The organism is Micromonospora globosa, assembly GCF_000717585.1.
GTDB lineage: Bacteria > Actinomycetota > Actinomycetes > Mycobacteriales > Micromonosporaceae > Micromonospora > Micromonospora aurantiaca.
The window spans coordinates 342,071-399,741 of record NZ_JNZR01000002.1 but is presented as its reverse complement, the minus strand read 5'-3'; the positions used below and the strand labels follow the sequence as shown (position 1 = coordinate 399,741).

At 74.8% G+C, this 57,671-nt stretch carries 39 protein-coding genes and 1 pseudogene (2 of these 40 running past the window's edge); 13 read left to right on the top strand and 27 right to left on the bottom strand.

The window, feature by feature from the left end; genetic code table 11:
- Positions 1-1,188, top strand: the 3' portion of a protein-coding gene (locus tag IF06_RS0104235) for a M20/M25/M40 family metallo-hydrolase (RefSeq protein ID WP_030269128.1). It extends 258 nt beyond the left edge of the window; 1,188 of the gene's 1,446 nt are visible here — the last part of the coding sequence; the start codon falls outside the window, past its left edge; its stop codon occupies positions 1,186-1,188.
- A 32-nt stretch (positions 1,189-1,220) separates the two neighbouring features.
- Here the strand turns inward: IF06_RS0104235 and IF06_RS0104230 are convergent, their stop codons facing one another.
- Positions 1,221-1,748 carry a GNAT family N-acetyltransferase gene (locus tag IF06_RS0104230; RefSeq protein WP_230651805.1) on the bottom strand — a complete coding sequence of 176 codons (528 nt, stop codon included), beginning with the start codon at positions 1,746-1,748 and terminating at the stop codon, positions 1,221-1,223.
- A gap of 1,106 nt (positions 1,749-2,854) precedes the next feature.
- Between IF06_RS0104230 and IF06_RS0104225 the strand changes: the two genes are divergently transcribed.
- On the top strand, positions 2,855-3,490 hold the full coding sequence (locus IF06_RS0104225) for a C39 family peptidase (protein WP_052166125.1): 636 nt from the start codon (positions 2,855-2,857) through the stop codon (positions 3,488-3,490).
- A gap of 171 nt (positions 3,491-3,661) precedes the next feature.
- On the top strand, positions 3,662-5,434 hold the full coding sequence (locus IF06_RS0104220; protein WP_030269122.1) for a glycosyltransferase family 2 protein: 1,773 nt from the start codon (positions 3,662-3,664) through the stop codon (positions 5,432-5,434).
- Here the strand turns inward: IF06_RS0104220 and IF06_RS34200 are convergent.
- The 4 genes and pseudogenes from IF06_RS34200 to IF06_RS0104205 form a co-directional block, all read right to left on the bottom strand.
- Positions 5,360-5,530: pseudogene (locus tag IF06_RS34200) on the bottom strand (DUF6510 family protein); the annotation flags it as partial. The gene IF06_RS0104220 and the pseudogene IF06_RS34200 sit on opposite strands and share 75 nt — an antisense overlap.
- A 46-nt stretch (positions 5,531-5,576) precedes the next feature.
- On the bottom strand, positions 5,577-6,296 hold the full coding sequence (locus tag IF06_RS0104215) for a ferredoxin reductase (protein ID WP_176739820.1): 720 nt from the start codon (positions 6,294-6,296) through the stop codon (positions 5,577-5,579).
- Between the two features lie 40 nt (positions 6,297-6,336).
- A complete protein-coding gene (locus IF06_RS0104210) occupies positions 6,337-6,936 on the bottom strand; it encodes a sulfite oxidase-like oxidoreductase (protein WP_013285974.1) in 600 nt (199 codons plus the stop codon).
- A gap of 50 nt (positions 6,937-6,986) precedes the next feature.
- Entirely contained in the window at positions 6,987-8,021 is a 1,035-nt protein-coding gene (locus IF06_RS0104205; RefSeq protein WP_013285973.1) for a TerC/Alx family metal homeostasis membrane protein, read from the bottom strand.
- Between the two features lie 242 nt (positions 8,022-8,263).
- Here IF06_RS0104205 and IF06_RS0104200 point away from each other — a divergent pair, with 242 nt between their 5' ends.
- Positions 8,264-9,460, top strand: coding sequence for a CaiB/BaiF CoA transferase family protein (locus IF06_RS0104200; protein ID WP_030269118.1), 1,197 nt, complete (start codon positions 8,264-8,266; stop codon positions 9,458-9,460).
- Between the two features lie 12 nt (positions 9,461-9,472).
- Here the strand turns inward: IF06_RS0104200 and IF06_RS0104195 are convergent, their stop codons facing one another.
- The gene (locus IF06_RS0104195; RefSeq protein ID WP_013285971.1) at positions 9,473-9,877 is read right to left on the bottom strand and encodes a DUF2267 domain-containing protein; all 405 of its coding nucleotides are present in this window, start codon (positions 9,875-9,877) and stop codon (positions 9,473-9,475) included.
- Positions 9,878-10,054: 177 nt separating this feature from the next.
- On the opposite strand from IF06_RS0104195, the gene IF06_RS0104190 reads away from it, so the two are divergent.
- Positions 10,055-10,324: a DUF2795 domain-containing protein gene (locus IF06_RS0104190; protein ID WP_013285970.1), complete on the top strand. Its 270-nt coding sequence runs from the start codon at positions 10,055-10,057 to the stop codon at positions 10,322-10,324.
- Between the two features lie 321 nt (positions 10,325-10,645).
- On the opposite strand, the gene IF06_RS0104185 is transcribed toward IF06_RS0104190, so the two are convergent.
- The 4 genes from IF06_RS0104185 to IF06_RS0104170 are packed head-to-tail and all read right to left on the bottom strand — an operon-like array spanning position 10,646 to position 13,552.
- Positions 10,646-11,314: a hypothetical protein gene (locus IF06_RS0104185; protein ID WP_013285969.1), complete on the bottom strand. Its 669-nt coding sequence runs from the start codon at positions 11,312-11,314 to the stop codon at positions 10,646-10,648.
- 45 nt (positions 11,315-11,359) lie between these two features.
- Entirely contained in the window at positions 11,360-12,331 is a 972-nt protein-coding gene (locus tag IF06_RS0104180) for a pirin family protein (protein ID WP_030269116.1), read from the bottom strand.
- 15 nt (positions 12,332-12,346) lie between these two features.
- Positions 12,347-13,180: a hypothetical protein gene (locus IF06_RS0104175; protein ID WP_013477049.1), complete on the bottom strand. Its 834-nt coding sequence runs from the start codon at positions 13,178-13,180 to the stop codon at positions 12,347-12,349.
- 30 nt (positions 13,181-13,210) lie between these two features.
- Positions 13,211-13,552: a MazG-like family protein gene (locus IF06_RS0104170; protein WP_013285966.1), complete on the bottom strand. Its 342-nt coding sequence runs from the start codon at positions 13,550-13,552 to the stop codon at positions 13,211-13,213.
- A gap of 92 nt (positions 13,553-13,644) precedes the next feature.
- On the opposite strand from IF06_RS0104170, the gene gdhA reads away from it, so the two are divergent.
- Positions 13,645-14,976: an NADP-specific glutamate dehydrogenase gene (gene gdhA, locus IF06_RS0104165; protein ID WP_013285965.1), complete on the top strand. Its 1,332-nt coding sequence runs from the start codon at positions 13,645-13,647 to the stop codon at positions 14,974-14,976.
- 152 nt (positions 14,977-15,128) lie between these two features.
- Positions 15,129-16,487: an alpha/beta hydrolase family protein gene (locus IF06_RS0104160; protein ID WP_030269113.1), complete on the top strand. Its 1,359-nt coding sequence runs from the start codon at positions 15,129-15,131 to the stop codon at positions 16,485-16,487.
- Positions 16,488-16,494: 7 nt separating this feature from the next.
- On the opposite strand, the gene IF06_RS0104155 is transcribed toward IF06_RS0104160, so the two are convergent.
- Positions 16,495-17,268, bottom strand: a complete 774-nt coding sequence (locus IF06_RS0104155) for a DedA family protein (RefSeq protein WP_013285963.1) — start codon at positions 17,266-17,268, stop codon at positions 16,495-16,497.
- Positions 17,269-17,334: 66 nt separating this feature from the next.
- Between IF06_RS0104155 and IF06_RS0104150 the strand changes: the two genes are divergently transcribed.
- The gene (locus IF06_RS0104150; RefSeq protein WP_030269110.1) at positions 17,335-18,027 is read left to right on the top strand and encodes a carbon-nitrogen hydrolase family protein; all 693 of its coding nucleotides are present in this window, start codon (positions 17,335-17,337) and stop codon (positions 18,025-18,027) included.
- 3 nt (positions 18,028-18,030) lie between these two features.
- Here IF06_RS0104150 and IF06_RS0104145 read toward each other — a convergent pair whose 3' ends face one another.
- The 4 genes from IF06_RS0104145 to IF06_RS0104130 all read right to left on the bottom strand — a co-directional run bounded on the left by IF06_RS0104145 (position 18,031) and on the right by IF06_RS0104130 (position 21,700).
- Positions 18,031-19,476, bottom strand: a complete 1,446-nt coding sequence (locus IF06_RS0104145) for a serine/threonine-protein kinase (protein WP_030269108.1) — start codon at positions 19,474-19,476, stop codon at positions 18,031-18,033.
- Between the two features lie 62 nt (positions 19,477-19,538).
- Complete coding sequence (locus tag IF06_RS0104140) at positions 19,539-20,375, bottom strand: SAM-dependent methyltransferase (protein WP_030269106.1); 837 nt, start codon at positions 20,373-20,375, stop codon at positions 19,539-19,541.
- A gap of 75 nt (positions 20,376-20,450) precedes the next feature.
- Entirely contained in the window at positions 20,451-21,338 is an 888-nt protein-coding gene (locus IF06_RS0104135) for a helix-turn-helix domain-containing protein (RefSeq protein ID WP_030269104.1), read from the bottom strand.
- A 104-nt stretch (positions 21,339-21,442) separates the two neighbouring features.
- Positions 21,443-21,700 carry a DUF397 domain-containing protein gene (locus IF06_RS0104130; protein ID WP_013285958.1) on the bottom strand — a complete coding sequence of 86 codons (258 nt, stop codon included), beginning with the start codon at positions 21,698-21,700 and terminating at the stop codon, positions 21,443-21,445.
- Positions 21,701-21,923: 223 nt separating this feature from the next.
- Between IF06_RS0104130 and IF06_RS0104125 the strand changes: the two genes are divergently transcribed.
- A complete protein-coding gene (locus tag IF06_RS0104125) occupies positions 21,924-22,559 on the top strand; it encodes a GGDEF domain-containing protein (RefSeq protein ID WP_030269102.1) in 636 nt (211 codons plus the stop codon).
- Between the two features lie 168 nt (positions 22,560-22,727).
- Here IF06_RS0104125 and IF06_RS0104120 read toward each other — a convergent pair whose 3' ends face one another.
- A complete protein-coding gene (locus IF06_RS0104120) occupies positions 22,728-23,222 on the bottom strand; it encodes a type II toxin-antitoxin system PemK/MazF family toxin (protein WP_013285956.1) in 495 nt (164 codons plus the stop codon).
- A 219-nt stretch (positions 23,223-23,441) separates the two neighbouring features.
- On the opposite strand from IF06_RS0104120, the gene IF06_RS0104115 reads away from it, so the two are divergent.
- A complete protein-coding gene (locus IF06_RS0104115) occupies positions 23,442-23,954 on the top strand; it encodes an NUDIX hydrolase (RefSeq protein WP_013285954.1) in 513 nt (170 codons plus the stop codon).
- Positions 23,955-23,996: 42 nt separating this feature from the next.
- Complete coding sequence (locus IF06_RS0104110; RefSeq protein WP_013285953.1) at positions 23,997-25,211, top strand: hypothetical protein; 1,215 nt, start codon at positions 23,997-23,999, stop codon at positions 25,209-25,211.
- Here IF06_RS0104110 and IF06_RS0104105 read toward each other — a convergent pair.
- The 11 genes from IF06_RS0104105 to IF06_RS0104055 form a co-directional block, all read right to left on the bottom strand.
- Positions 25,157-26,806 (bottom strand): DUF885 domain-containing protein, encoded by a 1,650-nt coding sequence (locus IF06_RS0104105; protein WP_052166124.1) that lies wholly within the window; start codon positions 26,804-26,806, stop codon positions 25,157-25,159. The two genes, IF06_RS0104110 and IF06_RS0104105, sit on opposite strands and share 55 nt — an antisense overlap.
- 94 nt (positions 26,807-26,900) lie before the next feature.
- Positions 26,901-32,387: a non-ribosomal peptide synthetase/MFS transporter gene (locus tag IF06_RS0104100; RefSeq protein WP_030269097.1), complete on the bottom strand. Its 5,487-nt coding sequence runs from the start codon at positions 32,385-32,387 to the stop codon at positions 26,901-26,903.
- Positions 32,387-35,506 (bottom strand): non-ribosomal peptide synthetase, encoded by a 3,120-nt coding sequence (locus tag IF06_RS0104095; RefSeq protein WP_030269095.1) that lies wholly within the window; start codon positions 35,504-35,506, stop codon positions 32,387-32,389. The genes IF06_RS0104100 and IF06_RS0104095 overlap by 1 nt, the downstream gene beginning before the upstream one ends.
- A complete protein-coding gene (locus tag IF06_RS0104090) occupies positions 35,503-35,691 on the bottom strand; it encodes an MbtH family protein (protein ID WP_013477061.1) in 189 nt (62 codons plus the stop codon). The genes IF06_RS0104095 and IF06_RS0104090 overlap by 4 nt, the downstream gene beginning before the upstream one ends.
- A 1-nt stretch (position 35,692) precedes the next feature.
- Positions 35,693-36,646 carry a TauD/TfdA family dioxygenase gene (locus IF06_RS0104085; protein WP_013285949.1) on the bottom strand — a complete coding sequence of 318 codons (954 nt, stop codon included), beginning with the start codon at positions 36,644-36,646 and terminating at the stop codon, positions 35,693-35,695.
- A gap of 32 nt (positions 36,647-36,678) precedes the next feature.
- Positions 36,679-42,129 (bottom strand): type I polyketide synthase, encoded by a 5,451-nt coding sequence (locus IF06_RS0104080; protein WP_030269092.1) that lies wholly within the window; start codon positions 42,127-42,129, stop codon positions 36,679-36,681.
- A gap of 29 nt (positions 42,130-42,158) precedes the next feature.
- On the bottom strand, positions 42,159-45,662 hold the full coding sequence (locus IF06_RS0104075; protein ID WP_030269090.1) for a non-ribosomal peptide synthetase: 3,504 nt from the start codon (positions 45,660-45,662) through the stop codon (positions 42,159-42,161).
- A complete protein-coding gene (locus IF06_RS0104070) occupies positions 45,659-47,962 on the bottom strand; it encodes a lantibiotic dehydratase (protein WP_030269088.1) in 2,304 nt (767 codons plus the stop codon). The genes IF06_RS0104075 and IF06_RS0104070 overlap by 4 nt, the downstream gene beginning before the upstream one ends.
- Entirely contained in the window at positions 47,959-51,069 is a 3,111-nt protein-coding gene (locus IF06_RS0104065) for a thioesterase domain-containing protein (RefSeq protein WP_030269086.1), read from the bottom strand. The genes IF06_RS0104070 and IF06_RS0104065 overlap by 4 nt, the downstream gene beginning before the upstream one ends.
- Complete coding sequence (locus IF06_RS0104060; RefSeq protein ID WP_232236615.1) at positions 51,066-54,515, bottom strand: AMP-binding protein; 3,450 nt, start codon at positions 54,513-54,515, stop codon at positions 51,066-51,068. Before IF06_RS0104060 ends, IF06_RS0104065 begins: the two co-directional genes overlap by 4 nt.
- Before the next feature lie 341 nt (positions 54,516-54,856).
- On the bottom strand, positions 54,857-55,249 hold the full coding sequence (locus IF06_RS0104055; protein ID WP_030269082.1) for a DUF2267 domain-containing protein: 393 nt from the start codon (positions 55,247-55,249) through the stop codon (positions 54,857-54,859).
- 148 nt (positions 55,250-55,397) lie between these two features.
- On the opposite strand from IF06_RS0104055, the gene IF06_RS0104050 reads away from it, so the two are divergent.
- A complete protein-coding gene (locus IF06_RS0104050; protein WP_030269080.1) occupies positions 55,398-57,512 on the top strand; it encodes a molybdopterin-containing oxidoreductase family protein in 2,115 nt (704 codons plus the stop codon).
- Between the two features lie 94 nt (positions 57,513-57,606).
- Positions 57,607-57,671, top strand: partial view of a CBS domain-containing protein gene (locus IF06_RS0104045; protein ID WP_013285941.1) — the 5' end (the start) only. The gene runs 640 nt beyond the window's last position; only the first 65 of its 705 coding nucleotides appear in the window; its start codon is at positions 57,607-57,609; the stop codon falls past the right edge of the window.

Genomic DNA, 57,671 nt, shown 5'->3' with positions numbered 1-57,671 from the left:
ACCCGCCACACCCTGTCCAGCCAGACCGATCCGGTACGCGGCATCGGCGCCGCCCGCGACTGGATCCACGCCCAGCTCTCCGGGTACGCGGCCGCGTCCGGCGGCCGGATGACTGTCGAACTCCAGTCGTACGTCCAGCAGCCCGCCTCCCGCATCCCCGTCCCGACGACCATCACCAACGTGGTGGCGACCCTGCGCGGCGACGTCACGCCCGAGCGGGTGTACGTCATCACCGGCCACTACGACTCCCGGGCGACCGACGTGATGGACGCGGTCAGCGACGCACCAGGCGCGGACGACGACGCCTCCGGCGTGGCGGTGGTGATGGAGCTGGCCCGGGTGCTGTCCACCCGCCGCACCGAGGCCACCATCGTGCTCGCCGCCGTCGCAGCCGAGGAGCAGGGACTGTACGGCTCGGCGTACCTCGCCTCGCAGTTGAAGGCGGCCGGCGCCGATGTCCAGGCCATGTTCAGCAACGACATCGTCGGGTCCAGCACCGCCGACGACGGCACGCGCGACCCGCGTACCGTGCGGTTGTTCGCCGAGGGCGTGCCGACCGCCGAGACCCCGGCCGAGGCGAGCGTGCGGCAGTCCGTCGGCGGCGAGAACGACTCGCCGTCGCGGCAGCTCGCCCGGTTCGTCACCGACGTGGCCGGGAACTCCGCCACCGGCATGGACGTGCGCGTCATCTACCGGCGGGACCGCTACCTGCGCGGCAGCGACCACATCTCGTTCCTGCGCGAGGGCTGGCCGGCCGGCCGGTTCACCGAGCCCAACGAGGACTTCGCCCACCAGCACCAGGACGTGCGGGTCGTCGACGGGGTGCAGTACGGCGACCTGCCGGAGTTCTGCGACTTCGGCTACATCACCCGGGTGGCCCGGGTGAACGCCGCGACGCTGTGGTCACTGGCCCAGGCGCCCGGCACACCCAAGAGCGTCACCGTGGTGACCACGAACCTGACCAACGACACCACGTTGCGGTGGCAGCGCGGGCCCGAGCCGGACCTGGCCGGGTACGAGGTGGTGTGGCGGGAGACCACCGCCGACCAGTGGCAGAAGGTGCTGCCGGTCGGCGACGTCACCGAGGTGACCATCGACCTGTCCAAGGACAACGTGTTCTTCGGCGTACGGGCGGTCGACCGGGACGGGCACCGCAGCCCGGTCGCCTTCCCGAAGCCCGGCAGCTGAGGCCGGCCGGTCACCGTCCTCCGGCGCCGCACTCAGTCCGGCGCCGGGGCGGTGATCGCCCAGCGTTCGTGGTCGCGCCACGCGCCGTCGATGAACAGGTAGTCCGGGGAGAACCCCTCCAGCCGGAAGCCGAGCCGCCGCGCCAGCCGCTTCGACGGCTCGTTGCCGGGCTGGATGTTCGCCTCCAGCCGGTGCAGACCGAGCGGCCCGAACGCGTACTCGATCACCAGCCGCACCCCGGCCGAGGCGTGCCCGGTGCCCGCGTACGGGCGGAACGCCGCGTATCCGAGGTAGCCGCCGCGCAGCGCGCCCAGCACGATGCCGCTGATGTTCGCGTATCCGGCGATCTGCCCGGTGGCCCGGTCGCAGAACAGGAACCCGGCGCTGTCCCGCCCCCGGATCTTGCGCAGGTACGCCGCGTATCGCTGCGCGTCATCGGGCGCGGACAGCCACGGATGGTGCAGGTCGCGGCTGCGCCGGGCGGCGGCGACGAACTCCGCCTCGTCGGCCGGACGGGGACGGCGGATGGCGACGCGTCCGTCACTGCGCAGGTATCGCACAGCGCCACTCTCCGCCACCGCGTCCACCCCACCGCATCCGGGGGTGCACTCCCCTCCGCCACACGGCCCGCCGCGTCCGGAGTGCGCGTTTCCGCGCCGGCGCCCACTTCCGGCACGACCTCCCCGCCCCCTGTCCCGCCCCGACGTGAGGCGACCCGTCCCAGCCCGGACGTGAGGCCGCCCGCCCCGGCCCCGACGTGAGGCCGCCCGCCCCGGCCCCGACGTGCCGCCCGTCCCGGCCGGTCCACCGCCCCGGGAAGGCGGGCCGCGACGCCGCTTCCGCCTCGCCCCAGGCGGGGCCCGTAGATCCTGGTAGGAAACGGCCCTCATGGGGGCCCTTTCGTACCAAGATCTCCCCGGCTCCCATGATGTGGCCTGCCGATCTCATTGTGCGGGGAACGACGCCTTTTAGCCCCGCACGGCACCTTTTGGCTCCTGTGCGGCACAGGTGACGGACCGACGTGCCCACGCGATCTTGCACTTGGCGCCCCAGGCATGCCCGCTTTGCGAGGTTCGCCGGGCACCAAACTGCAAGATCGCGTGGGCGGGCGGGGTGGAGCTGTGACGACCGGCGTCGAGGCTGACCTCGGACGGATCCGTCCGCGCCTCGGACGGGACCATCGGCACCCGGTCGGGTGGTTCGGTCCGCGGTGTCCGGTTCGCTGCGCTGAGCCTGGCGGGGCTGTGGTCGGTGCCACCGTGGGGGTGGAATCGGTGGCGGGCGCGAGGCGTTGTACATGGCTGACGGCCCAGGCACCAGGTCGAGCGCCGGGCACCGGCCCGCCAGGGGCGCCCGGATAGGTCAGGGAATCGGCCCGGCCCGGTCGTCGTTACATCCCCGGATGGGGCACCCCGCCGTCCCCCGGAATGGCCGCCGGCCGGACGCCGTTACCTCTCCCAGGTCGTCGCCCCGGCCGAGAGCCACGGTATGACCCCGGCCCGCCGGTCGTTACATCCACCGGGCCGAACCGCGAGGCCACGCCGCCGGACAGGCCCCCTCGGGCCGTACCGCCCCGACCGGGTGAGCCACGGTCGGCGGGAATGACCCCGGTCCGCAGGTCGTTACATCCCCGAGCCGCGTAGAGCAGGCCCTCCGAGCCGCCCGCGTGCCAGCCCTCTCTCCACGGGCACCCCCAAGACTTTTCCCCCTCGCGGCATCCCCCCCCTTTGCCGCGTCATCCCCCACTTCAGGGAGGCAACCATCCAGCGTGGTGGCGGACCGCAAGGGCCACGGCGAGCGGGAACTCGACGTCCGCTACGAAGCCCAGCCCAACTTCTACTTCTGCGGCCCCGCCGCCGCCCGTAACGCGCTGAGCGTGCAGGGCAAGAACATCGACGTGCACGCCATGGCCGAGGAGATGGGCACCACCGAGGCCGGCACCAACTCCATCAACGACATCACCCCGGTGCTGAACAAGGAGACCGGTAAGGACGTCTACAAGTCCACCGAGATCCCCGTGGACAAGGCCCGCGACCGCGACAAGGTCGACAAGCTGCGCGCCGACGTGGTCAAGACCGTCGACGACGGCCGTGCCGTGGTGGCCAACATCGCCGGCACCGCCACCGACACCGACGGCAACGCCCACTCCTTCGAGGGTGGCCACTACATCAGCGTGGTCGGCTACCGCGACGGCGGCAAGGTCGTGACGATCGCCGACTCGGCCAACCCGAACCAGGCCTCCTACCGGATGGACGTCGACGAGCTCGCCCGCTGGATCGCCAGCCGCGGCTACAGCTCCTGACCGAACGACCATGACGAAGGGCCCGACCCCCGCCAAGGGGTCGGGCCCTTCGCGCGTATCCAACGGCTGCCTTCCGGTCACCTCACCGTCACGCCGGTGTCGTCACCCGGACGGCTCGCTCCACCACGCTGGGTCGCGCCGGATCGTCCGGGCGACCGTGAAGGAGCAGCTGTGGCAGCCGAGGAGGCGACGCACCGCCCACCGACCACGCCCCGCCCAGCCGCGCCGAGCCGCCCCGACGTGAGCGTGGTCGTGCCTGTCTACAACACGCTGCGCTACCTGCGGTCCTGCCTCGACTCGGTGCTGCGGCAGACGATCGGGCCGGGCCGGATGGAGATCGTGGCGGTGGACGACGGGTCCACCGACGGCAGCGGCCGCCTGCTGGACCGGTACGCCGCGAAGCACCCCGGCACGGTGCGGGTGGTCCACCAGCCCAACTCCGGTGGCCCGGCGTCGCCCTGCAACCGGGGACTGGACCTGGCCACCGGCCGGTACGTCTTCTTCCTCGGCTCGGACGACCGGCTCGGTCCGGAGGCCCTCGAGCGTCTGGTCGCCGCCGCCGACCGGTACGGCTCGGACGTGGTGCTCGGCAAGGTGGTCGGGGTCAACGGCCGGCACGTGTTCTCGGACGTGTTCGCCGACGGCAACGCGGTCGACGTGAGCCTGTTCGACTCGGCGCTGCCCTGGTCGCTGGCGAACACGAAGCTGTTCCGGCGCGACCTCGTGGACCGGCTCGGGCTGCGGTTCCCGGAGGACATGCCGGTGCTCAGCGACCAGCCGTTCACGCTCGCCGCCTGCTACCACGCCCGCCGGATCTCGGTGCTCGCCGACTACGACTACTACCACGCGGTGCGCCGGCTGGACGCCCGCAACATCACCTACCACAGCCGGGTCGAGCAGCGCCTGGTCAGCGTGGAGCGGCTGTTCGCGTACGTGGCCGACCTGATCCCCGCCGGGGAGCGCCGGGACGCGGTGTTGCGCCGTCACGCCGGGCTGGAACTGGCGAACCTCGTCGGCGACGACTTCCGGCACCTGGACCGGGTCGCGCAGGAGCGGGTGCACGCGACGGTCGCGCGGCTGGTGCGGCGGCACGTCACCGACGGTCTGCGGGACCGGCTCGACATCGAGGCCCGGCTGCGCCTGGGCGCGGTGACCGCGGGCGGAGTCGACGACCTGCTGGCGGTGATCGAGCAGGACAGCGGCCGGGGCGTGCCGGCGACGGTGTTCGCCGGTGACCGCTGGCACGCGGGCTATCCGGGTGCCCCGGCGCGGTGGACCGACGTCACCGACGTGCGCGCCGACTGGCTGGCGCGGCTGGACACCGTCGACGTGAGCTGGGTCGACGGGCACACGTTGACGGTGACGACGCGCAGTCCGTACCCCCGGTTCGCCACGGAGGCCGGGCCGGTGCGGATGCTGGCCGGTCCGGTCGTGGGCGCCACCCGGATGGACGCCGGCGATCCGACCGGGCGCACGCTCCGCACGGACTTCGCACTCGACCGGCTCCTGGCCGCAAGCTCCGCCAGCGGGCAGCGCCATCCGGTCCGCGCCGAGGTGGACGGCGGTCACGGGCGCGGCGGGGCCGCGGTGCGCGCGCCCCGGCTCGCCGCCGGGCGGCCCCGGCTGCTGCGGCACGGCGCCCGGCTGTACGGGGTGGCGGCGACAGTCGACCCGCGCAACGGTCAGCTCGTGCTCTCCGTGGTGCCGGTGACGGTGGGTCAGCTCGTCGGGCGGCTGCGCCGGCGCGGCGGGCGCGGTCCAGCCACGGCGCAGACGTCAGGGCACGGCGCGGAAGCCCTGCTCCGCCGGCATGGGCACCTGGAGGTACGTGGTGCCGCGCAGGTCCAGCCAGGCCCGCTGCGGCGCGCGGACCAGCCGCACCATCACCCCGGTGCAGGCGGGGCAGCGCCCGACCAGGCCCGGGGCGTGCGAGTAGACGTGTAGCCCGGCCATCGGGCCGGTCGTCCCGCAGGTGTCGCAGCGGCCGGTGGTGGCGCTCAGGTCGACGGCGAACAACTCACGCAACGGCCCGTCGAGCATGTTGCCGTCCACGTAGGACAGGTCGGTCATACGCCCTCCTCGGGTCTCAGCCGGTCGGGCCGAACCGTTCGGTCCGCACGCGCCGGGTCGGGTGACCCAGCCCCACCAGCAGGTCGGCCACGGTCTCCACGAATCCGGTGGGGCCGCACACGTAGCACAACGGCTCCAGGTCGGGCGGCCAGCCGTGGCTGTTCACATCGGCCAGGCCGATCCGGTGCGGCTCGCCGCGCCAGCCCTCGGGCGCGGACCTGGTGTAGACGTACGCGACGTCGAGGCCCTGGTCGTCGCGCGCGCGGCGGCGCAGCTCGTCGGCGTAGATGACGTCGTCGGGGGTGCGCACCGAGTAGACGAGCCGGAACGGCGTGCGGCTGCCCGCGGCGCGGCGCGCGCGGATCATCGCCATCAGCGGCACCACGCCGGATCCGCCGCCGACGAGCAGCACCGGCGCGGTGTCGTCGGTACGCCAGACGAACCAGCCGCCGACCGGGCCGCGTACCTCCAGCGGGTCGCCCTCGGCGTAGGTGTCGGTCAGGTACGGCGACACCTCGCCGTCGGGCACCCGCTGCACCGTCACCTCGATCCGCTCGCCGTCGGCGGGGCCGGCCAGCGAGTACGACCGGGCGGCCTGGTAGCCGTCCTCGGCGGTGAGGCGCAGGTCGACGTGCTGCCCGGGCAGGTGCCCGGGCCAGCCGGGCACGTCCAGCACCAGCGTCTGCGCGGTGGGCGTCTCGATCCGCCGCTCGACCAGCCGGGCGACCCGCCACATCAGCGGCGCGACGCGGCGGCCCTCGGCCTGGGCCGTCACCTCAGTCGCCCTGGTAGCGCTGCTCGCGCCACGGGTCGCCGTAGTCGTGGTAGCCGGCGGTCTCCCAGAAGCCGGGCCGGTCGTCGGCGAGCAGCCGGATGCCGTGCACCCACTTGGCCGACTTCCACAGGTACAGGTGCGGTACGAGCAGCCGCGCCGGTCCGCCGTGCTCGGCCGGCAACGGCCCCCCGTCGTACGTGTGCACCACCCAGGCCCGACCGCCGCGCAGGTCGTCCAGCGGCAGGTTGGTGGTGTAGCCGCCGTAAGAGTGCGCCAGCGCGTACCGGGCCTCGGTGTCGACGCCGTCGAGCAGCGTGTCCAGGGAGACGCCCTGCCAGGTGGTGCCGAGCTTGGACCAGCGGGTGACGCAGTGCAGGTCCACAGTCGGGGTGTCCTGCGGCAGGCCCATCATCTCGTCCCAGGACCAGCGGTACTCCGCGCCGGTCTCGCTGGTCAGCACGAACTCCCAGGTGTCCAGCGGCACGCGCGGCGTCGGGCCCGCGGAGAGCACCGGGAAGTCCTCGGTGAGGTACTGCCCCGGCGGCAGGTCGGGCGCGGACGTACGGGGCCGGCCCTGGAAGCCGGGCGAGACGATTCCCACCCGTCAGTCGTACCACCGCCGGTCCCGCCGGGGCAGGGGTTCCCACCGAGTCAGGCGGAACCTCCACCCTGCACCTCGTGCACGACGGTGCGCTTGCCGTCGCCGCTGTTGCGGGTGGCCCGCAGGCTGGTGATGGTGACGATCACCAGGACACCGATGATCACGCCGAGCGAGGCGAGCGTCGGGATCTCCGGCACGCCCTCCCAGATGCCGTGCGCCCAGTGCAGGCCGAGCTTGACGCCGATGAACGCCAGGATGGCGGCCAGGCCGTAGCTGAGGTGCACGAGGCGGCTCAGCGCGGCGTGCAGCACGAAGTAGAGCGCCCGCAGGCCCAGTAGCGCGAAGGCGTTGGTGGCGAAGACGAGGTACGGGTCCTCGGTGATGCCGTAGACGGCCGGCACCGAGTCGACGGCGAACACGATGTCCGTGGCCAGCACGGCGACCACGACGAGCGCGAACGGGGTGAGCGCCCGCCGGCCGCCCTGCCGGATCGTCATCCGGGTGCCGTGGTAGTCGTCGACCACCGGCATGATCTTGCGGAGCAGGCGTACCGACCGCATCTTGTTGATGTCGACCTCCTGCTCGTGCCCGGAAAGGGCGTCGCGCAGCAGCTTGACCGCGGTGGCGATCAGGATGAGCGCGAACAGCAGGAAGGCGAAGTCGAGCGTCTGGAGCGCGGCGGCGCCGAGCGCGATGAACACACCGCGCAGCACCAGGGCGCCCGCGATGCCGTAGAGCAGCACCCGCTGGGCGAGCACGGCGGGCACCGCGAACGCGGCCAGCAGCAGCATGAAGACGAACAGGTTGTCGACCGAGAGGGACTTCTCGACCAGGTAACCGGTGAGGTACTCGATGCCCTGCTGGCTGCCGTAGCGGGACCAGATCCAGGCGCCGAAGGCCAGCGGCAGGGCGATGTAGAAGGCCGACCAGCCCAGGGCCTCACGGATCGAGACCTCGTGCGGCTTTCTGGTGACCAGGAAGTCGAGCACCAGCAGGACGAGCACGCCGACGATCGTCACGACCCACAGCGTGGGCGTGCCGACAGACGACAACCCGGCCGCGGCCAGGGGCGACAATTCGGGCATGGAGCCTCCTCGAACACCGTGTCATGTTCGAGGTCTCCTTCACCCACGTTTTCGTGGGCAACCACCCGGGGCTCGCCTCGGCGGCTTGCCGTACTGACCGGAATGATTCGTGGGAAGTACTCCCCTCGCCTGCACAAGGCTAGGTCACCGCCGGACCGGACGCCAAGTCGGGACACGGTTGATTGCCCTGGTCAACCGCTGTGCGGTGGTGGAGGGCATGGCGCCAGGTCACCGGGCACCCTATGGTGACGCGGGTGACCAACCAGGGACCACTGACCGGCGTACGGGTGATCGAGCTGGCCGGGATCGGCCCCGGTCCGTTCGCGTCGATGATGCTGGCCGACCTCGGCGCCGACGTGGTGCGCGTCGACCGGCCCGGCGGCGGCGGGTTCGGCGCCTTCCCCGGCGACCTGCTGAACCGCAACCGCCGCTCGATCGCCGTCGACCTCAAGCAGCCCGAGGGGCGTGACCTGGTGCTCGACCTGGTCGCCGGCGCGGACGCGCTGGTGGAGGGCTTCCGGCCGGGGGTGACCGAACGACTCGGCCTCGGCCCGGACGACTGCCTCGCCGCCAACCCCAAGCTGGTGTACGGGCGGATGACCGGCTGGGGGCAGGACGGGCCGCTGGCGCAGCGCGCCGGGCACGACATCGACTACCTGGCGCTGACCGGCGCGCTGCACGGCGTGGGCCGGGCCGGGGAACGCCCGGTGCCGCCGATGAACCTGCTCGGCGACTACGGCGGCGGGGGCATGATGCTGGCGCTCGGCGTGGTCGCCGCGCTGTACGCGGTACGCGGCGGCGCACCCGGCCAGGTGGTCGACGCGGCCATCGTGGACGGCGTGTCGGTGCTGGCCACCCAGATCCACGCGCTGCGCGGCATCGGCCTGTGGCAGGACCCGCGCGGGGTGAACCTCCTCGACGGCGGCGCGCCCTTCTACGACACGTACGAGTGCGCCGACGGGCGGTACGTGGCGGTGGGCGCGCTGGAGCCGCAGTTCTACGCCGAACTGGTCCGGCTCACCGGCTTCCCGCCCGACGGCGGCGACGGCCCGCAGGACGCCGGCGCGGCGGCCGGCGGTGAGGCGCTGGACCGGGACGATCCGGCGAACTGGCCGGCGCTGCGGGCGGCCTGGGCGCGGCTGTTCCGCACCCGTACCCGGGACGAGTGGACGGAGCTGCTGGCCGGCACGGACGCCTGCGTGGCGCCGGTGCTCGACTGGGCCGAGGCGCCGGAGCATCCGCACCTGCGGGCACGGGAGGTCTTCGTGGCGCCGGACGGCGTCACCCAGCCCGCTCCCGCACCGCGCTTCTCGGCCACCCCGACCTCTGTCCGGCGCCCGCCACCGTCGCCGGGCGAGCACACCGACGAGGTGCTCGCCGGTGCCGGGATCGACGCCGGCCGGATCGCCGCTCTGCGCGCCGCCGGTGTGATCGGCTGACCGGCCGCCGGTTCAGCGGCGCGCGGCGGCCGGGGCGAGGGCCGGTTCCACCATGTCCCGGTAGTCGCGCGGAAACTGGACCACGACCTCCTGGAACTCCCCGCCGCGGATCGCCTCGCGCATCGTGACGAACACCGCGCGTACCGCGTCCCGGGCGGTGTTCTCGTCGCAGTCGGCCCGGCGGGCGACCCGGGCGACGAACTCCGCCGCGCCGAACCGTTCCGCGGCCTCGTCGCGCGGATACGGGCTGAGCAGCCCCTGGAGTGGCTTCGGCAGCTGCGCGGCCAGGTCCAGCACCTCGCCGCCGGTCAGCCGCTCGGCGAACGTCTCCAGTGTGGCCCCGGTGAGCGTGGCGGCCCGGTCCTCGCTGGTGCCGGTGAGCCGGGCGACCCGGCTCACGAAGGTCAGGTAGTGCATGCGTGGTACCCCCTTCGGTGCGCCCACCGCGGCTACCCGCGACGGCGCGCCGGAAACGGCGCCGGTCACCGGCGCGAGACGGGGGCGGGATTTCCGCGCTCGCGGGCGTGAGCGGCGGCGCGACGGGTAACCGCCGCCCGGTCATGACCCCGACTACTGCCACGAGGAGCCCGACCCATGGCGAGTTACACGGATGTCCTTGATTACCTGTCCGCGCTGGACTACCCGGCCGGCAAGGACGACGTCATCCGCGAGGCGGAACGGGAGGGCGCGCCGCCGGACGTGTTGCGGGCGCTTCGCGCTCTGCCCCCGGTGGACTACGCCAACGGCACCGAGGTGGCCCGGTCGGCCGGCATCGACGCGGCTCCCGAGGTGAGCCGGTCGCAGCGCGCGGCGCAGGCCCGGGACAACCACCCGCGCGTCTCGCAACACCTGCGCGGCATCTGAGTACGGCGTCGGGCCGGCGGGCGACACGGCCGCCGGCCTCTGCGCGTGCGGAAACAGGCCCGGCGTACGACTGTCGCGCGTGGGCGCTGCCCTGTGGCGGGTCGGCGTGCCCGGACAGGCGAGCGCCCCGGGTCACGAACCGCGACCTGGGGCGCCACGCAGCACCTGTCCTCCGCGGTTCACGCCCGAACCGGGTCGCGACCGCGCAGCGGTGAGATGTTCGCCCGAACCGGGCGGGCATCGCTGCCACGATCATCATACGACGCAACATCAGCCGAACGGGTGAGAATCGCGGAAGTGTGTCCGGGCGCACGTGTGCGCTCAGGCGGTCACCTCGGCGTACCGCCGCTCCAGGTCCACTCGCGCCAGCGCTCCGACCAGCCACGACAGTTGCTCCGACTCGCCGCTGCCGGTCAGTCCGGCGAGGTCGCGCGCGGTACGGCCCAGCCCGAGCCGGCGGGCCGCCGCGAGCGCCCGCCGGTCGGCCACCGGCGCCGCCTCACGCCACAGCGCCTGCGCCTCGCGCAGGAACAGGTCGCACACCTCGTCGTCCACTCCGGGCAGCGCGGTCAGCAGCCGCCGTTCCTCGCCCGCATCCTGGTGCGCGGCGGTCCGCAGCCGGCGCAGGTCACCCCGGTACGTCTCGACGATCGTGCGGGCCAGGTCGCCGAGGGTGTCGGCGATCGCGGGCAGGTCACCGCGCAGTCCGGCGGCGCGCAGCACGCGTACCCGGTCCTCGTGGCGGGAGCGGGCCATCCGGGCCGCGGTGTCCCACCCGGCGTCGCGCAGCGCGGTGGCCGCGTCGACGGACCGGTGGAAGTCGCCCCGGCGGGCCAGCAGAACGGCCAGGTACAGCACCTGGAACAACTGGGCCGGGTTGTTGGTCACCCGGAACCCGAAGCACTCGGCGAACCCGCGGCCGTCTCCGGCGAGCCGGCGGGCGAGCCGCTTCTTGTCCGCGACGTCGCGCGGGGCGGTGGTTGTCGGCATGCCGCCGACTACCCCGGCGACGGCGCGGCATTCGGGGTACGACGGTCAGCCGCGGACGTCACCGCCGCGATCACGGGCCTTGAGCCGGGTGGTGGGCAGCGCGGGCGCGGGCAGCGGCGGCGCCGCGTCGTCGGCGACCACGCCGAAGCGGCGGCCGGCCATCCAGTCCTCCCGGGCGGCCACCACCTCCTCGTGCGAGCGGCCGACGAAGTTCCACCACATCACCAGCGGCTCCTCGAACGGGGTGCCGCCGAGCAGCAGCAGCCGGGTGCCCGGCTCGGCGCGCAGCGTCAGCGCGTTCCGGCCGAGGCCCAGGTAGAGCAGCGCGCCGGGGGCCAGCGCCGTGCCGTCGCACTCGGCGGCGCCGGACATGGCCAGCAGCCCGTACTCGAAGTCCGGGCGCAGCGGCAGCGTGGCCGGCGCCGGCCCGCGGACCTCGATCTGCGCGCCGACCAGCGGGGTGTGCACGACGGCGGGCGAGCGTTCCCCGCCGAGGTCGCCGACGAGCAGCGTGACGTCCAGGTCGCCGTCGCGGAAGCGGGGCAGGTCGGCGTGGTGGGCGAAGTCCGGGTCACCGGCACGGGCCGGGTCGGGCAGCGCCACCCACAGCTGCACGCCGTGCATCAGCGGCGGGTGCACCAGCGGGGAACGCTCGGAGTGGGCGATGCCGCGCCCGGAGGTCATCACGTTGAGCTGGCCCGGTCGGATGGGCTGCACGTTGCCGAGGCTGTCGCGGTGCAGGATCTCCCCGTCGAGCAGCCAGGTGACGGTCTGCAGCCCGGTGTGCGGGTGCGGCGGCACCTCCATGCCGGGCCGGTCGGCCACGTCGTCGGGCCCGAAGTGGTCGACGAAGCACCAGGCGCCGACCATCCGGCGCTGCCGCTGCGGCAGCAGCCGGCGCACAGTGGTGTAGCGGCCGAGCGGGACGTCGTGGCCGGGCAGCAGCACGCTGCCCGGGTCGGTCGGGCCGACGCCCGGCGGGAGCGTCTGCGCGGGCAGGGATTCGGTGCGGTCCACCGCCCGACTGTACGCTCACTCCGCGGTGACGCTCACCGCGTTCGCGCCCCCGACCAGGTCGAGGTAGAGCCGGTCGGCAGCCCGGTCCCAGCCCGGTGAGCTGACCAGGTCACCGGCGGCGATCCCGCCGCGACGCTGGTCGTACAGGGTCAGGGAGCCGGCGCCGGAGGCCACCCGCACCCGGGCCGGCGGCCCGCCGGGCACGGTGACCGTGAGTTCGCTGACCCCGCCGGTCATCCGGACGGTGAGCGAGCCGTCGAGCCGTGGCAGCAGCAGCCGGGTACGCGACGCGCCGCCGACCAGGTCGATCCCGGCGAGCCGGGCCTCGCCCAGGTCGAGCCGCTGCTCGCTGACGCCGCCGAGCAGCCGCAGCCGCCAGGTGACCCGGGAGTTGAGCACCACCTCGACGGCGGCCGGGCCGGGGCGGCCGTTCTCCTCGATCCGCAGCCGGACCCGGTCGCCCACGAGCTGCGGGCGGGGCGTCACACCCGAGCCGTCCGGCGCGCCGATCCGGTAGAGGTCGTCGCCGAGGTCGGCGGCCCGCAGCGTGAACCGGGTCAGCCCGTCGACCAGCTCGAACTGGGCGCGCTGCCGGTTGCCGCGGGGCGCGGCGAGCGTCTCGGCGCCGGCCACCTCGGCGGCGCCCGCCCCGCCGGAGCCGCCGCCGGGAGCGGGCGACGGCGGGGCGCCGCCGGAGAAGACCACGCCGAGACGGGCCGGGTTGGACAGCGTCACCGCCACGGCCACCGCGCCGAGCACCACCACCAGCACCGCCGCCGCCGCGAGCAGCCGGGCTCCGCCGGACCAGCGGGGCCTGGCCAGGCCGGGGTCGTCCTCGGATGCGGTCATGGTCGTCCCCTCTCGCCGGTCCCCATCGGGTCATACGTCTGCGTCGGCGTCTCGGTTCATTCCCACTCCGGTACGCGAGCGCACCTTGCCGGCGCACGCGGCCAGCACGGCGTGCGCGTCCAGACCGAGACTCTCGATCGCGACCAGCGCGGTGAACGCCACGTCGGCCAGCTCGGCGGCGACCTCCTCGCGGGTGTGCGTCACCCCCTTGCGCGGGTTCTGCCCGAGCAGGCCGATCCACGCCGCGGCGACCTCACCGGCCTCCTCGCCGATCTTGAGGATGCGACAGGTCAGTTCGGTGTCGCCGCGGCCGTTCGCGGCGTCGAGCCAGGCGCGCGCGTCCCGCGCCGTCGTCCAGATGGTGGCGTCCACGCGGACCAGTGAACCGCACCCCGCACACCGTTCGTATCCTGGGGCGACGCAGGCCGGAGGGCCTGCGTCCCAGGCGAGAGGAGGTGCCCGTGATGCCGGAGATCGTCGAGTCGGTGTTCGCCGGCGTGGTCGCCCGGAACCCGGGAGAGCCCGAGTTCCATCAGGCGGTCCGCGAGGTGCTGGAGAGCATCGGTCCGGCCCTGGCCCGGCATCCGGAGTACGCCGAGGTGGTCGAGCGCGTCTGCGAACCGGAGCGGCAGGTCATCTTCCGCGTTCCGTGGGAGGACGACCGGGGCCGGGTGCGGGTCAACCGCGGGTTCCGGGTGGAGTTCAACAGCGCGCTCGGCCCGTTCAAGGGCGGCCTGCGCTTCCACCCGTCGGTCTACCTGGGCATCGTGAAGTTCCTCGGGTTCGAGCAGATCTTCAAGAACGCGCTGACCGGGCTGTCCATCGGCGGCGGCAAGGGCGGCGCGGACTTCGACCCGAAGGGCCGCTCCGACCGCGAGGTGATGCGGTTCTGCCAGAGCTTCATGACCGAGCTGTACCGGCACATCGGCCCGCAGACCGACGTGCCGGCGGGTGACATCGGGGTGGGCGGCCGGGAGATCGGCTACCTGTTCGGGCAGTACAAGCGCATCACCAACCGGTACGACGCGGGCGTGCTCACCGGCAAGGGCCTGGCGTACGGGGGCGCGCAGGTGCGCCGGGAGGCGACCGGGTACGGGGCGGTGTTCTTCGCCGACGACATGCTCCGCCAGGCCGGGGACAGCCTGGAGGGCAAGCGGGTCGTGGTGTCCGGCTCCGGCAACGTGGCCATCTACGCGATCGAGAAGGTGCACCAGCTCGGCGGCACCGTGGTGGCGTGCTCGGACTCCGGCGGCTACGTGGTCGACGAGAAGGGCATCGACCTGGCGTTGCTGCGCGAGCTGAAGGAGCAGCGCCGGGGACGGCTGGCCGAGTACGCGGAGCACGCGCGCAACGCGGTGGCGGTCGCGGACCGCAACGTGTGGGAGGTGCCCTGCGACCTGGCGCTGCCCTGCGCCACGCAGAACGAGATCGGCGGCGCGGAGGCGGCCGCGCTGGTAGCGGGCGGCTGCGTCGCGGTGGTGGAGGGGGCGAACATGCCCACCACGCCGGAGGCGGTGCGGATCCTCGGCCGGGCCGGGGTGCGGTTCGCCCCGGGCAAGGCCGCCAACGCCGGCGGGGTGGCGGTGAGCGGGCTGGAGATGCAGCAGAACGCCAGCCGCGACACGTGGACGTTCGGCGAGTCGGAGCAGCGGTTGCGCGAGATCATGCGGGACGTGCACGACAGGTGCTGGGCGACCGCCGAGGAGTTCGGCCTGCCCGGCGACTACGTGGCCGGGGCGAACATCCAGGGGTTCCGGCGGGTGGCCGAGGCGATGCTGGCGCACGGCCTGGTCTGAGCGGTCCGCGGGACGGACGCCGGCGGAGCGGTCGGTCAGCGATTGACAGCTCTCGACGCCCGGCCTAGGTTCAGGGCGCTACCGGCCGGTAGGCATCCGTCCCGCGTCGTCACCCCCGTCCCGGGGTGGCACCCGTCCCCCGGGGAGCAGCGATGCAGCCCTCACCCGTCCGTCGCCGGCTGCTCGCCGTCGGCGCGGCCCTCGCGCTGACGCTCGGCCTCACCGGCGCGGCCCCCGCCGCCGCCACCGGCCGCGACGACGGCAGCGGCCCGCTGCCCGGCTACACCATCGTCAACCCGCCGCTGCCGCCGCTCGTGGTCGGCGGGGCCGCCACCACCGTGCGGCAGGGCGTGCACGCCAACGCCGGGTACGTCATCGAGATCCCGGCGCGCTGGAACGGCGAGCTGGTGATGTGGGCGCACGGCTACCGCGGCCAGGGCACCGAGCTGTCGCCGGAGCCGCCCGGCTTCGACCTGCGGCAGCGCCTGGTGGCGCAGGGGTACGCGTGGGCGTCGTCGTCGTACGACCGCAACGGCTACGACGTGCGCTCCGGCGTTCGCGGCACCCGCGCCCTGGCCGACCTGTTCAGCCGTACCGTCCGGCGCCCGCACCGGGTACTGATCGCCGGCGTGTCGATGGGCGGTCACGTCATCGGCCGGTCGCTGGAGCAGTACCCGGGCTACTACGCCGGGGCGCTGCCGATGTGCGGGGTGCTCGGCGACCAGGAGCTGTTCGACTTCTTCCTGGACTACAACCTGGTCGCGCAGGCGCTGGCCGGGGTGCGCGCGTACCCGACGCCGCCCGACTACCTGACCTCGGCGGTGCCCCGGATCCAGGTCACGCTCGGCCTCGCCGGGCTGACCCCGGGCGGCGCGGACACCACCAATGCGCTGGGCAAGCAGCTGCGCGCGGTCACCGTGGACCGTTCCGGCGGGCCGCGGCCGGGCGCCGACGCCGCGTTCGCGGTGTGGAAGGACTTCCTCTTCGGCATCGCCGTCGGCGAGGCGGACGGCTCCCCCGCCCGGCGGCCCGGCCAGCTCGCCACGAACCTGTTCACCAGGTACACGCCGAACCAGCCGGTGAATCTCAACGCCACGGTGCAGCGGGTCGCGCCGGAGAACCTGCGCCAGCGGCTCGCGCCCGGCCTGACCGAGGTGCCCCGGATCGCCGGGCGGCCCACCGCGCCGGTGCTGAGCCTGCACGGGCTCGGCGACCTGTTCGTGCCGTTCAGTATGGAGCAGGCGTACGCCCGGGACGTGGCCCGGCACGGCCGGTCCCGGCTGCTCGTGCAGCGGGCGGTGCGCACCGCGCAGCACTGCGAGTTCAGCCCGGCCGAGGCCGGCACCGCCTGGGACGACCTGGTCCGCTGGGTCCGCACCGACAAGCGGCCGGCCGGTGACGCGGTCACCGACCGGCGTGCGGTGGCGGCACCGGACTTCGGCTGCCGGTTCAGCGACCACGCCGCCCGGGCCGCCGGCGCCGGCACCCGCCCGCTCTACCCGCCGTGCTGACCCTGCCTCAGTCCTCCGCCCGGGAGTACCAGCCGCCCCGGTAGACGGTGCCCTGCGGGGTCGGCTGCGGCTCCGGCGGCGCCTCCGCCTCCTGCGGCACGTCCCCGGCGGTGCGGCGGGAGCGGCGGACGCGGCTGACCACGAACCAGCAGACACCGGCCACCACGGCCACGATGACGACCTTCTGGAACGTGCCCGCGTACGCCTCGACCACGTGCCACTGCTCGCCGAGCAGGTAACCGGCGAGCACGAACGTGGTGTTCCAGATCAGGCTGCCCAGCGCGGTGTAGAGCAGGAAGACCGGAACCGGCATCCGTTCCACTCCGGCCGGGATGGAGATGAGACTGCGGAAGATCGGAATCATCCGGCCGAAGAACACCGCCTTGACGCCGTGGCGCAGGAACCACGCCTCGGTGCGGTCCACGTCCTCCAGCTTGATCAGCGGCAGCCGCGCGGCCAGGGCGCGCATCCGGTCCCGCCCGAGTGCCGCGCCGATGTAGTACAGCGCCAGCGCGCCCACGATCGACCCGAGCGTGGTCCAGAAGATGGCGCCGGCCAGGCTCATCCGGCCCTGGCTCGCGGTGAAGCCAGCCAGCGGCAGGATCACCTCGCTGGGGATGGGCGGGAACAGGTTCTCCAGGGCCACCGCGAGGCCGGCGCCCGGCCCACCGAGCCGTTCCATCAGGCCGGTGACCCAGCCGGCTACTCCGTCGCCGGACGGTTCCGCGGCCCGCGCGGTGCTCGCCCGGGGGACGGCGAGCAGCTGTGCGTTTCCGATCATCGGACCAACGTTACGGGGCGAAGCCGCGGACGACCACGCGTCATGGAAACCATTATCGTGTACGTCATGCGTACGCCGTTGCGGATCGCCGTCGCCCAGCCGCTGACCCGCTCCCACGACGTCGAGGGCAACGCCGCCCGGCACGCCGACGCGGTACGCGCCGCCGGGGCGCGCGTGGTGGTCTTCCCGGAGATGTCGCTGACCGGGTACGAGCTGACCGCCGCGCCGCTGGACCCGGCCGACCCGAGGCTCGCGCCTCTGCGGGCGGCCTGCGCCGAGACCGGCACGCTGGCGCTGGCCGGGGCGCCGGTGCCCGGCCCGCACATCGGGGTGCTCGTGATCGACGCGGAGGGCGTGCGGGTCGCGTACCGGAAGATGTTCCTGGGTGGCGCGGAGCCGCGGCACATGCGACCGGGCCGGGAGCCGGCGGTGCTCGATGTGGACGGCTGGCGGCTGGGGCTGGCGGTGTGCAAGGACACGGGGACGCCGGAGCACGCGGCGGCCACTGCAGCGCTCGGCGCGGACGCCTACCTGGCCGGGGTGCTCGAGTCGGCCGACGACGCGGCCGTGCCGGACGAACGTGCCCGCCGCGTCGCCGCCGAGCACGGCGTGTGGGTGGCGACGGCCAGTTTCGCCGGCTCGACCGGAGGCGGGTACGCGCGGGCCGCGGGTGGTTCCGGGATCTGGTCACCGGCGGGTGAGCCGGTGGTCCGCGCCGGCACGGGCATCGGCGAGGTGGTCACCGGGACGCTGCACTGACGGTCAGCCTTCGTCGGCGCCGCCGCCGCGCAGCCGTTCGTAGCCGTCGATCAGCTTGCGCAGCGCGGCGGCGGTGACCGGATCGATCTTGTCGTCCTCGGCCGCGTCCTCGATCTTCTCCCGCAGGTCCTCGACCCGCTTGTCGCGGTCCTTCGGCTTGCCCCGGTCCAGCTCGGCGGCCTTCTTCCGCAGGTCGTCGGCGGTCTTGCGGTCGATCAGCCCGATCGCCTCGGCCCGGTCGAGCAGCTCACCGAACCGGTCGCCGAGCTGACGCAGCGTCACCGGCTCGGCTGCCGCCGACGTCGGCGCGGCACTGCTGGGCTCCGGGGCGGGCGGTTCGGCGGCACGCGTCGACGGGCCGGCGGTGGGCGCGGCGGCCGGCGGCGTGCCGGAGCCGTCGCCCCACACCAGCGAGCCGACCACCGCGAGCAGCAGCACCACGGCACCGGCGACGAGCAGCCCGAGCAGCCGGTTCGACGAGACCGCCGGGCGCGGCGGCGCGACGGGACGTGCCGGCGGGACCGGGCGGGACGCGGCGGCCGGGGACCGCTCGACGAGGGTGGGCGGGTGCGCCACCGGCGCCACTGTGGGCAGGATCGCGGTCGGCGGGTCCACCGGGCGGCCCGCGCCGAGCCGGTCGGCGAGCCGAGCCGCGGTGGGCCGCCGCTCCGGGTCCGCCGCCAGGCAGGCCAGGACCAGGTCGGCGATCTCCGGCGGCAGGCCGGGCACCCGCAGCGGCGGGACCGGCGGCCGGTTGCGCCGCACGTCCAGCACGTCGTCCCAGCTGCGCACCGGCAGCGGCGCCTGACCGGTGAGGCTGCGGTACAGCAGCACGCCGAGCGCGTACACGTCGCCGGCCGGGTTCGCCGGGCCGGGGTCGAGCCGTTCCGGGGCGAAGTAGGCGGGAGTGCCCATCAGCAGCGCGCCGGTCTGCCCGGTGACCGGGTGCGGGCCGGCGGGCGCGGCGATGCCGAAGTCGAGCACCTTAGCGCCGGTCTCGGTGAGCATCACGTTCGCCGGCTTGACGTCGCGGTGCACCACGCCGATCCGGTGCGCCGCGGCCAGCGCCCCGGCGACCTGCCCGGCCGTGCGGACCGCGTCCGGCCAGGCCAGCGGCCCGCCGGCCAGCCGGTCGGCGAGCGTCTGGCCCTCCACCAGCTCCATCACCAGGTACGGGACCACGACGCCGCCGTCCAGCGTCGCCTCGCCGTAGTCGTACACCTGGGTCACGTGCGGGTGGGTGAGCCGCGCCGCCGCGCGGGCCTCGCGCTGGATGACCGCCCGCAGTTGCGGATCGGCGGCGAGCTGCCCGGCGAGGGCCTTGACCGCGACGGGCCGGTGCAGCACCTCGTCGTCGGCGCGCCACACCTCGGACATCCCGCCGAGGCCGATGCGTTCGCGCAGGACATATCGGTCGTGCAGGCGCAGGGCGGGCGTGAAAGGCGACATGATGCCTCCAGTCTGCCCGTCCGGTCCCCGTGCCCGTCAACCGCCCGTCGCGAGGGCCCGGGTCAGGGCTTGCGGGCGACCCCGCCGTACATGCTGACGTCGACCACCGACGGGCGCGGCTCGGGCTCGCCGTCGGCGCGCCATTCGGCGACCGAGCAGACGCCCGGCTCGACCAGCTCCAGGCCGTCGAAGAAGCGCACGACCTCCTCCCGGCTGCGCAGGTTGATCACGCCGTGCGGGCCGCCGCCGCGGGCCGCCGCCTTCGCCTCGGCGGCCACCTCCTCCGGCAGGTAGTCGTGGGTGGCGTGCGAGGCGGCCAGGTAACTGCCGGCGGGCAACGCGTCCAGCAGGCGGCCGACGATCGCGTACGGATCTTCACCGTCGGGCACGAAGTGCAGCACCGCCAGCAGCATCAACGCCACCGGCTGGGAGAGATCCAGCGTGCGGCGCAGGTCGGGGTGGGCGAGGATGCGCTCCGGGTCACGCAGGTCCGCGTCGAGGTAGGCGGTGGCGCCCTCGGGCGAGCTGGTGAGCAGCGCGCGGGCGTGGGCCAGCACGATCGGGTCGTTGTCGACGTAGACCACCCGGGCGCGCGGGTCGGTCGACTGCGCCACCTCGTGCGTGTTGTCGGCGGTGGGGATGCCGGTGCCGATGTCCAGGAACTGCCGGATGCCCGCCTCGCCGGCCAGGTGCCGCACCGCGCGACGCAGGAACCGCCGGTTCTCCAGCGCGCTGATCCGGATGGTCGGGAACCGGGCGGCCATCGCGTCGCCGGAGTCGCGGTCGGCCTGGAAGTTGTCCTTGCCGCCGAGCCAGTAGTTGTACCGGCGGGCGGGATGCGCCACCGTGGTGTCGATCCGGCCCGACTCGGGTGCCGTACCTGGTGCGTCGCTGGTCAAGGCCGCCTCCACGACTCGCGTGCCACCGTCCACTGTCTCCGGTCGCCGTCATGCTACTGCCCGGCGCCGCGCCGCTCAGGCCGGGTACAGCTCGTCGCGCATGCGGGCCAGCAACTCGGGGGTCCGCTCCGGCGGCGCGGCCTCCACGCACAACCTCTCCATCGCCTCGGCGTAGAAGTCGAGGTCGTCGCGCTTGTCCAGGTAGATCGCGCTGGTGAGCTGCTCGATGTAGACGATGTCGGGCAGGTCGGCGTCACCGAAGCGCAGGATGCTGAACGCGCCGCTGGCCGCGGCGTGCCCGCCGGCGGCGAACGGGACGATCTGCAACCGCACGTGCGGGCCCGAGGTCGCCTCGATCAGCGCGTCCATCTGCTCGCGCATCACCGCGGTGCCGCCGATCGGGCGGCGCAGCACCGCCTCGTCGAGCACCGCCCACAACTGCGGCGGGTTGGGGCGCCGCAGCAGTTCCTTGCGCTGCATCCGCAGCTCCACCCGCCGGTCCAGCTCCGCCGCCGACGCGCTGCGGTGGCCGAGCAGGATCACCTCCCGGGCGTACGCGGCGGTCTGCAACAGGCCGGGCACGAACTGCACCTCGTACGTGCGGATCAGCGCGGCGGCCGCCTCCAGGCCCAGGTACGACTGGAACCAGGCGGGGAGCACATCGCCGTAGCGGTGCCACCAGCCCGGGCTGTTCGCGTCCCGGGCCAGCTTGAGCAGCGCGTCACGGTCCTCCGGAGCGGTGACGCCGTAGAGCGTGAGCAGGTCGGCCACGTCGCGCTCCTTGAAGCCGACCCGGCCCAGCTCCATCCGGCTGATCTTCGACTCCGACGAGCGGATCTCCCAGCCGGCCGTCTCGCGGCTGACCCCGGCGCTCTCCCGCAGCCGGCGCAACTGCCCGCCGAGCAGCATGCGCAGCACTGTCGGACCGCTTGTCGGACCACCCTCGACGGGCACCGTCGCCACCTGACCGCCCTCGCATCCCGACGCCCCGGCCGGGCACCCTCCCGGACCGACGAGTAAGCATGCCATGAACCGACAGTGAGGTGAACTCCTCCGGACGGACGGAGTCAGTCCCGTGTACGGGACGGCGGGATCAGGTGGTCGAAGTCGCCGTCCCGGGCGCCGAGCACGAACGCGGCGATCTCGTCCACTGTGTAGATCAGTGCCGGACCCTCGGGGTGCCGGGAGTTGCGGACCGCGATGCCACCACCGCCGGGCAACTCGGCCAGTTCGACGCAGTTGCCGCTGGGGTTGCTGCGGCGGCTCTTCAACCAGCGCATCGGTGGCAACTCGGTCACGGGCACGCCGTTCGGGGGTTGCTGCATGGGCGTCCTTCGGGATGAGCCAGCCGAGGCCGCGGGAGGAGCGGTGGGTGGCGACGTCTGTCGACTGAGGAGTGAGATGCACGTGCATCTGCTATTGCATCTGCAATGGACAGAGAGCATGATAACCGAAATACGGTGTGCCGGTTCGTTCACGCACGGTGACCCGAGCCCGGCCCCGGGACGCCGCTCCGCGCGGCTTCGGGACTGCGGTGAGGAGGACGCGTTGGCGGATCCGATGACCATCGCCTCCGGCATCTCCGCGGCGGGCGCGCTCGTCTCCGCCTGGCAGTTACGCCGCCGCGCGCTGCGCGCCGAAGCCGAGATCGAGCTGCTCCAGGCCGAGCTGGCCGCCGAGCGGCACGCCGCCAGCCACGATCCGCTCACCGGGCTGCCGAACCGCCGCGCGTTCTTCCGGCTGGCCGCCGCCCTGCTCACCGACCCCGCCGGGCAGCCACTCGTCGCGGTGGTGCTCGACCTGGACAACTTCAAGCAGGTCAACGACCGCTACGGGCACGCCGCCGGAGACCAGGTGCTGGTCAGCGTGGCGCAGCGGCTCGCCGCGTTCGCCGGCCCCAACCTGGTGGCCCGGCTCGGCGGCGACGAGTTCGCCGGTCTGCTGGCCAGCCCGACCGCGGACCGCCGGTGGATCGAGCACGCCACCCGGCGGCTCTGCGAGGCGCTCGCCGCGCCGATCCCGCTGGGCGCGCGCAGCATCCAGGTCACCGCCTCGGTCGGGCTCGCGCCGGTGCACTGCCCCACCCAGCTCACCGACGCGCTCTGCCGCGCCGACGCGGCCATGTACGAGGCGAAGACGCTCGGCGCCGCCCGTCCGGCCCGCCAGCTCGTCGCGGAGTGCTGAGTCCGGCTCGTCCGTTAGCTCGTCGCGGGGTGCCGGGCACGGTCCGCCTTGCCTGCCCCAGCTCGTCGCGGGGTGCTGGGCGGCACGTCCGTCGCGGACCGCTGGGCCCGGTCCGCCTTGCCTGCCCCAGCTCGTCGCGGGGTGCCGGGGCGGGCTCCGTCCGGTGGGTCAGCGCCAGCCGTAGCCGGCGCGCAACGCCTGCCCGACCCGGTCGAACCGCGGCCGGTCCAGCACCGCACCCTCGCGGCGGATGCTGTCCTCGCGCATGGTGAGCACCCGGTCCAGGCGTACCCAGCTCGGCCGACTGTCCCGGTCCCACTCCCCCGGGCCGAGCGCCAGCCAGTGCCGCTGGCCGTCCCGGTCGCTCTGGCTGGACAGCATCAGCCCGAACAGCGTGCGGCTGTGCCGCCCCACCACCAGCACCGGACGGTCCTTGCCCTGGCGGGGATCGTCCTCGTAGGGCACCCAGGTCCACACGATCTCGCCCGGGTCGGCCTGCCCGTCCGGCTCCGGGGCGTACGACAACTCGCGGCGCTGCAACGCGCTGACCTGGCGGCGGCGCGCGACCTGCGCCGGGATCGGCCCGCCGGTGCGGGCCGGGGCGGGCACGACCCGGGTGATCCGGCCGAGCCGCGACGCCACGTTCTTCAACAGACCTGCCACGGCGGGCAGCCTAGCGGCCGGGGTGCGACCGCCCGGGAATCGGGTCGCCAGGCCGGGTACGCGATGCCATCATGCGCCGGTGACGGTGCCCCGCCACCAGATCCGCGCCGCGTTCACCGCCGGTGCCGCCGGGCGGGGCGCCTCGCGAGGCGCGCTGTTAATAAGGGGCCCTTCTACTACCGGAGGCGTTAAGAAGGGGCCCTTCCTTACGCTGGGGGCGTGGAGTTGCCCGACGATCTGCCGCTGTTCGAGCGCAGCGCGGTGCGGCTGGTGGTGCTCGACGCCGCCGACCGCCTGCTGCTGTTCCACACCCGCGACCCGGACCATCCGGACCTCGGCGTGTGGTGGGAGCTGCCCGGCGGCGGCCTGGACCCGGGCGAGACGTACCGGGAGGCGGCGGTACGCGAGCTGCGCGAGGAGACAGGTATCGCGATCGGCCCGGACGAGGTGGGCGCGCCGACGTGGCGGCGGCGGGCCAGCTTCCGGCACCGGCAGCGCCGCCACCTCCAGGACGAGGTGGTGGTGACGGTACGGCTGCCCGGCCCCGGGCCGGACGTGGACGAGGCGCTGCGGCTGGACTACGAGGTGGAGGACTACTTCGGGTTCCGCTGGTGGCCGCTGGCCGAGGTGCTCGCCGAGCGGCCGCGCTGCTATCCCGGGCGGCTGCCCGAGCTGCTGCCGGCGTTCCTGGCCGGGAAGGAGATCGACGAGCCGTTCGAACTGTGGTCGTGACCGGGGCGTGCCACCGGGCGCGGCGGCGGGCAGAGTGGAGCCGTGACTCCTCTGCGCGCACCCCTGGCCCGTTACGCCGATCGGCTGCATCGCGCCGCCGGTGACACCCACCACGTCGCCTCCCCGCTGGGCGCCTGGCTGCTGCTGGCGCTGGCCGGCCCGGCCGCCACCGGCGACGCCCGCGCGGCGCTGACCGAGGCGCTCGACGCCGACCCGGACGACGCCGCCGCCGAGGCCCGGGCGCTGCTCGCCGCGCCGCACCCGATGGTCGCCGCCGCCACCGCGCTGTGGGAGCGCACCCCGGCCGACGAGCTGGCCGCGTGGCGGGCCGCCCTGCCGGAGAACACCGAACGCGGTCCGCTGCCGGACCAGGCGGCGCTGGACGCCTGGGCCCGGGAGCGTACCGGCGGGCTGATCGACCGCTTCCCGGTCGACGTCGCCCCGGACACCCTGCTGGTCCTGGCCAGCGCGCTCGCGACCCGGGTGTCGTGGGCCGACCCGTTCGACACGGCCCCGGGCACGGATCTGGGCGCGGGCAGCGCCTGGGCCGGGCGGCTGAGCCGGGTGCTGCGGACACCGCCGTTCGGGCACCGCTGCTGGGTGGCGGCCACCGACCGGGCCGGTGACGTGGCGGTGCACGCGGTGCCGGCCCGCACCGGCGACGACGGCGCGGGGATGCTCGTGGTGTCGGTGGCCGCCGCGCCCGAGGTGCCCGCGGCCGACGTGCTGGCCGCCGCGCAGGAGCTGGCGAGCGCCGCCGCGCTCATCCCGGACTCCGTGCCGGGCCGCCTGTCACTGTTCGACCTGCCGCTGGGCGAGACGCCGCTGTGGACGCTGCGGGAGAAGCCGGTCAACACGTTCGCCCCGGACGGCCGGGAGGAACGCGCCACGGCGGTGCTGCCCTGCTGGTCGGCGCGCAGCCGGCACGACCTGACCGCACCCGGGTTCGGCTTCGACGCGGCGGCCCGGGCGCTCGGCGAGCTGCTGGGCCTGGCCGGGCCGGGGTTCGACGCAGCGCAGTCCGCGGTGGCCCGGTTCGGGCGCTACGGTTTCGAGGCCGCCGCGGTGACCGCGTTCGGCATGGTGGCCGGCCTGCCGCCCGAGGGTGTCGCCCGCGTCGCCGAGCTGCGGTTCGGTCACCCGTACGCGGTGGTCGCGGTGACCACCGACCCGGCCGGTGGGCCGTGGCACGCGCTGCCTGTCTACTCCGCCTGGGTGGCCGACCCGGAGGAGCTGCCCGCCGACGAGGCCGGATAGGCGGCGAGCGCGCTCGTGAGCTGGTCCAGTCCCAGCGAGCCGAGTTCCAGCGCCCGGTTGTGGAACGCGCGCCGGTCGCCGGGGAACACCGCGCGGCCGTCCCGCCACACCCGCTCCCCCACCTTGTAGGTCAGCGCCTGCCCGGGCCGGCCCAGGTAGCGGGCCAGTTCCAGTGGCGCGTACGGGCCCTGGTGGCAGCGCTCGCGCAGCAGGTCCAGCGCGGCGTCCGGCGTCCACCGCGCGCCGCCGCCGGAGGGCATCGGCAGCTTCAGGTGCAGGCCGATGTCGAGCACCACCCGGGCCGCCCGCAGCAACTGCATGAACAGGTGTCCCAGCCGGGCGCCCGGCTGCTCGTAGAGTCCCAGCTCGTCCATGAACCGCTCGGCGTACAGGGCCCAGCCCTCCTGGGCGCCGGAGAGCCCGCCGAGCAGGTTCAGCCGCTGACCGGGGCCGCCCCGGCACGCCTCCGAGCCGAGGTGCAGGTGGTGGCCGGGGACGCCCTCGTGGTACACGGTGCTGTACGCCCACCAGGTGGAGAAGTGCTCCCGGCCCTCGGGCAGCAGCCACGAGACCCGGCCCGGCCGGGTCAGGTCCCGCGACGGCCCGATGTAGGCGGTGCCGCCCGACGTGGTGACCCGTGACTCGATGCGCCGCAGCGGCGCCGGGATGTCGAAGTGCGTGCCGTGCATCCGCTCGGTGGTGGCCTCCAGCAGCTCCTGGAGCCAGGCGGCGAACGCGTCCCGGCCGCGCAGGACGCCGGGCGCGTCGGGACGGTCGAGCCGGTCCCGCACCTCGGGCACGGTGCCGCCCAGGGTTCTCGCCTCGGCGACCAGTTCCGCCTCGATCGCGGTGAACTCGTCCCAGCCCCACGCGTACAGCTCGCGCAGGTCCGGTTCCGCGCCGAGGAAGGCCCGCACCCAGAGGGCGTACCGCGCCGGGCCGAAGGCCTCGTCGTCGTGCGCCCGGGGCGCGAGGTCCGCGGTGAGCGTCGCGGCGAATCTCCGGTACGCCTCCCGCGAGCCCTCGACCGCCGCCTGCAACGAGGCGCGCTGCGGGCCGTCGCCGTACCGCTCCACCAGGGCGATGTCGTCGTCGATCCAGGCGCGGCAGCGCTGCGTCACCAGCTCCACCTGACGCCGGGCCGGCAGATGACCGCGCGCTGCGGCGAGCACGAGGCTCCGGGCGTACCCGTCGAGTGCGGCCGGGATCGCGGCCTGGCGCGCGCCGACGCGGGCCCAGCCGTCCTCGGAGGCCGCGTGCCCGGCGTCGCGGCCCGGTACGGCGGACTCGACGCACTGCCGGATGAGCTGGAGCGGGCCGGTGGCCGCGGCGTGCAGTTCCCGCAGGTCCTCCCCGGCGTCGTGGAAGGCGATCCGGGCGCGCAGCCGTTCGGCGAGGTGGGCGTACAGCGGGGTCGCGGGCAGCGCCTCGATCCGGCGCAGGGCGCGGGCGGCGAGGTCGGCGCGGGCCTGGTGACCGTCCGGGCTGTAGTCGGTGAGGCCGTCGGCGTCCTGCTCACCGGCCTCGACCACTGCGGCGCACGGATCGAGGCGCCCCATCTCCCGCAACAGCGCGTCGGTGACGTCCTCGCTCATCGCACCGATGCTAGCCCCGGTGATCAAGGAGTTCGCGCCGGCCGGAAGCCCGGAACCGACGCGAATTCCTTGATCAACCTGATGGGAGGCGGGGTCAGACCGAGACGAGTTCCTTCTTCTCGGCCTTGGCGGCCAGGCGCTTCTCACGCTCCTGGGCGCCGATCAGGTCGTCCGGCAGGGAGTCCTCCACCTCCAGGTCGAACCGGCGCAGCAGCCGGATCGCGAACCCGCCCAGCGTGATGAGGATCAGCGCCGCGCCGAAGCAGATGTACGCGAAACCGATGCCCCGGCCCGGTCCGGTGCCGATCACCGCGCCCACCGAACCGGCCAGCGCCCCACCGGGTGCGAGCATCGGCTCGAACAGCGCGGTGGCGCCGGGCGCGAGCAGCGCGAACCCGATCGGCAGCGTCGACCAGGAGATGGTCTGGTTGAGGCTGAACACCCGGCCGTGGAAGCGCTGCGGCACCTTCACCTGGACGATCGTCGCGTAGATCGACTGCGCGGTGGTCATCGACATGGCCAGCCAGCAGAAGCCGACGCAGATCATCGCCACCGACGCGTCCAGGCCGATCAGCACGCAGCCGATCGCGGTGCCCAGGTTGCCGATCAGCACGCCGATCATCCGGCGCTTGCGCGGACCGCCCCACAGCGACATCAGCACGCCGCCGAGCACCGCGCCGACCGCCTCGGCCAGCGCCACCTGCGCCACCTGGGTCGGGCTGCCGAACGACAGCACCAGCGGCGTGATGAGCACCAGCGCGGGCGCCAGGAAGATGTTGCCCAGCGCGAAGTAGCCGAGCATCAGCCGGAACCCGCGGTGCCGCCACGAGTAGCGCATGCCGTTGGCGATGGCCACCAGCAGCCGTTCCCGGGGCCGCCAGCCCAGCGCGTCCGGGAAGCGGACCACGGCGAGGGTGAGCACCGCGAACACGTAGCTGGCCACGTCGACCAGCAGGATGCCCTTCAGCTCGATGGTGGCGAGCAGGCCGGCCGCGAACGCCGGCATGAGCAGCGTGGCCACACCGGTGGACAGCTGGGTGATGCCCATGGCGTGCCCGAGGTAGCGCTTGGGCACCAGCTGCGGCACCGCCGACTGGAACGCGATCCGCTGGAACGAACCGGCCACCGAACTGAGCGCCACCAGCATGTAGATGTGCCAGAGCACCAGGTTGTCGGTCCACAACAGGGCCGCCAGCACGAGCTGGACGGACCCGGCGAAGCAGCTCGCCGTCATCATGATCCGGCGCCGGCTGACCCGGTCGACAAGCGCGCCGGCCACCGGCAGCATGAGCACGCCGCAGATCAGCGCGAGCGCCCAGAGCAGGCCGAGGTTCGCCACCGAGCCGGTGCGGTTGAACAGCCAGATCGGCAGCGCGAACGCGGTCAGCGCGGAACCGGTGCTGGAGATGAGCTGACCGGTCGTGATGGCCATGAACCGGCCCATGCTCGGCTTGACCGTCTTGGTGGGCTTGCGGTCCTCGCCCACCCGCAGCGTGTCGGCCACCACCCAGCCGGCGTCCTCACCCCGGGCCTCCGGCGTCAGCGCGCTGACGTCACCGGCGACCACCGCCGGGTGCACCTGCGTGACGATCTCGGCCAGTTCCTCGGCGCGGTACTTGAGGAAGAAGTGCCCGGCCTGGTCGAGGACGACGAGGCCGAGCGTGTCGCTGAGGAACTGCCACTCGGCGTACCGCTCGCGGTAGTAGTCGGTCACCGGGTCCTCGGAGCCGACCACCGAGATGATCGGCGTCCGGAGCTTCGCCGCCTGCTGGTCCAGCAGCCGGGTGAAGTACTCCTCCGAGGCGCGGGAGTCGGCCCGCATGTTGCTGATGATCCGGTCGGCCTGCTCCGGGTCCAGCTCGTCGGTGTCCACACCCATCGACTTGAGCCAGCTCGCGGAGTGCCTGTTGCTGCTGAGCCGCTCGAGGCGGTCGCGGAGCGCCGCGATCACGCCCTTCGGGCGGGCGAACGGGAACATGGCGCCGATGTAGACGGCCTCCAGCTCCCGGCCGGCCGCCTCGACCTTGCGGGCCACGTCGGCGAGGATGGCGCTGCCCACGCCGCAGTGGCCGTACAGGGCGATCGGCCCCTCGACCCGCTCCAGGATCTCGTCGGCCACCCGGCTGGTCAGCTCGTCGAACGGCAGCGCGTCCTCGCTCAGACCCACGTCGTGGCCGGGGATCGCCAGCGACCACAGCCCGTACCCGGCCGGCAGCGCGTCGGCCAGCGGCTGGTAGACGATGGCGCTGCCGCCGCCGTACGGGACGCAGACGTACGTCAGCACCCGCTTACCCGCCGGGATCGGCTTGGTCAGCTCGTAGAGCAGCCGGCGTGGCCCTTCCTGCGCGGCGTCGCCGGAGATGAACGCGGCGAGGTCGCGGATGGTGCGCTGCTGGAACAGGTCCATCACGCCGACCGCCCGGCCGCCCAGCTCCGCCTTGCGGATCTTGGCGACGACCTGGGTGGCGAGCATCGAGTGCCCGCCCAGGTCGAAGAAGTCGTCGTCGATGCCGAGCGTGTCCACGCCCAGCACCTCGGACCAGATCGCGGCGAGCGCCCGCTCGGTGTCGTCGCGCGGCTCCACGAGCGCCACCGACGCCTCGCGGGTGACCACCGGCGCGGGCAGCGCCTTGCGGTCCAGCTTGCCGTTGGGGGTCAGCGGCAGCGCGTCGAGCGTGACGAACGCGGCTGGCACCATGTACTCGGGCAGCGTGTCCTTCAGCGCCGCCTTCAGCGCGGCGTGCTCGGCCTCCCCGACCAGGTACGCGGTGAGCCGCTTGTCGCCCGGGCTGTCCTCGCGGACGATCACCGTCGCCTCGGTGACGCCCGGCTGATCGCGCAGCGCGCTCTCGATCTCGCCCAGCTCGATGCGCAGACCGCGCAGCTTGACCTGGTGGTCGATGCGGCCCAGGAACTCGATCACCCCGGCGCCGTCCGGGCCGACGACCCAGCGGGCCAGGTCGCCGGTGCGGTAGAGACGGGCGCCCGGCTCGGCGGAGAACGGGTCGGGGACGAACTTCTCCGCCGTCAGCGCGGGTCGGCGGTGGTAGCCGCGGGCCAGCCCGGCACCGCCGATGTGCAGCTCACCGGCCACCCCGACCGGGCACTGCGCACCGGACGGGTCGAGCACGTGCAGCCGCAGGTTGGCGATCGGCGCGCCGATCGGCACGCTGGACACCTGCGCGAGCCGGTCCGGCTCGCACGCCCAGGCGGTCACGTCGATGGCCGCCTCGGTCGGGCCGTACAGGTTGTGCAGGCCGCACCAGGGCAGCCGGGCGGTGAAGTCGGTGGCCGAGGCCAGCGGCAGCTCCTCACCGGAGCAGATCACCCGGCGCAGCGCGGTGGCCGCCTCCACGCCGTCCTCGGCGAGGAAGACGGTCAGCATCGACGGGACGAAGTGGGCGGTGGTGATCCGCTCGGACACCAGCAGGTCGCGCAGGTAACCGGCGTCCTTGTGGCCGCCGGGCTTGGCCAGCACCAGGCGGGCGCCGGTGCGCAGCGGCCAGAAGAACTCCCACACCGACACGTCGAAGCTGGCCGGGGTCTTCTGGAGCACCGCGTCGTCGGCGCCGAGGCCGTACGTCTTCTGCATCCAGTCGAGCCGGTTGACGATGCCCCGGTGTGTGTTCGGCACGCCCTTCGGGCGGCCGGTGGACCCGGAGGTGTAGATGACGTACGCCAGGTTCTCCGGCCCGGCGGCCGGTGCCGGGTCGGTGTCGGGCCGGTCGGCCCAGACCGTGGCGTCGTCGAGTTCGAGCACCGTGGCGCCGGTGTCGGGCAGCACGTCGCGCAGGTGCGACTGAACGAGCACCACAGGCGCGTCCGCGTCGCCGACCATGAACGCGAGCCGGTCGGCCGGGTACTCCGGGTCCAGCGGCAGGTACGCGCCGCCGGCCTTGAGCACGCCGAGCAGGCCGGCGACCAGTTCCACCGACCGTTCCGCGCAGACGCCGACCAGGGTCTCCGGGCCGACACCGGCCGCGCGCAGCCGGTGCGCGACGCGGTTGGCCTGCGCGTTCAGCTCGGCGTACGTGCGGCTGTGCCCGTCGATGGTGACCGCGACCGCGTCCGGGGTGGCCGCGGCGCGCTCCTCGATCGGGCCGTGCAGCGTCTCGGTGCGCGGGAAGTCGGCTGTGGTGTCGTTCCAGGCGGCCAGCAGGTCCCGCTCGGCGGCGGGCAGCAGCGGCAGCCGGGACACCGGGGTGTCCGGCGCGGCGACGACGGCGTCCAGCAGCGCGGTCCACCGCTGCGCCATGCGCTCCACTGTGGCCCGGTCGAACAGGTCGGTGTTGAAGACCAGCTTGCCCCAGAGCCCGTCGACGGTCTCCACCGCGTGCAGCTCGAAGTCGAACCGGGTGGCCTGCAACTCCATCGGGGTCCAGGAGAACGTGACGTCGTCGGTGCGGGACACGCCGCGGAAGCGGCCCATCTCGTAGTTCTGGAGCACGAACATGGTCTGGAACACCGGGGAGCGGCTGACGTCGCGCGGCAGGCCCAGCTCGTGGACCACCTTGGCGAACGGCACCTCGGCGTGCTCGAACCCGTCGAGCACGGTACGGCGGGTGCGCTCCAGCAGCTCGGCGAACGTCGGGTCGTCGGCCAGGTCGGCGCGCAGCGGCAGCATGTTGATGAACATGCCGACGACGTTCTCCAGCTCCGGCGCGGACCGGCCGGCCACCGACGCGCCGATGGCGAAGTCGTCCTGGCCGGCGTGCCGGGCCAGCAGCACCTGGTACGCGGCGAGCAGCGTCATGAACAGGGTGCCGCCGCTGTCCCGGGTGAGCGCGTTGAGCGCCTCGGTGGCGGACGGGTCGAGCTGGAACTCGACGAAGTCACCCCGGTAGGTCTGGGTGGCCGGGCGGGGCCGGTCCAGCGGCAGTTCCAGCGGGGTGATGCCGGCCAGCCGCTGCTTCCAGTAGTCGACGTGCGCCCGGGCCTGCGGGCCGTCCAGCTCCTGGGCCTCCCAGACGGCGAAGTCGCCGTACTGGATCGGCAGGGCGGGCGGCTCGCCGCCCCGGTAGAGCGTGATCAGGTCGCGCAGCAGCACGTCCACCGACCAGCCGTCGCCGACGATGTGGTGCTGGGCGAGGAACAGCACGTGGTCGTCGGCGGTCAGCCGGATCAGCAGGGCCCGCAGCAGCGGCCCGTTGGCCAGATCGAACGGCTCGGCCGCCGCCGCGTCGACGAGCGCCTGCGCGGCGGCCTCGTCGGGCGCCTCCACCACCGTGAGCGGCACGTCGGCGGTGTCCGCGACGACCACTGTGGGACGGCCGTCGGCGTCGGCCGGGAAGCGGGTGCGCTGCGACTCGTGCCGGTCGGCGAGCGCGGTCAGGGCGGCGCGCAGCGCGTCCACGTCGAGTGGCCCGCGTACCCGCAGCGGCACCGCGATGTGGTACGCCGCCTCGCCCGGGGCGAGCTGGTCCATGAACCAGACCCGCTCCTGGGCGTAGGACAGCGGCACCTCCGCGCCGGACGGGCGGGGGGTGATCCGGGCCGCGGGGGCGGTCTGGCGGGCGCGTAGCCGTCGGGCGATCAGCGCCTGCCGGGCCGCCTCGCGGGCCGGATCCTTCAGGTCGGTCATCAGTTGGTTCCCTCTTCCGCCGCGAGCAGCGCGGCGACCTCGGTGTCGGAGAGCCCGTCGATTTCGGCGGCGATCCGCTGTTCGATCTGGGCGGCCAGTTCCGCCACCACGGGGCTGCTGAACAGCGCCCGCATGGGCAGGTCGACGTCCACCTCGGCGCGGATCCGGGCCATCGCCCGCATGCCGCGCAGCGAGTTGCCACCGAGGGCGAAGAAGTCGTCCAGGGCACCGACCTTCTCCACCTGGAGGATCTCGGCGTACACCTCGGCGACCAGACCCTCGGCCTCGGTGCGGGGCGCGACGTAGCTGTCCTGGGCCTGCTCGGCCGCCGCCGGGGCGGGCAGCGCGGCGCGGTCCAGCTTGCCGTTGGGCGTGAGCGGCAGCGCGTCCAGCCGGACCAGAGCGGCCGGCACCAGGTGCGCGGGCAGTTCGCGGGCGAGTTCGGCACGGACCGAGTCCTCGTGGGCCGGGCCCACCAGGTAGCCGACGAGCGTCGGCTCACCGCCGTCGGTGCGGACCGCAGCGGCGGCGGCGCGCACGTCCGGGTGGGCCAGCAGCGCCGCCTCGACCTCGCCCAGCTCGATCCGCATGCCGCGCACCTTGACCTGGTCGTCGCGGCGGCCCAGGTAGTCCAGCGTGCCGTCGGCACGCCAGCGGGCCAGGTCGCCGGTGGCGTACATCCGGGCGCCGGGCGGGCCGTACGGGCAGGGCAGGAACCGCTCGGCGGTGAGGCCGGGCCGGTCGTGGTAGCCGCGGGCGAGCTGGGTGCCGGTGACGTACAGCTCCCCCACCACGCCCGGCGGCACCGGCCGAAGCGCGGCGTCGAGCAGCAGCGCCCGGGTGTTCCAGGTGGGCGTGCCGATCGGCACCGGACCGGCCGGGACCGGCTCGCCGGGGGCGATGCGGGCCGCGACGCAGCCCACTGTGGCCTCCGTCGGGCCGTACTCGTTGATCACCGCCACGTCGGGGTGCGCGGCCCGCCAGACGGCGAGCTGCTCCCCGGTCAGCGCCTCGCCGCCGATCACCAGGTCGACCGTCGGCGACAGCTCGCCGTCGAGCAGCGGCAGGTGGCTCGGCGTGACCTTGAGGAACGCCGGCCGGCCACCGGCGCGGGCGGCGGGCTCGTCGATCGCGGCGAGCCGTACCGTGCCGCCGGCGGTGAGCGTGCCGAGCAGACCGGTGACGGTCAGGTCGAACGACACCGGCGAGTGCAGCAGCGCCACCCCGGCCAGCCCCGGGTAGGTGGCGCGGGCCCAGGCCAGGTACGCGGTGACCGCCCGGTGCTCGACCACCACGCCCTTCGGACGGCCGGTGGAGCCGGAGGTGTGGAGCACGTACGCCGGGTGCTCCGGACGCAGCGGCGCGACCCGGTCGGCGTCGGTGAGGTCGTCGCCGGACTGGTCCGAGCCGACCTCGCCGTCGAGCACCAGCGCGTCGCCGGGCACCAGGCCGGCCGTGTCCGGCGCGGTCACCACCAGCGCGGGCGCGGCGTCCTCCACGAGGTACGCGATCCGGCCGGCCGGATACGCGGTGTCCACCGGCACGTACGCGGCGCCGGCCTTGAGCACCGCCAGCATCGCCACGACCAGATCGCAGGAGCGGGGCAGCGCCAGCGCGACCCGGGTCTCCGGGCCGGCGCCGCGCGCCACCAGCAGCCGGGCCAGCCGGTTCGCGGCGGTGTTCAGCTCGCCGTAGCCGAGCGTCACGCCGTCGCAGACCAGCGCCGCCGCGTCCGGGGTGGCGGCGGCCTGCCGCTGCACCTCGTCGACCACAGTGGTCGGCGGCACGTCGTGGGCGGTGTCGTTCCAGGCGCCGAGCACCCGGTCCCGCTCGGTGTCGGTGAGCAGCGGCAGCGCGCCGACCGTACGCTCCGGCTCGGCGACGGCGGCGGCGAGCAGCCGTACGTAGCGGCGGACCACGGTCTCGGCCGTGGCCCGGTCGAACAGCTCGGTGCGGTACACCAGGCGGCAGTCGCCGGTGGTGATGTCGAAGGCCAGGTCGTCCTTCGTCGTGCCCAGCTCGACCGGGTCGAGGCCGGAGTCCGGGATCCAGTTCAGCGCGGTCTGGAAGATCGGCTGCACCGACGGGTCACGCTGCGGGTCGACCGCCTCGACGATCTTCTGGAACGGTGTCTGCCCGTGCTCCATGGCGTCGATCAGGCCGTTGCGGACGCGGCCCAGCAGCGCCGCGAACGTCGGGTCGCCGGAGACGTCGCAGCGCAGCGCCACCGGGTTGACGAACATGCCGATCAGCGGCGTCAGCTCCGGGTTGTCCCGGCCCGCGGTGGAGACGCCGACCACCACGTCGGCGTCGCCGGAGATCCGCGACAGCAGCGCCGCGAAACCCGCCAGCAGCACCATGTACGGGGTGGCCTGCGCGCCGGTGGCCAGCGCGCCGATGCGGTCCAGCAGCCCGTCGGGCAGCGTGAAGCGCACCTCGTCACCGGCGAAGCCGAGCTGGGCCGGGCGGGGCCGGTCCAGCGGCAGGCCGGTGACCGGCGGCGCCCCGGCCAGGTGACCGGTCCAGAACGCGAGCTGCCGGTCCAGCTCCTCGCCGGTGAGCTGCTGGCGCTGCCAGACCGCGAAGTCCGCGTACTGGATGGGCAGCTCGGGCACGGCGGGCTCGGCGCCGGTGCGCGCGGCCTCGCAGAACGCGACCAGCTCGGCGTGGAGCAGCACCGCCGAGTGGCTGTCGAAGACGGCGTGGTGCACCACGAACGCCAGCGCCAGCCCCTCCTCCATCCGGATCAGCCGGGCCCGCCACAGCGGCGCCGCGTCCAGCGGGATCGGTGTGCGGGCCATCTCGCCGCGGATGCGCTCGAACCCGGCCCGCTGCTCACCGGCCGGCAGGTGGGTGATGTCGGTGACGGGCAGCGGCGCCGGCTCGTGGGCGCGCACGACCTGCACCAGCGCGCCGTCGTCGGTCCGCAGGTGGGTACGCAGCGCCTCGTGCCGGGCGATGACCCGGTTGACCACGTCGCCGGCCGTGTCCGCGTCCACGCCGGCCGGAAACAGCCACGGGAAGGACACGTTGAACACCGGCGACCCGGCGTCGAGCTGGTTGGCCATCCACACCCGCTCCTGGGCGTAGGAGGCCGGGAAGGTCCACTCCTGCGTCATGAGAGGGCCTCGCGCACCGAGCGGGGACGCATGTCGGTCCAGACCTCGTCGACGTGGGCCAGGCACTCCTCGCGGCTGCCGGCGAAGCCGGTGTCGTGCCAGCCGGCGGGCAGGTCCCGGTCGGCCGACCAGATCGAGTACTGCTCCTCGTCGTTGCGGACGACCAGGAATCGGGATTCGGCCATGTCAGTTCGCTCCTGCGTTCTCGGGGGTGTACGGCTCGGCCATCGCCACGGCGATCTTGCGGGGACCGGTGAACGGTTCCCGGCCGTGCGCGGCGGTCATGTTGTCCACCACCAGCACGTCGTCGCGCTGGTAGTCGAAGCGGACCGTCGCGGCCCGGTAGGCGGCGCGCAGGTGGTCCATGACGTCGGCGGGGATCTCGCCGCCGTCGCCGTAGTAGGTGTTCGACGGCAGCCCGTCGGCGCCGAACATGGCCAGCAGCCCCTCCTGGTAGTCGGCCGGCAGGGTGCTGAGGTGGAAGAAGGTGGCGTGGTTGAACCAGCGCGGGGTGTCCGAGCCGGGCCGGTGGTGCACCGCGTCGCGGACCGCGCGGGTACGCAGGCCGTCCTTGCCGACCCACTCCACTGTGATCCCGTTGTCAGCCGCGTACGCCTCGACCTCGGCGCGGCTCTCGGTGTTGAACACCTCCTGCCAGCGGGTGCCGAAGTCGCCGTGGAAGTTGCGCACCAGCATCCACCGGCGGCGGACGAACTCCTCGCGGACCGCCGGGTCGATCAGCTCGTACACCCGGCGCACGTCGGCCAGCGGCGTGGCGCCCTGGGTCTGCGGCGGCGTGACGCAGTAGAAGAACAGCGTCAGCGGCCAGCGCGCCTGGTACGAGTTCTCGTTGTGCAGGAAGATCTCCTCGTCCGGCGGGTAGTCGGTCGAGGTGTAGACCCGGCCCTTGATGGAGTGCCGGGGCGAGGAGCGCTCGGTGTAGGTCAGCGGCTCGCCGGCCAGTGCGCGGACGGCCTGGTCGAAGCCGTCCACGCCGCCCACGTCGAAGCCGCGGAACAGCAGCCCTCCGCTCGCGACGAGGGTGTCCCGCAGCTCGGCGCGCCGGGCCGTGATCAGGTCGGTCAGCGCCCGGCCGTCGCTCTCGACGACCACCGGCAGCGTCGTGGTTGTCTCGCTCATGGTGCGGTGTCTCCTGGTTCTGGTCGGGGGTGTCAGCCGCGGGGCAGCCGCGGGATGGCCGGGATCGCCGCCGGGGCGGCCGGTGCGTCGGCGGGCGCCTCGGCGCGCAGCTCCTCGATCCGGGCGGCCAGGCCGGCCACCGTGGGGGTCTCGAAGAGGCTGCGCATCGGCAGCCGTACGCCTGTCGCCTTGCGCATGGCGGCGATGAGCTGCACGGCCACCAGCGAGTTGCCGCCGAGGGCGAAGAAGTCGTCGTCCACGCCGACGTCGGTGACGCCGAGGCCGTCGCGCCACACCTGGGCGATCGTCTTCTCCAGCTCGGTGCCCGGCGCCGCCGAGCCGCCGCCGGTGACCCCGGCCGGGCCGGCCGGCGCGTCGGTCTCCTCGGCGAGGCTGTCGGTGGTGACCCGGGCCGCGCGGCGCCGGATGTCGGCGACGGTGCGGGTGGTGATCACCACCTGGGCGCCGAGACCGGCGGCGAGGCTGCGGCGGAACGCCTCCGCGCCGTCGACCGGGCGGATGTCCTCGGTGACCGGTGCCGCGGCGTCCGCGTCCGCCGCCGGGGCCTCGGCCAGGTTGCCGGTGACCGCCTCCTGGTCGACCCGGCGCAGCACGAAGTCGCTGATCGCGACCAGCTCCCGCCCGTCCGGGTCGCGCAGCGACAGGTCGGCGGCGACCACCTCGTCGGTGGCGGCGGGCCGGTGCCGCAGGTGACTGTGGAACGCCGCCGGCAGCGCGCCGCGCACCACGATCCGGCCGTACGACAGCGGCAGGTAGGTGCCGGAGCCCTGCCCGCGGCCGAACGCGGTGGCCACGTCCAGCAGCGCCGGGTGCATGCCCCAGGAGGGCAGGTCGCCGACCGCGGCGGCGGGTGCCTGCACCCGGGCCAGCTCCTCGCCGTCGGCGAGGTGGTGCTCGGCCAGCGCCGCCCAGCGCGGCCCGAACGTGAGCATGCTGGTGCGTCCCCGGCCGAACGAGGCGTCGTCGTCGACCCGCCGCCCGTTCACCGCGGGCACGGCGGCCGGCGGCGCCGCGTCGGTGGTCCACCCGGCGGTGCCGCGGACGTGGGTGCGCGCCTGGCCGGCGGCGAGGCTGGCGACGGCGAAGTCGGTGCCGTCCTCGGCCGGGGTCAGCTCGACCCGGTACTGGGCCACGGTGCCGTCCGGCACCGAGAACGGCTCCAGGAACACCACGTCCCGCAGCTCCACCGCGGCGTCCGGTCCCGGCGCGGGCAGCGCCGCGACCACCGCGGCGCGCACCGACTCCAGGTGGGCGGTGCCCGGCACCACCGGCACCCCGCCGATCCGGTGCTCGTCGAGCAGCCAGTGGGTGTCGGCCGAGACCAGGCCGTGCAGCACCGTGCCGTCCGGACCGGCCACCATCGTGGTGAGCACCGGGTGGGCGACCGCCGTGGTGACGGTGTCCCGCCCGGCGGCCCGGAACGCGGCAGGCGCGGCGGTCTCCACCGCCATGCCGACCTCGGCCCAGCCGCCCCAGTTCTGCGACACCACCGGCGCGCGGAACCCGGTGCCGGAGCGCGCGAAGGCGTCCAGGAAGTTGTTCGCGGCGCAGTAGTCGACCTGGCCGAACCCGCCGATCACCGCGGTGATCGAGGAGCAGAGCACGACGAAGTCCAGCGGCAGGTCGCCGAAGACCCGGGCCAGCGCCAGGGTGCCGGCCAGCTTCGGGGCCAGCACGCGCCGCGCCTCGTCGCGGTCCTTCACCTCGGCCATGCCACCGCCGGGCAGACCGGCGGCGTGCACGATGCCGTCCAGCCCGCCGAACCGGCGCTCCGCCTCGTCGCGGACCCGGCGCAGGTCGTCGGCGTCGGTGACGTCGGCGGCGAGCACCAGCACCTCGGCGCCCGCGGCCTCCATCCGGCGGATCGCCGCGATGGCCCGCCCGGCCCGGTCGGCGCCGCCGTGCACCGCGAGGTGCGCGTCCCACTCGTCCCGCTCGGGCAGCCCGGAACGGGCCAGCAGGACCAGCTTGGCGCGGACCCGGCGGGCGAAGTCCTCGGCGAGGGTGACGCCGATGCCGCCGAGACCGCCGGTGATCAGGTACCGGCCCTCCTCGCGCAGCACGCCCGGCTCGTCCTCGGCGGCAACTGTGACCTGCTCGTAGCCGGCCAGCCAGCGGCGGTCGCCGCGCAGCGCCACCTCCGGGTGCTCGGCGTCGACCGGGCTGCGCAGCTCGGCCACCAGGGCGGCCACGCCGCGCGCGGCCGGGTCGGTGTCGAGCAGCCGCACGGTCAGGCCGGGCAGCTCGGCCGGGAGCACCCGGGCCAGGCCGGCCAGCGTGGCGTGCTCCGGGCGGGTCAGGTCGTCGCCGCGTACGTCGCCGATGCCGGCGGTGACCAGGTCCAGGCGGACGCCCGCCTCGTCGGCCGTCACACCGGCGCCGGCCAGGGCCTGCACCAGGTGCAGCGCGCCGAAGAAGCCGCGCTCCTGCGCCGCCCAGGCGGCCGCCGCGTCGGTGCCGGCCGGCTCGCCGTCGAGCGCGAACGCGTGCACGATCCGCCGGGGCAGGTCGGCGCCGAGCGCGGCGACCAGTTCCTCGGCGTCGGCGCGTACGCCGGGGCGCAGCCGGAAGCCGTTCGCGGTGGCGGTGAACGCGTCGCCGGCGCGTACCTCGACCGGGTCGTCGCCGGCGGAGCGCAACGCGGCCACGAGCGCCTCGCCGCGCGGGCCGTCGGCCAGCACCAGGCAGCGGCCCAGCGGCTCGGCCGTGCGGACCGGCGGGGCCTGCCGCCACGCCGGCACCGCGAACCACTCCGGCAGCGGGCGGGGGCCGGTCTCGACGGGCGCCGCGGCCAGCTCCTGCTCCGGGTCCGGGTCGATCCAGTAGCGGCGCCGCTCGAACGGGTACGTGGGCAGCGGCACCCGCCGCGCGTGCGGGTCGGCCGGGACGCTCACCGGCACCCCGGCGCACCACAGCGCCCCGGCCGTGCCGAGCAGCGCGGCCACGTCACCGGTCTGCTCGCCGGGGCCGGGCAGGCTGCCCAGCGGGGTCAGCGCGCGCTGTGCCTCGCCGGCCTTGGCGATCTGCATCCGGGCCAGGTTGGCCAGCTGCCGGCCGGGGCCGCACTCGACGAGCGCCCAGGTGCCCTCGGCGAGCAGCGTGGCCACGCACGCGCCGAAGCGGACCGGGCGGCGCAGGTGCGCGGCCCAGTACGCCGGGTCGGTGGCCTGCGCCTCGGTGATCCAGGTGCCTGTCACGTTCGAGACGAACGGCACCGCCGGGGCGCGCAGCGGCACTGTGGCCATCAGCGCGGTGAACTCGTCCAGGATCGGGTCCGTCATCGGCGAGTGGAACGCGTGCGAGGTGCGCAGCAGCTTCGACTTGTTCTTGCCGCCGAGGCTCGCCGCGAACTCCTCCACGAGCGCCGTCTCACCGGCGACCACACAGGTGCCGGGGCCGTTGACCGTGGCCACCGACAGGCCCTCGGGCAGCTTGCCGGTCACCTCCGACTCGTCGAGCGTGACCGCCAGCATCGAGCCGGCGGGCAGGGAGTGCATGAGGCGGCCCCGGGCGGCCACCACGCGCAGCGCGTCGGCGAGGTCGAGCACCCCGGCGACCGTCGCGGCGACGTACTCGCCGATGGAGTGGCCGATCATCGCGGCCGGGGTCACACCGGCGGCCCGCCAGGCGGCGGCGAGGGCGTACTCGACTGTGAACAGGGCGGGCTGGGTGTAGCGGGTCTCGGTGAGCTTGTCCGCCGCCTCCGGGTCGCGGCCGAGGATCAGGTCGCGGATGTCCAGGCCCAGCTCGGGGCGGAGCAGTTCGGCGCACTCGTCGACGGCGGCGGCGTACGCGCTGTCCTGCCCGTACAGTTCGGCGCCCATCCCGGCGTACTGCGAGCCCTGGCCGCTGAACAGGAACGCCACCCGGGGCGCGGGGCCGTCGGCGACGCCCCGGTGGCCCTTGCGCCGCTCGCGCAGCGCGGCGGCGGCGGACGCCGGGTCACCGGCGACCACAGCGGCGCGGTGGGCGTACACCTGGCGGCCGACGCGCAGCGTGTGCGCCACGTCGGCGAGCGCCACGTCGCTGCCGCTCTCCAGGTGGTCGGCGAGCCGCCGCACGGCGGTGTCCAACGCGGTCGGCGTCTTCGCCGACACCTGGAGCAGGTGCGCCGGGCGGGCGGACGGCTCGTGCCGCCCCGCGGCCGGGGCCTCCTCCAGCACCACGTGGGCGTTGGTGCCGCCGATGCCGAAGGAGCTGACGCCGGCCCGGCGCGGTCCGCCGTCGGTGTCCCACTTGGTCAGCGTGTTTGCCACGTAGAACGGGGTGTCGGCGAAGTCGATGGCCGGGTTCGGCGTCTCGTAGTTGATGGTCGGCGGGATCAGCCCGTGCTCCATCGCCAGCACCGTCTTGATCACGCTGACGATGCCGGAGGGCTGGCTGAGGTGGCCGATGTTCGACTTCACCGAGCCGATGCCGCACCAGCCGCGCTCGTCGGTGTCCTTGGTGTAGACGGCGGACAGCGCGGCGACCTCGATCGGGTCGCCGAGCGCGGTGCCGGTGCCGTGCGCCTCCACATAGCTGATGCTGCGCGGGTCGACGCCGGCCAGCTCGACGGCCTGGGCGACGGCCTCCATCTGCCCGTCGATGCTGGGGGCGGTGAAGCCGACCTTCCCGGCGCCGTCGTTGTTGATCGCGTTGCCGAGCACGACCGCGCGGATGGTGTCGCCGTCGGCGATCGCGTCGGAGAGCCGCTTGAGCAGCGTCACGCCGACGCCGCTGCCCCACACCGTGCCGTTCGCTCCGGCGTCGAACGGCCGGCACCGCCCGTCCGGCGAGGTGAAGCCGTCCATGCCGAGGTAGCCGACGTGCGGCAGCTCGATGTTGACGCCGCCGGCCAGGGCCATGTCGCACTCGCCGTTGCGCAGCGCCTCGCAGGCCAGGTGGAACGCCACCAGCGAGGTGGAGCAGGCGGTGTGCACGGTCATGCTGGGCCCGCGCAGGTCCAGCCGGTACGACACGTTCGTGGCCACGTAGTTCGGCGAGTTGCCGGTGGCGAGCGAGACGGCGCCGTGCGGATTCCCCCCGACCCGCTTGTTGCGGAACACGTTGCGGTGCAGGTACGTGTTGCCGCCGGTGCCGGCGTACACGCCCACCGCGCCGTCGTAGCGGCCCGGGTCGTAGCCGGCGTCCTGCAACGCGGTGTAGCAGGTCTCCAGGAACAGCCGGTGCTGCGGGTCGGTGATCTCGGCCTCGCGGGCGGTCATCCCGAACAGGCCGGCGTCGAACTGGTCGTAGCCGTCCACCAGCGGGGCGCGGTTGACCCAGCCCGGGTCGTCGACCTCCTGCGGCTGGGCGCCGCGGGCGAGCTGCTCCTCGCGGGTCAGCTCGGTCGTCGACTCCACGCCGTCGACCAGGTTGCGCCAGAACTCGTCGACGTCGGCCGCGCCGGGGAGGCGGGCGGCGAGCCCGACGATGGCGATGGGCTCGACGCCGTCGTCGGCGGGAATGTCGTTCTGCATGGGAGTTCCTTCATTCACAAGGGATCGCGTCACGGGTGAGGTCGGCGTGGTGGCGGGGTACGGCGGGCGCGGCCCCGCCGGGCGGCGGCGCGCATCGCGGCGCGGGCCAGTTCCGGCCGGTCGGCGGCCCCGTCGAGGCTGGCGGCGAGCGCCCGTACGGTCGGGTGGCGGAACAGGTCGAGCATGGTGATCGAGCGGCCGGTGGCCTCGGTGAGGCGGGCGTGCACGGCGGCCAGGGCCATCGAGTGGCCGCCGATGTCGAAGAAGTTGTCGCTCACGCCGACCGCGTCGCGGCCGAGCACGTCGCGCCAGATCCCGGCGATCAGCTCCTCGGTCGCGGTGAGCGCGTCCGACCCGGCGGGCAGCGGCGCGCGGGCCGGTTCGGCGGTGGCGACGCTCATCGCGCCGAGCGCCGCGACCCGTACCGCCGGGCGGGGCAGCTCGGGCGCGACCTCGGCGGCCGGGGCGTCCGGGTCGGCGGCGAGCGCGCCGACCAGGGCGGCCAGGTCGGCCAGCAGCGCTTCGATCCGCTCGCTCTCGAACAGGTCCGGGTTGTGCACCACCTCGACGCCGGCCCGCCCGTCGCGCTCCACCACGTAGACGGTCAGGTCGAACGGCGACCCGGGCTTCGGTACCGGCACCGGCTCGACGGCCAGGCCGGTCAGCGTCAGCCGGGGCGCGACGAAGTTGAGCACGTTGAACAGCACCTGCACCAGCGGGGCGCGGGAGGTGTCCCGGCCCACGCCGAGCGCCTCGACGATGCGTTCCAGTGGCGCGCCCGGGTGGGCGGTGACCTCGTGCAGTTCGGCGGCGGCCCGGTCGACCTGCTCGGCGAAGCTCGCGCCGCCGGAGCGGACCCGCACCGGCACGGTGTCGATGAAGAACCCGATCACCTCGTCGAATGCGGCCAGCCGCCGGTCGGCGACGATCGCGCCGAGCACGTGCTCGTCGCCGCCGGTGACGCGCCGCAGCAGTTCGCCGAACGCGGCCAGCAGCACCGCCGCGACAGTGCTGCCGCGCGTCGCGGCCAGGTCGCGCACGGCCCGGTCGGCGGTCTCGTCCAGCCGTACCGCGGCCTCCGCGCCGGCGTACGTCTGCACGGCCGGGCGGGGACGGTCGCGGGGCAGGTCCAGCACCGTCGGCGCGCCGGCCAGGTGCGCGGTCCACCAGGCCAGGTCCGTCTCGCCCCGGCGCCGGTCCCGGTCGGCGCGCCACACCGCGTAGTCGGCGTACGTGGCGGGCAGCGGCGGGCGGCCCGGCACCGACCGGCCGAGCGCGCGGGCGTACGCGAGCGCCAGCTCGTCGTAGAGCAGCGCCTCGGACCAGCCGTCGAAGACCGCGTGGTGCACGGTCACCGCGAGCACGTGCTCCTCGGCGGCGAGCCGGAACACGGTCACCTGCCAGGGCGGGCCGGTGGCCAGGTCGAACGCGTGCCCGGCACCGGCCGCGAGCATGCCGGCCAGTTCGGCGTCCGGGTCGGCGGTGCCGGTCAGGTCGACCACCGGCACCGCCACGTCGGTGGGCTCCTCGCGGACCGCGTACGGCACCCCGCCGTTCTGCGGGATGCGCCAGCGCAGCACGTCGTGCCGTTCCGCCACGGCCCGCAGCGCGGCGCCGAGCGCGGTGACGTCCAGCGGCCCGCGCAGCCGGTGCGCGACGGCGATGTTGTACGGCGCGCTGGACGGGGCGAGCTGGTCCATGAACCACAGCCGCCGCTGCGGCGGGGACAGCGTCGGCGGATTGCCTGTGGTGAGCCCGTCGGCGTCGGCGGGGTCGGCGGCGCGGACCCGGTCCACGAGCGCGGCGAACGTGCGGTCGGCGAACAGCACCCGCGTGTCCACCTGCCGGCCCAGCTCCGCGCGCAGCGCGGCGACCAGCCGCATCGCGGCGACGGAGTTGCCGCCGGCGGCGAGGAAGTCGCTGTCCGGGGCGGGCGCGGCGCCGAGCAGCCGGGTCCAGACGCGCCGGACCGCCGCCGTCACCGGGTCGTCGTCGGCGGACGCGTCGGCCACGGCGGCCGGGGTGGCCGCGGCCAGCTCGCGCAGCGCCGGCCGGTCCAGCTTGCCGGTGGTCGCGCTGACCGGCAGCGCGTCCAGCCGCACCGTCCGGGCCGGCAGCATCGCGGTGGTCAGCCGCGTCGCGGCGTACGCCCGCAGCTCGTCGTCGTCGGGCGCGCCGGCCGGGGTGAGGAACGCGACCAGCTCGGCGCCGGCCGGGCCGGGTACCGCCTCCACCGCGACGCGCTCGACGCCCGGGTGGGCGGCGAGCACCGCCTCGATCTCGCCCAGCTCGATGCGCTGGCCGCGGACCTTCACCTGGCGGTCGGCGCGGCCGAGGTAGACGATCCGGCCGTCCGGGCCCTGCCGGACCAGGTCACCGGTGCGGTAGAGCCGCGCGCCGGGGACGTCGCCGAACGGGTCGGGCACGAACCGCTCGGCGGTCAGGCCGGGCCGGTTGAGGTAGCCGTCGGCCAGGCCGGGCCCGCCGATCAGCAGTTCGCCGGTCTCCCCCGCCGGCACCGGACGCAGGTCGGCGTCGACCACGTACGCCCGGTGGTTGGGCAGCGGCCGGCCGATCGGCATCGGGTCGGTGTCGGCCGGGGTGAGGTCGCAGGTGACCGCCAGCACGGTGGTCTCGGTCGGGCCGTAGCCGTTGAGGAACCGGCGGCCGGGCGCCCAGCGGGCGGCCAGCTCGGCCGGGACCGCCTCGCCGCCGCAGAGCAGCACCCGCCACGACGGGAACCCGGCCGGGTCCAGCAGCGACAGCACGGTCGGGGTGATGAAGCCCCAGGTGACCTCGTGCTCGGCGACGAACCGGGCCAGCCGTACCGGGTCGGCCCGGTCGTCGGCGCCGAGCAGCTGCACCGCGCCGCCGAGCGTGAGCGGCACGAACAGGTCCATGGTGGCCGCGTCGAAGCCGAGCGAGGCGATGCCGAGGCTGCGGGCCGACGCGTCGGCACCGGTCAGCGCGCTCACCCCGGTGACGAACTCGACAGCGTTGCGGTGGGTGGTCAGCACGCCCTTCGGGCGGCCGGTGGAACCGGAGGTGAACAGCACGTACGCCGGGTCGCCGGGGCGGGCCGGGCAGGGCGCGAGCGGGGCCGGGCCGGGCAGGCCGAGCGCCGTCACGCCGGGCTCGTCGCCGAACTCGGCCGCCGCCGCGTCACCGACCACCACGCGTACGCCCGCGTCGCGGGCGATCCCGCGCAGCCGGGCCAGGGGGCCGCCCGGCTCCAGCGGCACGTACGCGGCGCCGGCGAGCAGCACGCCCACCACGGTGACCACCAGGTCGGGGGTGCGCGCGCCGCACACGCCGACCCGGTCGCCCCGGCCGACGCCGTGCTCGCGCAGCGCGGCGGCCACCCCGGCGGCCCGGTCGACGAGCTGCCGGTAGGTGAGCCGGGTGTCCCACTGGCGCACCGCCACCGCGTCCGGGGTACGGGCCGCCTGCGCGGTGACCAGGTCGGCCAGGGTGGCGTCCGGCCACGGCAGGTCCGGGCCGTGGACGGCGCTGACGGTCAGGGTGTCGGTCACCGGAGTGCTCCAAGCTGCTCGGCCGGGTCGGTGATCTGGAGGCGCAGTTCGCTGACGTAACCGCGCCCCCGGGCGTCGGGCACCCACGCCTCGGTGGGTGCGGGCAGCAGTTCGGAGACCACCACCGGCACGTCCGGGCCGGTACGCAGCGCGGCGTCGACCATCGCGCACAGCGACTGCGCGTACAGCGGGCCGGTCAGGTCCACGTAGCAGGGCTTGATCTCGGTGCCGACCTTGACGAACACCCGCTCGGGCAGGCCGGTCCCGGCGCGCCAGCGGCGTACCGCCAGGTAGCGGGCGGTCTCGTCGGCGTGGCCACCCAGCCCGCACGCCCCGGCCGTGGTGCGCCAGGTACGCCGGGCCACGACCAGCCGGTCGATGGTGATGCGGGGCGTGTACGCGGCGGCGCCGAGCAGCTTGAACGCGTCCAGCAGCAGCGAGCCGAGCAGCGTGGCGAACACCTCCATCAGCGGCCAGCGGGCGCCGTCGGGGAAGACCGCGGTGAGCTGGTCCCCGGTGCGTTCGACCACCACGGCGGTGGCCGGAACCAGGCGGTCCACGTCGGCGCCGTGCGCGGTGTCGATGCCGAGCTGGCGGTCCGCCGGGCCGGTCAGCGCGTACGTGGTGCGGGTGGTGCGGCGGGGGAAGCTGTCCGGCCAGAGCACCCGCAGCCGGACCGGACCCAGGTCGGCGTCGAGGTCGGCGCGCAGCGCGGCCGGGTCCGGGTGGAACGGGCTGAGCACCGCGCTGTCGAACGCGACCGAGGCCGGGTGCAGCTCGCCGAGCACCAGCAGGAAGTCGCCGCGCTCGACGGCCTCCGGCGAGGCCGCACTGAGCTGCACGTCCGGGTTGTGCAGCCGGGCCGACGGCCAGCCGGGCCGCTCGGCCGGGAAGAGTTCCCGGGCCCGTTCGGTCAGGTCCGCGGCGCGCAGCCGCAGCTCCGCCTGCCCCTCGGGCAGGTCGGCCAGGCCGAACAGCTCGGCCCAGCGCGCGGTGAGCGTGGCGCCGGCCCGGCCGATCGGGCCGTCCGGGGCCACGAGCGTGCCCTGGGCCAGCAGCCACAGGTCGGCCAGCCGCACCGGGCCGTCGGCGGCCAGTTCCTCGTGCAGCTCGGTGAAGAGCTCGCCGCAGCGGGCGGCGACCTCGCCGGTGAACCAGCGGGCGGTACGCAGCACCACCGCCATCGGCTCGGCCAGCGCGTCGATCACCGCCGACCCGATCCGGAACTCCAGGTCGCGGGCGGTCTCCTCGTAGCAGACCGTGCGGGCGGCGTACATCTGACCGCTGTGCCGGGTGGCCGGGCGGCCGGTGACGGCGGTGAACTCGGCGTTGAGCGCGGCGAGCGCGGCACCGAGCCGGTCCGGGTCGCCGGCCGCGGCGGTCACCTCGTCACGGGCGGCGCGGAGCCGGCCGAACTCGGCCGCCGTCGCGGCACGGACCGGCTCGTCGCCGATCGCGGCGATCCGCGCGGCGAGCACCTGCTCGGCGTCGGGCGCGATCGGCAGGTTGGCGCCCCAGCTGAGCCGCCCGCGCTCCACCCACCGGTCCAGCAGCAGGTAGACGTCGTCGGGACTGTGCACCTCACCGGCGTCGCAGAGCCGGTGCGCCAGCTCCAGCGCCGGGGTCCGCCCGTCGCAGGCGCCGAGCAGCAGCGCCTCGACCGGGGTCAACGCGATCGGCGGGTGCAGCGGCGCCCGCAGTTCCCGTCCGGCGACGGTCAGGTGCGGTTGCAGGGCGGGTGCCCACCAGCGGCGGACCGCGAGGTCGTCGGCGAGCCGGTCGGCGTACGCGATGAGCGCCCACGCCTCGAAGTACACCCGCCGCCGGTGCACCAGCGCGGCGCCGGGCGCGGTGTGCACGCCGGGCCGGGTGGCGTCGAACGTGCCCCAGCAGACCGGGCCGAAGAAGCCGATCGTCTCGGCCTTGCCGCAGTAGCGCTGCCAGTAGCGCAGCAGGCTCAGCTCGCGCTTGCGGCGGCGGACGTTGCGGACCTGCGGGTCGGTGCGCAGCAGCCCGTCCAGCGCGATGAGCATGTCCGGGTTCTGCCAGGTCACCGCCTCGCGCAGCAGCGGGTCGGCGGCCAGCTCGCCGGCCACCGCGGAGGACTCGGCGAACGCGTCGCCCAGCGCCTTGCCGAACACCTCGGGGCCGGTGTCGCCGGCGAGCAGCGCGTCCGCGGCGGCGGCGCAGTCCGGCGCGGCGAACCGGTCCAGCCCGGCGGCCGGGAAACCGGCGGTACGCAGGACCACGTCCCGCCACACCGACCAGCCGGTGTCGCCCAGGGGCAGCAGATGGCTCACCGGTGGTCCTCCCGCCGGGCGTCGGTGATGTGCAGGCGCAGCTCGCTGAAGTAGCGGCGGCCCTGCCCGTCGGGCACCCACGCCTGCTCCGGTGCGGGCAGCATCTCGCTGACCGTGAACGACACGTCGTCGCCGCCGTCGACCCGGGCGGCGCGCACCATCGCGCACAGCGTGGTGGCGAACGCCGGCGCGGACAGGTCCACGAAGCACGGCTTGGTCTCGGTGCCGAGCTTGACGTACACCTGCTCGGGCAGGCCGAGGCGGCGCCGCCAGTCCCGGACGGCGAGGAAGCGGGCCCGCTCGCCGTCGGGCACGGCGAGGCCGCTCTCGCCCACCGTGGTCCGCCACGTCTGCCGGGCCAGCACCAGCCGGTCCACGGTGATCCGGGGCGTGTACGGCGCGGCGGCGACCAGCTTGAACCCGTCCACGGCGTGCGCGCTGAGCGGCTCGGCGAAGACCTCGACGAGCGGCCAGCGCTGCCCGTCCGAGGCGGTGGCGACCAGCTCGCCGTCCACCTCCTCGACGACCAGGTCGACCGTGGGCAGCACGCGGGCCGGGTCGGCGCCCGGGGCGTCGAGGAACGCCAGGTGCCTGTCGGTCGGGCCGGTCAGCGACTCGGCGGTACGGCTGGTGCGCCGCGGCCAGTCGGCCGGGAACAGCAGCCGCACCCGCCGCTGCCCCATGTCCACCGCGAGCGCGTCGCGTAGCCGCTCCACGTCCGGGTGCGACGGGGTGAACACCGCGCAGTCGAACGACGACCAGGCGGCGTGCAGCTCACCGAGCACCACCGTGTAGTCGCCGCGCCGCAGCGCGTCCGCGTCGGTGGCACAGATCTGCAGGTCGGGGCTGTGCATGGCGGCGTTGGACCACTCCGGACCGTCGCCGGGGAACACGGCGTCGATCCGGCCGGCGAGGTCGGCCGCGCGCAGCCGTACGTCGGTGGTGCCGGCGGGCAGCGTGTCCAGGCCGAACAGTCCGGCCCACCGGGCCGCGAAGTCCGCCGCCACCGCGTCGACCGGCCGGTCCCCGTCGCCCCAGAACATCCCCTGGGCCAGGAACCACAGGTCGGCCAGCGGCACCGGGCCGCGGGACTCGGCGCGCAGCTCCTCGTACAGGCCGCGCAGCACGTCCAGGTAGGCGCGGGCGAGCGCGTTGGCCAGCCAGCGGGCGGCGCGCAGCAGCACGTCCAGCGGGGCGGCCAGCTCGGCCAGCAGCGGCGCGCCGAACACCACGTCCAGGTCCCGGGCGCTGTCCTCGTAGCAGACCGTGCGGCCGGCGTACATCTGTCCGGCCCGGCGCACCGCGGGCACGCCGGTCAGCTCGGTGAACGTGGCGTCCAGGGCGTCCAGGGCGGTCCGCAGCCGGTCCGCGTCGCCTGCCGCGGCGGCGACGTCGTCGCGGGCGGCGCGCAGCCGGTCGAACCCGGCGCGGGCGGCGGCGCGGGCCGGGTCGTCGCCGATCGCGTCGATGCGGTCGGCCAGCACCCGCTCGGCGTCCGGGCTCACCGGCAGGGCCGCGTCCCAGGTGATCAGTTCCCGTTCGACGAGCCGGTCGAGCAGCGCGTAGCCGTCCTCCGGGCGGCGCAGCCCGATCGCCGGGTCGGCGACCAGGTCGGCGGCGGCGCGCCGGCCGTCGGCCGCGCGAAGCAGCGCGGCCTCGACCGGGGTCAGTGTCAGCGGCGGGCGGCCGGGCCGCAGTACGTCGCGGTCCCGGACGGCCAGGTGGGCCCGCAGCATCGGCGGCCACCACCGCCGCACCGCCAGGTCCGCGCCGATCCGTTCGGCGTACGCGGACAGCGCCCACGACTCGAACCACACCCAGCGCCGCCGGGTCAGGCTGTCGCCGGGGTTGACTCGGGCAACTTCCGGCTGTGCGGGATCGACAGTGACCCAGCAGCTGGGGCCGAAGAAGCCCACAGTCTCGTTCTTGCCGCAGTAGCGCTGCCAGTACTTCAGCAGCGCCCGTTCCCGGTCGCGGCGGCGCACGTTGCGGGCCGCGTCGGCGCCGCCGCGCACCAGCCCGTCGAACGCCACCAGCGCTCCCCGGTTCTGCCAGGTGACCGCCTCGCGCAGCAGCGGGTCGGCGGCCAGCTCGCTGAACCGCTGCGCGCCGGCGCGCAGCGCCTCCTCGAACTCCTTGGTGAACCGGTCCTCACCGGCGCCGGTGGCCAGCAGCTCGTCGGCCGCCGCGGCGGCCCGGGGCGCGGTGAACAGCTCCAGCCCGTCGGCCGGGAAACCGGTGGTCCGCAGCATCGCGTCGCGCCACACCGACCAGCCGGTGCCGCCGAGCGGAACCCGGTGCGCGGCGCCGGCGGTCCCGCGACCGGCGGCGCGCACCGGGTCCGGACCCGCGTCCGGTGTGCCGGGGCGGGTGTCGGTGGGCGCGGCGGTCAGGTCGGCCCGGATCAGCGCGGCCAGCTCGGTCAGCCGGTCGTGCAGGAAGAAGTGCCCGCCGTCCAGCTCGTGCAGGGTGAACCCGGCCGCGGTGTGCTCGGCCCAGGCGGCGCTCTGCTCCCGGCTGACCGCCCGGTCGGTGCGACCGGCGAACACGACGATCGGCACCGGCAGCGGCTCGCCCGGCACGTGGCGGTAGTCGTCGACCCGGCCGAAGTCGGCGCGCAGCAGCGGCAGCAGCAGTTCCACCAGCTCGGGGTGGTCGAGCAGTTCGGCGGGCAGGCCGCCGCCCTCGCCGAGGCGGCGCAGCAGCTCGTCGTCGCCGGCCCGGGACAGCCCGTCGAACGGGCCGGGCGTGGCGACGTGCGGGGCGCGCGCGCCGCCGACGTAGAGCCGCAGCGGCAGCGGGCGGCCGGTGCGGCGCAGCTCACGGACCACGTCGAAGCCGAGCCGTCCGCCCATCGAGTGGCCGTAGATCGCGTACGGGCGGTCGGCACGGGAGGCGATGGCGTCGGCCACCTCGGCGACGCTGAAGCGCGGGTCCTCGGTGATCCGGTTCTCCCGGCCGGGCAGTTGCACCGGCACCACGTCGACGCTCGGACCGAACTCGGCCGCCCAGCGCCGGAACGCGCTGGCGCCCGCTCCGGCGTAGGGCAGGCAGAACAACCGCACCGGCGCCTCGGGTCGGCTTCCGGCGGAGACGAACCAGTTCACCGCGGACCTTTCTGCACGGGGTCGATCCAGTGCCGGCGGCGCTGGAACGGGTAGGTGGGCAGTCCGGTGCGCCGGACCGTGCCCTCGGGGTGCAGCGCGTGCCAGTCGACGTCGCGCCCGGCGACCCACTCGGCGGCCGTCTCGCGCAGCGGGCCGCCGTCACCGGCGATGCGGGCGCCGGTGTCCAGCAGCACGTCCAGCGCGGAGAGCGCGGCCGGCAGGTCGGCGGCGACCACCGCCGCCCGGTGGGCGAACGCCCGCCGGCCCAGCGCCAGCGTGGCGGCCACGTCGGACAGTGCCGGGGCGGCCCCGGCGAGGTGGCTGCGCAGGCGGGCCAGCGCGGCCCGCAGCGCCGCCGGGGTACGCGCGGAGACCGGCAGCAGCCACGGTCCCCCGCCGGGCGGGTCGGCCGGCTCGGCGGGCGGCGGCTGTTCCACCACGACGTGCGCGTTGGTGCCGCCCAGGCCGAACGCGCTCACTCCGGCGACCCGGCGCGCGTCGTCCGGCCAGTCCCGCGCCTTGGTGGGCACGTAGAAGGGTCCGGCGGCCAGGTCGATCTCCGGGTGCGGGCGGGTGAAGTGCAGGTTCGGCGGGATCACCCCGTGCCGGACGGCCAGCACCGTCTTGATCAGCCCGGCGATGCCGGCCGCGGCGTCGAGGTGACCGATGTTGGTCTTCACCGAGCCGAGCGCTGTGGACTCGGCGGGCGCGGCGCCCGCGTACACCTCGTGCAGCGCGGCGACCTCGATGGCGTCGCCGAGTGGCGTACCGCTGCCGTGGCCCTCGACGAAGCGGACCTCGCCGGGTGCGACCTCGGCGGTGGCGAGCGCGTTCGCGACGGCGGCGGCCTGTCCGGCCGGGCCGGGTACGGCGAAGCCGGCCCGGTCCGGGCCGTCGTTGGTGACCGCCCAGCCCGGCAGGATCGCGTAGATGCGGTCGCCGTCGGCCTGCGCGTCGGAGAGCCGGCGCAACGCGACCACGCCCGCGCCGGAGCCGAAGCCGGAGCCGGCGGCGGCCTCGTCGAAGGCGCGGCACCGGCCGTCGGGCGAGGCGAGCCCGCCCGCCCGGTGCCGGGGCCACATCACCGTGGACCCGCCGGCCAGCGCCAGGTCGCACTGGTAGTCGGCGAGGCTCTGCGCGGCCACGCACACCGCGACGAGCGAGCTGGAGCAGGCGCTCTGCACGGCCATCGCCGGGCCGGTCAGGCCGAGCCGGTAGGCCACCTGCCCGGGCAGGTGGTCGGTGAACTGGCGGCCGACGAGCCGGGCCTCCCAGTCGTCCGGGTCGACGTCGCCGACCACCGCCGGGTTGTCCATGAGGTGGAACAGGAAGTAGCGGTTGGCCGAGGTGGCGGCGTAGACGCCGACCAGCCCGGGGAAGCGCGCCGGGTCGTGCCCGGCGTCCTCCAGCGCCTCCCAGGCGGTCTCCAGGAACAGCCGGTGCTGCGGGTCGGTGCGGGCGGCCTCGTCGGCGCCGAAGCCGAAGAAGTCGGCGTCGAAGTCGGCCACCCCGTCGAGGCGGCCGGTGGCGCGGACGTGCCGGGGGTCCGCGCGCAGAGCGGGGCCGATGCCGAGCGCGGCCAGCTCCTCGTCGGTGTGGTCGTGCACCGAGTCGACGCCGGTGCACAGGTTCCACCAGAACGTGGCCACGTCGGGCGCGCCGGGGAACCGCCCGGCGACGCCGACCACGGCGATCTCGTCGCCGGTGTAGTCGCGGGCGGCGCGCACCGGCGCGGCGGGCGCGGGCAGCACCGGGGCGCGGACGGCCTCGGGTGGGGCGTCGAGCAGCGCCGCCTGGGTGGCGACGGTCGGGTGGTCGAACAGGCGCAGCATCGGCAGGCGTACGCCGAACCGCTCGGCGAGGCGCTGCTGCACCTGGCCCAGCAGCAGCGACTGCCCGCCCACGTCGAAGAAGCTGGCGGTGCGGGCGACCGCGTCGCGGCCCAGAACCGCGCACCAGATGTCGTGCACGGCGCGTTCGGTGTCGGTGGCCGGGGCCTCCTCGGCGGGCACCTCGGTGACCGGGTCGGGCAGCGCCCGCTCGTCGATCTTGCCGGTGACGGTGAGCGGGAACTCGTCGACCACCACCACCGCGCGGGGCACGGCGTAGTCGGGCAGCGCGGCGGTCAGCGCCGCGCGCAACGCCGCCGGGTCCGGACGGGCGCCGGCCGGGCGGGCGTACGCGAGCAGCTCGCCGTCGCGCACGATCACGCGCACGCCCGCCACGCCGGGCTGGGCGGACAGCACCGCTTCGATCTCGGTCAGCTCGACCCGGTGTCCGCGTACCTTGACCTGCCGGTCGAGCCGGCCGAGGCAGACCAGTTCCCCGCCGGGCAGCAGCCGGCCCAGGTCACCGGTGCGGTACGACAGCAGCCCGTCGGCGTCGACGCCGAACCGGTCGCTGTCCTGGTTGAGGTAGCCGGGGGCGAGGTGGCGGCTGCGGACCACGATCTCGCCGGTGTCCGGGGCGAGGTCCAGCCGGTAGCCGGGGAACGCGACACCCACCGGCAGCGGCCCGCGGGCATCAGGGTCCACCTCGGACAGCTGCTGCACGTGCCGGGCGGCGAACGTCATCTCGGTGGCGCCGTAGCCGTTGACGAGCACGCAGCCCGGGGCGAAGCGGTCCCGGCCGCGGGCCGCGTCGGCCCAGGTGGCCTGCTCGCCGCCGAGCAGCACCGCCCGCACCGTGGGCAGCCGGCGCGCGCCGAGCGTGTCGAGCAGGAAGCGGTAGACGGTGGGCGTGCAGTGCAGCACCGTGGCGCGGTGCCGGTCGAGCTGGTCGACGGCGTGCGCCAGCCCTTGGCGGCGCAGGTCGACCGGTACGACTGCGGCGCCGGTGAGCAGCGCCGGGTAGAGGTCGGGGATGGCGGCGTCGAAGCTGAACGACGCGAGCAGGCTGAGCCGGTCGTCCGGGCCGACGCCGAGCGCGGCGATCTGGTTGTCGACGACGTGGGCCAGGTTGCGGTGGGTCTGTCCGACCGCCTTGGGTACTCCGGTCGAGCCGGAGGTGAACAGCACGTACGCCAGCGCGTCCGGGTCGGCCGCGACCGGGCGCAGCGGGGCCGGCGGCGCCTCGTCCAGCGCTACGACCGGGCGCCCGGCGGCCAGTGTGGACGCCAGGTCGCGGTGCTCGGCGGCGCAGGCCACCGCGGTGACCCCGGCGGCGTCGACCATGTGGCGCAGCCGCGCGACCGGGAAGCCCGGGTCCAGCGGAACGTACGCGCATCCGGTCGCGAGGGCGCCGAGCATCGCCGCCACGGTGGGCGCACCGTGTGCGGTGAGCAGCGCGATCCGGTCTCCGGCGCGCAGGCCCGCGGCGGCGAACACGGCAGCGTGCCCGCCGGCCGATCCGGCCAGCTCGGTGTAGGTGACCTCGTGGGTCTCACCGAGAAGTGCCGGACGTCCGCCGTGTACCGCCGAGATCGCGCCGAAACGATTGATGATCATCGTCTCTGCCATGTCAGGAAGCGGGTTGCGCTCCACAGAGGGCAGGCAGGCAGCAATCGACGAATGTGATCATTGATCCCCCCCAGGACTTCACATTGGAAGCAGAATATGGCTCGATCCGTGCGCCGGAAGAGCGGCGATGAGGCTTGAGCCGAAGAGGGGACGGCACCTTGGAACCTCGGACGGAGGAATTCGTCCGATCATCCCTCTAGCGCGTAGACGTTTTTCAGCGTACGTGACAACCGACAAATTATTTTACGGTGAAAATACTTCCAGGCCGTGGAATCTTTCGCCGCGACGGCCTCGGTGCCGCAGCTCGACCCGGATCGCGGGGAGCCTGCTCAGACATCGTACGGCGGTCGTGGGATGGGGTCCACCATGGCGTCGAAGCCCTTCGGGAGCTGCGCGACGAGGTCGTGGAACTCCCTCACCGTCACCGTGTCGCGCAGCGTCGCGAGCACCGCGACGGCACCCACCTCGGCGACCGCCGGGTCCACCGCCGCGCGTTCGGCCACGCGGTACAGGAAGTCGACAGCGCCACCGGTGGTGGCGGTGCCGGCGGGCTCCAGATAGCCGCCCACGTCGTCCGGCAGCTGCGCGGCCAGGTCCGTCGTCTCGTCCGCGGTGATCCGGTCGGCGAGGGTCTGCAACACGGCACGGGAGACGGTCGCGGCCTCGTCAGCGGGCAACTCGGCCCGCCGCGCCACCGCCTCGACGAACAGGGGGAACCGCATCCCACCCCTCCCCTCGCCGCCGGCGGGCACCACGCCCACAACGGTCGGCCCCGGCGGGTACCCGCCCCCACCCCGGCCAAACGCCCCACCCACCGGGAGGCGGAAAAGCCGGAGGGCAGGTGGCCGGTCGCGTCGGTAGCATCCGCCCATGGCCCCCGTCACGACCCACCCCGGCGCCTGCCCGCTGGACTGCCCGGACACCTGCGTCTGGCAGCTCACAGTCGACGACGGCCGGGCGGTCGCGCTGCGCGGCGACCGCGACCACCCGTTCACCAGGGGCGCGCTCTGCGGCAAGGTGAACCGCTACCTGGACGCGGTGAACGGGCCGGACCGGCTCACCACGCCCTGGGTCCGCACCGGCCCGAAGGGCACCGGCCGGGTCGCGTACCGGCCGGCGAGCTGGGACGAGGCCCTCGACCGGGTGGCCGCCGGGCTGCGCGCGAGCATCGAGCGGGACGGCCCGGAGTCGGTGCTGCCCTACTACTTCGCCGGCACGATGGGCCTGGTCCAGGGCTGGACCATGGGGCCCCGGCTCTTCGCCCACCTGGGCGCGTCCCGCCTGGACACCACCATCTGCACGGCCGCGGCGCGGGCGGCGCTGCGCTCGCTCTACGGCGCCTCGGTCGGCTTCGAACCGGAGTCGATCGTCGAGGCGAACCTGATCGTGCTCTGGGGCGCCAACCCGCTCGTCACCAACCTGCACCTGTGGCCGTTCGTGCAGCAGGCCCGCGAGCGCGGCGCGTACGTGGTGACGATCGACCCGCTGCGCACCGACACGGCGGCCCGCAGCGACGAGCACGTCGCGCCGCTACCAGGCACCGACGCGGCGCTCGCTCTCGGGCTGATGCGGCACGTCCGCGACGCCGGGGCGGCCGACGAGGCGTGGCTGGCCGCGCACACCACCGGCTGGCCGGAACTGCGCGCCCGGCTCGACGACTGGCCGGTGGAGCGGGCCGCCGCCGAGTGCGGCCTGCCGGCCGGGACGATCCGCCGTCTCGGTGAGCGGATCGCCACCACCCGGCCCACAGCGGTACGGGTCGGGCTGGGCCTGCAACGGCACCACGGCGCCGGGCAGGCGATCCGGGCGATCTGCGCGTTGCCGCTGGTCACCGGCGACTTCCGGTACCCCGGCGGCGGGGCGCTGGTGACCACCAGCGGCCACCACCGGGTCGACAACGGCCCGGTGATCCGGCCGGCCGGCATGCCCGCCCCGCCGGCCCGGTCGCTGAACATGAGCCGGCTGGCCGCGGTGCTCACCGGGGAGGCCGACCCGCCTGTCACCTCGCTGGTGGTGTTCAACGCCAACCCGGCGGCGACCGCCCCGGACCAGGCCCGGCTGCTGACCGGGCTCGGCCGCGCCGACCTGTTCACAGTGGTGCTGGAGCAGCGCTGGACCGACACCTGCGACTACGCCGACGTGGTGCTCCCGGCCACCATGCAGCCCGAGCACCTGGACCTCCAGACGTCCTACGGGCACCACTACACGACGCTGAACCTGCCGGTCACCCGCGCGCCGGGCGAGGCGCTGCCGAACACCGAGATCTTCCGGCGGATCGCCGCCGCGCTCGGGATCGACCACCCGGCGTTCCGGGACAGCGACGAGGACCTGGCCCGGCAGTTGCTGGCCGACGCCCCGATCACGTATGAGGAGCTGCGTGAGCGCACGTACGCCCGGCTCACCGGTGTGCCGGTGGGTTCCGCGCCGTACGCCGAGGGCGGTTTCCCCACCCCGGACGGGCGGGCCCGGCTGCACGACCCGGCGCTGGCCGCGCTCGGGGTGGACCCGCTGCCCGGATACACGCCACCGGCCGAGGCGGCCGACCCGGAGCTGGCCCGCCGGTTCCCGCTGACGCTGCTCACCCCGGCCAACCGTTACCTGATGAACTCCACGTTCGCGTCGCTGCCGTGGCACACCCGCCTCGCCGGGCCGCCCCTGGTGCACCTGCACGCGGACGACGCGGCGGCGCGCGGGCTCGCCGACGGCGACGCGGTACGGGTGCACAACGACAGGGGCGCGTTCCTCGCCGCGGTGGCGGTGGACGAGGCGACCCGGCCGGGGTGCGCGTTCACGTACAAGGCGTACTGGGCGCGACGCAGCCCGGGGCGGTCCACCGTCAACGCGGTCACCGGCGTCCGGGACACCGACCTGGGCGAGGCGCCCACGTTCCACGACTGCCGGGTGGAGGTCGAGCCGGTGCCGGCCGAGTTGCTGACCGCCGAGCCGCCCCTCGACGAGGTCGCGGAGCCCGTCGCGGCTGGGTGATTCGGGACCTCCGGCCCCCTGACCTGGTCTTTGCGCCCCTGCTCCGGCCCGTCGCCGCCGCCTAGCGTCGGAGGCGGACACAGGGAGGTTCGCCATGCGTACGTGGCAGGTGCAGGACGTGATGACCAGGGACGTGGCGTCGGTACGGGAGGGCACTGA

Bases quoted from the DNA above. Each gene is read 5' to 3' on its own strand.
- IF06_RS0104215 (WP_176739820.1), bottom strand. From the start codon at position 6,296: ATGTGGCGGGTCGCCCGGCTGGTCGAGCGGCGGATCGAGACGCCCACC.
- IF06_RS0104205 (WP_013285973.1), bottom strand. From the start codon at position 8,021: ATGCCCGAATTGTCGCCCCTGGCCGCGGCCGGGTTGTCGTCTGTCGGC.
- IF06_RS0104200 (WP_030269118.1), top strand. From the start codon at position 8,264: ATGGTGACGCGGGTGACCAACCAGGGACCACTGACCGGCGTACGGGTG.
- IF06_RS0104195 (WP_013285971.1), bottom strand. From the start codon at position 9,877: ATGCACTACCTGACCTTCGTGAGCCGGGTCGCCCGGCTCACCGGCACC.
- IF06_RS0104190 (WP_013285970.1), top strand. From the start codon at position 10,055: ATGGCGAGTTACACGGATGTCCTTGATTACCTGTCCGCGCTGGACTAC.
- IF06_RS0104185 (WP_013285969.1), bottom strand. From the start codon at position 11,314: ATGCCGACAACCACCGCCCCGCGCGACGTCGCGGACAAGAAGCGGCTC.
- IF06_RS0104175 (WP_013477049.1), bottom strand. From the start codon at position 13,180: ATGACCGCATCCGAGGACGACCCCGGCCTGGCCAGGCCCCGCTGGTCC.
- gdhA (WP_013285965.1), top strand. From the start codon at position 13,645: ATGCCGGAGATCGTCGAGTCGGTGTTCGCCGGCGTGGTCGCCCGGAAC.
- IF06_RS0104160 (WP_030269113.1), top strand. From the start codon at position 15,129: ATGCAGCCCTCACCCGTCCGTCGCCGGCTGCTCGCCGTCGGCGCGGCC.
- IF06_RS0104155 (WP_013285963.1), bottom strand. From the start codon at position 17,268: ATGATCGGAAACGCACAGCTGCTCGCCGTCCCCCGGGCGAGCACCGCG.
- IF06_RS0104150 (WP_030269110.1), top strand. From the start codon at position 17,335: ATGCGTACGCCGTTGCGGATCGCCGTCGCCCAGCCGCTGACCCGCTCC.
- IF06_RS0104145 (WP_030269108.1), bottom strand. From the start codon at position 19,476: ATGTCGCCTTTCACGCCCGCCCTGCGCCTGCACGACCGATATGTCCTG.
- IF06_RS0104130 (WP_013285958.1), bottom strand. From the start codon at position 21,700: ATGCAGCAACCCCCGAACGGCGTGCCCGTGACCGAGTTGCCACCGATG.
- IF06_RS0104105 (WP_052166124.1), bottom strand. From the start codon at position 26,806: ATGAGCGAGGACGTCACCGACGCGCTGTTGCGGGAGATGGGGCGCCTC.
- IF06_RS0104100 (WP_030269097.1), bottom strand. From the start codon at position 32,387: ATGACCGACCTGAAGGATCCGGCCCGCGAGGCGGCCCGGCAGGCGCTG.
- IF06_RS0104095 (WP_030269095.1), bottom strand. From the start codon at position 35,506: ATGACGCAGGAGTGGACCTTCCCGGCCTCCTACGCCCAGGAGCGGGTG.
- IF06_RS0104090 (WP_013477061.1), bottom strand. From the start codon at position 35,691: ATGGCCGAATCCCGATTCCTGGTCGTCCGCAACGACGAGGAGCAGTAC.
- IF06_RS0104085 (WP_013285949.1), bottom strand. From the start codon at position 36,646: ATGAGCGAGACAACCACGACGCTGCCGGTGGTCGTCGAGAGCGACGGC.
- IF06_RS0104080 (WP_030269092.1), bottom strand. From the start codon at position 42,129: ATGCAGAACGACATTCCCGCCGACGACGGCGTCGAGCCCATCGCCATC.
- IF06_RS0104060 (WP_232236615.1), bottom strand. From the start codon at position 54,515: ATGATCATCAATCGTTTCGGCGCGATCTCGGCGGTACACGGCGGACGT.
- IF06_RS0104055 (WP_030269082.1), bottom strand. From the start codon at position 55,249: ATGCGGTTCCCCCTGTTCGTCGAGGCGGTGGCGCGGCGGGCCGAGTTG.
- IF06_RS0104050 (WP_030269080.1), top strand. From the start codon at position 55,398: ATGGCCCCCGTCACGACCCACCCCGGCGCCTGCCCGCTGGACTGCCCG.